Origin of the sequence: Methylobacterium sp. P1-11 (genome assembly GCF_008329595.1) — a bacterium.
In the GTDB taxonomy this organism is placed as follows: domain Bacteria; phylum Pseudomonadota; class Alphaproteobacteria; order Rhizobiales; family Beijerinckiaceae; genus Methylobacterium.
The window spans coordinates 1-55942 of the sequence record NZ_NPKS01000030.1 but is presented as its reverse complement, the minus strand read 5'-3'; the positions used below and the strand labels follow the sequence as shown (position 1 = coordinate 55942).

Annotated in this window: 52 protein-coding genes; 25 read left to right on the top strand and 27 right to left on the bottom strand. The window is 70.8% G+C overall.

Annotated features, from left to right (window positions below; genetic code table 11):
- Window positions 1–423: 423 nt before the first annotated feature.
- The 5 genes from purQ to CIW48_RS25080 form a co-directional block, all read right to left on the bottom strand.
- Window positions 424–1104: a phosphoribosylformylglycinamidine synthase subunit PurQ gene (purQ, locus tag CIW48_RS25100; protein ID WP_149313183.1), complete on the bottom strand. Its 681-nt coding sequence runs from the start codon at window positions 1102–1104 to the stop codon at window positions 424–426.
- Window positions 1104–1343: a phosphoribosylformylglycinamidine synthase subunit PurS gene (purS, locus tag CIW48_RS25095; protein WP_091782486.1), complete on the bottom strand. Its 240-nt coding sequence runs from the start codon at window positions 1341–1343 to the stop codon at window positions 1104–1106. Before purS ends, purQ begins: the two co-directional genes overlap by 1 nt.
- Before the next feature lie 177 nt (window positions 1344–1520).
- On the bottom strand, window positions 1521–1754 hold the full coding sequence (locus tag CIW48_RS25090) for a hypothetical protein (protein WP_149313182.1): 234 nt from the start codon (window positions 1752–1754) through the stop codon (window positions 1521–1523).
- Between the two features lie 105 nt (window positions 1755–1859).
- Window positions 1860–2459: an ActR/PrrA/RegA family redox response regulator transcription factor gene (locus tag CIW48_RS25085; RefSeq protein WP_091782791.1), complete on the bottom strand. Its 600-nt coding sequence runs from the start codon at window positions 2457–2459 to the stop codon at window positions 1860–1862.
- Window positions 2460–2504: 45 nt separating this feature from the next.
- Entirely contained in the window at window positions 2505–3896 is a 1392-nt protein-coding gene (locus tag CIW48_RS25080; protein WP_091782477.1) for an ActS/PrrB/RegB family redox-sensitive histidine kinase, read from the bottom strand.
- A gap of 259 nt (window positions 3897–4155) precedes the next feature.
- Here CIW48_RS25080 and phaZ point away from each other — a divergent pair, with 259 nt between their 5' ends.
- From phaZ to CIW48_RS25025, 11 genes are all read left to right on the top strand, one after another.
- The gene (phaZ, locus tag CIW48_RS25075) at window positions 4156–5433 is read left to right on the top strand and encodes a polyhydroxyalkanoate depolymerase (protein ID WP_149313202.1); all 1278 of its coding nucleotides are present in this window, start codon (window positions 4156–4158) and stop codon (window positions 5431–5433) included.
- A gap of 467 nt (window positions 5434–5900) precedes the next feature.
- A complete protein-coding gene (locus CIW48_RS25070; RefSeq protein ID WP_149313181.1) occupies window positions 5901–7487 on the top strand; it encodes an ABC transporter substrate-binding protein in 1587 nt (528 codons plus the stop codon).
- A gap of 194 nt (window positions 7488–7681) precedes the next feature.
- Complete coding sequence (locus CIW48_RS25065; RefSeq protein ID WP_091782462.1) at window positions 7682–8623, top strand: ABC transporter permease; 942 nt, start codon at window positions 7682–7684, stop codon at window positions 8621–8623.
- Window positions 8624–8727: 104 nt separating this feature from the next.
- Window positions 8728–9591 carry an ABC transporter permease gene (locus CIW48_RS25060; protein ID WP_173009395.1) on the top strand — a complete coding sequence of 288 codons (864 nt, stop codon included), beginning with the start codon at window positions 8728–8730 and terminating at the stop codon, window positions 9589–9591.
- Entirely contained in the window at window positions 9591–10601 is a 1011-nt protein-coding gene (locus CIW48_RS25055) for an ABC transporter ATP-binding protein (RefSeq protein ID WP_173009392.1), read from the top strand. The genes CIW48_RS25060 and CIW48_RS25055 overlap by 1 nt, the downstream gene beginning before the upstream one ends.
- Window positions 10598–11614 carry an oligopeptide/dipeptide ABC transporter ATP-binding protein gene (locus CIW48_RS25050; protein ID WP_149313179.1) on the top strand — a complete coding sequence of 339 codons (1017 nt, stop codon included), beginning with the start codon at window positions 10598–10600 and terminating at the stop codon, window positions 11612–11614. The genes CIW48_RS25055 and CIW48_RS25050 overlap by 4 nt, the downstream gene beginning before the upstream one ends.
- A gap of 19 nt (window positions 11615–11633) precedes the next feature.
- Window positions 11634–12773, top strand: coding sequence for an amidohydrolase/deacetylase family metallohydrolase (locus CIW48_RS25045; protein WP_149313178.1), 1140 nt, complete (start codon window positions 11634–11636; stop codon window positions 12771–12773).
- A 157-nt stretch (window positions 12774–12930) separates the two neighbouring features.
- On the top strand, window positions 12931–13701 hold the full coding sequence (locus CIW48_RS25040) for an ABC transporter ATP-binding protein (RefSeq protein WP_149313177.1): 771 nt from the start codon (window positions 12931–12933) through the stop codon (window positions 13699–13701).
- Window positions 13694–14617 carry an ABC transporter permease gene (locus CIW48_RS25035; protein WP_149313176.1) on the top strand — a complete coding sequence of 308 codons (924 nt, stop codon included), beginning with the start codon at window positions 13694–13696 and terminating at the stop codon, window positions 14615–14617. Before CIW48_RS25040 ends, CIW48_RS25035 begins: the two co-directional genes overlap by 8 nt.
- 219 nt (window positions 14618–14836) lie before the next feature.
- Window positions 14837–15925, top strand: coding sequence for a YeiH family protein (locus CIW48_RS25030; protein WP_149313175.1), 1089 nt, complete (start codon window positions 14837–14839; stop codon window positions 15923–15925).
- Between the two features lie 224 nt (window positions 15926–16149).
- The gene (locus CIW48_RS25025; protein WP_091782788.1) at window positions 16150–16599 is read left to right on the top strand and encodes a MucR family transcriptional regulator; all 450 of its coding nucleotides are present in this window, start codon (window positions 16150–16152) and stop codon (window positions 16597–16599) included.
- On the opposite strand, the gene CIW48_RS25020 is transcribed toward CIW48_RS25025, so the two are convergent.
- The 6 genes from CIW48_RS25020 to CIW48_RS24995 all read right to left on the bottom strand — a co-directional run bounded on the left by CIW48_RS25020 (window position 16572) and on the right by CIW48_RS24995 (window position 23837).
- On the bottom strand, window positions 16572–16934 hold the full coding sequence (locus CIW48_RS25020; RefSeq protein ID WP_149313174.1) for a hypothetical protein: 363 nt from the start codon (window positions 16932–16934) through the stop codon (window positions 16572–16574). The genes CIW48_RS25025 and CIW48_RS25020 overlap by 28 nt on opposite strands.
- A 187-nt stretch (window positions 16935–17121) precedes the next feature.
- The gene (locus CIW48_RS25015) at window positions 17122–18726 is read right to left on the bottom strand and encodes an ABC transporter ATP-binding protein (protein WP_149313173.1); all 1605 of its coding nucleotides are present in this window, start codon (window positions 18724–18726) and stop codon (window positions 17122–17124) included.
- A 4-nt stretch (window positions 18727–18730) separates the two neighbouring features.
- Entirely contained in the window at window positions 18731–20152 is a 1422-nt protein-coding gene (locus CIW48_RS25010) for a M20 family metallopeptidase (RefSeq protein WP_149313172.1), read from the bottom strand.
- 61 nt (window positions 20153–20213) lie between these two features.
- Window positions 20214–21149, bottom strand: coding sequence for an ABC transporter permease (locus CIW48_RS25005; protein ID WP_149313171.1), 936 nt, complete (start codon window positions 21147–21149; stop codon window positions 20214–20216).
- A gap of 13 nt (window positions 21150–21162) precedes the next feature.
- Window positions 21163–22080: an ABC transporter permease gene (locus CIW48_RS25000; protein WP_149313170.1), complete on the bottom strand. Its 918-nt coding sequence runs from the start codon at window positions 22078–22080 to the stop codon at window positions 21163–21165.
- 224 nt (window positions 22081–22304) lie between these two features.
- Window positions 22305–23837 carry an ABC transporter substrate-binding protein gene (locus tag CIW48_RS24995; protein WP_149313169.1) on the bottom strand — a complete coding sequence of 511 codons (1533 nt, stop codon included), beginning with the start codon at window positions 23835–23837 and terminating at the stop codon, window positions 22305–22307.
- A gap of 170 nt (window positions 23838–24007) precedes the next feature.
- On the opposite strand from CIW48_RS24995, the gene CIW48_RS24990 reads away from it, so the two are divergent.
- Window positions 24008–24910 carry a LysR family transcriptional regulator gene (locus CIW48_RS24990; protein WP_149313168.1) on the top strand — a complete coding sequence of 301 codons (903 nt, stop codon included), beginning with the start codon at window positions 24008–24010 and terminating at the stop codon, window positions 24908–24910.
- A gap of 142 nt (window positions 24911–25052) precedes the next feature.
- Here the strand turns inward: CIW48_RS24990 and CIW48_RS24985 are convergent, their stop codons facing one another.
- Window positions 25053–25814, bottom strand: coding sequence for a CDP-diacylglycerol diphosphatase (locus CIW48_RS24985; RefSeq protein WP_149313167.1), 762 nt, complete (start codon window positions 25812–25814; stop codon window positions 25053–25055).
- 146 nt (window positions 25815–25960) lie between these two features.
- Here CIW48_RS24985 and CIW48_RS24980 point away from each other — a divergent pair, with 146 nt between their 5' ends.
- Window positions 25961–27028: a DUF2891 domain-containing protein gene (locus CIW48_RS24980; RefSeq protein WP_149313166.1), complete on the top strand. Its 1068-nt coding sequence runs from the start codon at window positions 25961–25963 to the stop codon at window positions 27026–27028.
- Between the two features lie 143 nt (window positions 27029–27171).
- On the opposite strand, the gene CIW48_RS24975 is transcribed toward CIW48_RS24980, so the two are convergent.
- Entirely contained in the window at window positions 27172–27477 is a 306-nt protein-coding gene (locus CIW48_RS24975) for a hypothetical protein (RefSeq protein WP_149313165.1), read from the bottom strand.
- 100 nt (window positions 27478–27577) lie between these two features.
- Window positions 27578–30409 (bottom strand): PAS domain-containing protein, encoded by a 2832-nt coding sequence (locus CIW48_RS24970; RefSeq protein ID WP_149313164.1) that lies wholly within the window; start codon window positions 30407–30409, stop codon window positions 27578–27580.
- Window positions 30410–30749: 340 nt separating this feature from the next.
- On the opposite strand from CIW48_RS24970, the gene CIW48_RS24965 reads away from it, so the two are divergent.
- Together CIW48_RS24965 and CIW48_RS24960 are read left to right on the top strand one after the other, a co-directional pair.
- Complete coding sequence (locus tag CIW48_RS24965; protein ID WP_173009391.1) at window positions 30750–34043, top strand: DEAD/DEAH box helicase; 3294 nt, start codon at window positions 30750–30752, stop codon at window positions 34041–34043.
- A 66-nt stretch (window positions 34044–34109) separates the two neighbouring features.
- Window positions 34110–34544 carry a heme-binding protein gene (locus CIW48_RS24960; protein ID WP_149313163.1) on the top strand — a complete coding sequence of 145 codons (435 nt, stop codon included), beginning with the start codon at window positions 34110–34112 and terminating at the stop codon, window positions 34542–34544.
- 31 nt (window positions 34545–34575) lie between these two features.
- On the opposite strand, the gene CIW48_RS24955 is transcribed toward CIW48_RS24960, so the two are convergent.
- Window positions 34576–35133, bottom strand: coding sequence for a PAS domain-containing protein (locus CIW48_RS24955; RefSeq protein WP_149313162.1), 558 nt, complete (start codon window positions 35131–35133; stop codon window positions 34576–34578).
- Window positions 35134–35553: 420 nt separating this feature from the next.
- Between CIW48_RS24955 and CIW48_RS24950 the strand changes: the two genes are divergently transcribed.
- The 3 genes from CIW48_RS24950 to CIW48_RS24940 all read left to right on the top strand — a co-directional run bounded on the left by CIW48_RS24950 (window position 35554) and on the right by CIW48_RS24940 (window position 37711).
- Window positions 35554–36828, top strand: coding sequence for a Zn-dependent hydrolase (locus CIW48_RS24950; protein ID WP_149313161.1), 1275 nt, complete (start codon window positions 35554–35556; stop codon window positions 36826–36828).
- Window positions 36829–36875: 47 nt separating this feature from the next.
- A complete protein-coding gene (locus CIW48_RS24945) occupies window positions 36876–37175 on the top strand; it encodes a hypothetical protein (protein WP_149313160.1) in 300 nt (99 codons plus the stop codon).
- 80 nt (window positions 37176–37255) lie between these two features.
- Window positions 37256–37711 (top strand): SRPBCC domain-containing protein, encoded by a 456-nt coding sequence (locus CIW48_RS24940; RefSeq protein ID WP_149313159.1) that lies wholly within the window; start codon window positions 37256–37258, stop codon window positions 37709–37711.
- A gap of 9 nt (window positions 37712–37720) precedes the next feature.
- Here CIW48_RS24940 and CIW48_RS24935 read toward each other — a convergent pair whose 3' ends face one another.
- Entirely contained in the window at window positions 37721–37972 is a 252-nt protein-coding gene (locus CIW48_RS24935) for a hypothetical protein (protein ID WP_091782386.1), read from the bottom strand.
- 152 nt (window positions 37973–38124) lie between these two features.
- Between CIW48_RS24935 and CIW48_RS24930 the strand changes: the two genes are divergently transcribed.
- The 3 genes from CIW48_RS24930 (at window position 38125) to CIW48_RS24915 (ending at window position 40235) form a co-directional block, all read left to right on the top strand.
- Window positions 38125–38925, top strand: coding sequence for a hypothetical protein (locus tag CIW48_RS24930; RefSeq protein WP_149313158.1), 801 nt, complete (start codon window positions 38125–38127; stop codon window positions 38923–38925).
- Window positions 38926–39151: 226 nt separating this feature from the next.
- Window positions 39152–39358, top strand: coding sequence for a hypothetical protein (locus CIW48_RS24920; protein ID WP_149313156.1), 207 nt, complete (start codon window positions 39152–39154; stop codon window positions 39356–39358).
- Between the two features lie 340 nt (window positions 39359–39698).
- Window positions 39699–40235 (top strand): hypothetical protein, encoded by a 537-nt coding sequence (locus CIW48_RS24915; protein ID WP_246695414.1) that lies wholly within the window; start codon window positions 39699–39701, stop codon window positions 40233–40235.
- 16 nt (window positions 40236–40251) lie between these two features.
- Here CIW48_RS24915 and CIW48_RS24910 read toward each other — a convergent pair whose 3' ends face one another.
- Both CIW48_RS24910 and CIW48_RS24905 read right to left on the bottom strand, forming a co-directional pair.
- On the bottom strand, window positions 40252–40614 hold the full coding sequence (locus CIW48_RS24910; protein ID WP_149313155.1) for a hypothetical protein: 363 nt from the start codon (window positions 40612–40614) through the stop codon (window positions 40252–40254).
- 178 nt (window positions 40615–40792) lie between these two features.
- The gene (locus CIW48_RS24905) at window positions 40793–41743 is read right to left on the bottom strand and encodes a LysR family transcriptional regulator (RefSeq protein ID WP_149313154.1); all 951 of its coding nucleotides are present in this window, start codon (window positions 41741–41743) and stop codon (window positions 40793–40795) included.
- Window positions 41744–41845: 102 nt separating this feature from the next.
- Between CIW48_RS24905 and CIW48_RS24900 the strand changes: the two genes are divergently transcribed.
- The 3 genes from CIW48_RS24900 to CIW48_RS24890 are packed head-to-tail and all read left to right on the top strand — an operon-like array spanning window position 41846 to window position 43645.
- Entirely contained in the window at window positions 41846–42454 is a 609-nt protein-coding gene (locus CIW48_RS24900; RefSeq protein WP_149313153.1) for a YceI family protein, read from the top strand.
- 16 nt (window positions 42455–42470) lie between these two features.
- Window positions 42471–43076 carry a cytochrome b gene (locus CIW48_RS24895; RefSeq protein WP_149313152.1) on the top strand — a complete coding sequence of 202 codons (606 nt, stop codon included), beginning with the start codon at window positions 42471–42473 and terminating at the stop codon, window positions 43074–43076.
- Window positions 43073–43645 carry a YceI family protein gene (locus tag CIW48_RS24890; protein WP_149313151.1) on the top strand — a complete coding sequence of 191 codons (573 nt, stop codon included), beginning with the start codon at window positions 43073–43075 and terminating at the stop codon, window positions 43643–43645. The genes CIW48_RS24895 and CIW48_RS24890 overlap by 4 nt, the downstream gene beginning before the upstream one ends.
- 8 nt (window positions 43646–43653) lie before the next feature.
- Here CIW48_RS24890 and CIW48_RS24885 read toward each other — a convergent pair whose 3' ends face one another.
- The 3 genes from CIW48_RS24885 to CIW48_RS24875 form a co-directional block, all read right to left on the bottom strand.
- Window positions 43654–44232 carry a GNAT family N-acetyltransferase gene (locus tag CIW48_RS24885; protein WP_149313150.1) on the bottom strand — a complete coding sequence of 193 codons (579 nt, stop codon included), beginning with the start codon at window positions 44230–44232 and terminating at the stop codon, window positions 43654–43656.
- Window positions 44232–46577 (bottom strand): Orn/Lys/Arg decarboxylase N-terminal domain-containing protein, encoded by a 2346-nt coding sequence (locus tag CIW48_RS24880; protein ID WP_149313149.1) that lies wholly within the window; start codon window positions 46575–46577, stop codon window positions 44232–44234. Before CIW48_RS24880 ends, CIW48_RS24885 begins: the two co-directional genes overlap by 1 nt.
- 349 nt (window positions 46578–46926) lie before the next feature.
- Entirely contained in the window at window positions 46927–47907 is a 981-nt protein-coding gene (locus CIW48_RS24875; protein ID WP_149313148.1) for a hydroxyacid dehydrogenase, read from the bottom strand.
- 384 nt (window positions 47908–48291) lie between these two features.
- On the opposite strand from CIW48_RS24875, the gene CIW48_RS24870 reads away from it, so the two are divergent.
- Window positions 48292–49050 carry a hypothetical protein gene (locus CIW48_RS24870; RefSeq protein ID WP_149313147.1) on the top strand — a complete coding sequence of 253 codons (759 nt, stop codon included), beginning with the start codon at window positions 48292–48294 and terminating at the stop codon, window positions 49048–49050.
- Window positions 49051–49059: 9 nt separating this feature from the next.
- Here the strand turns inward: CIW48_RS24870 and metB are convergent, their stop codons facing one another.
- The 6 genes from metB to CIW48_RS34610 all read right to left on the bottom strand — a co-directional run bounded on the left by metB (window position 49060) and on the right by CIW48_RS34610 (window position 55014).
- Entirely contained in the window at window positions 49060–50220 is a 1161-nt protein-coding gene (gene metB / locus CIW48_RS24865; RefSeq protein WP_149313146.1) for a cystathionine gamma-synthase, read from the bottom strand.
- Window positions 50221–50321: 101 nt separating this feature from the next.
- On the bottom strand, window positions 50322–50882 hold the full coding sequence (locus CIW48_RS24860; RefSeq protein ID WP_149313145.1) for a cytochrome b/b6 domain-containing protein: 561 nt from the start codon (window positions 50880–50882) through the stop codon (window positions 50322–50324).
- Window positions 50879–51994 (bottom strand): catalase family peroxidase, encoded by a 1116-nt coding sequence (locus CIW48_RS24855; RefSeq protein ID WP_149313144.1) that lies wholly within the window; start codon window positions 51992–51994, stop codon window positions 50879–50881. The genes CIW48_RS24860 and CIW48_RS24855 overlap by 4 nt, the downstream gene beginning before the upstream one ends.
- Before the next feature lie 56 nt (window positions 51995–52050).
- Window positions 52051–52986, bottom strand: coding sequence for a BLUF domain-containing protein (locus CIW48_RS24850; RefSeq protein WP_149313143.1), 936 nt, complete (start codon window positions 52984–52986; stop codon window positions 52051–52053).
- A gap of 27 nt (window positions 52987–53013) precedes the next feature.
- Window positions 53014–54708: an EAL domain-containing protein gene (locus tag CIW48_RS24845; protein WP_149313142.1), complete on the bottom strand. Its 1695-nt coding sequence runs from the start codon at window positions 54706–54708 to the stop codon at window positions 53014–53016.
- Window positions 54709–54885: 177 nt separating this feature from the next.
- Window positions 54886–55014, bottom strand: coding sequence for a hypothetical protein (locus CIW48_RS34610; protein WP_281407387.1), 129 nt, complete (start codon window positions 55012–55014; stop codon window positions 54886–54888).
- Window positions 55015–55942: the final 928 nt, after the last annotated feature.

The following is a 55942-nucleotide window of genomic DNA, read 5'->3' as shown; positions in this document are numbered from 1 at the left end:
AGGACGGCGTTCCGAATCCGCGGCGGCGGCGCGACGGACGATTCATCTCCGTGTCGAGGCCCCGGATCGGTGATCCGCGCCGTCCTCCCGGATCCGGGCCCGCCTACCGCGCCCCGGACGGGGGGCGGATCGAGCCATCTGCTCCAGTGGGAAGTGAAACCGGCGCGGTCTCCACGCCGCGTTCCGAATCCGTGTGGCCTGCTGCAACGCGTGACCCTGCTCGTCGGCTTGGACGCGCGTCGTGCTCCGCCTCGGCATGCGTACAGAAAAAAGCCGCCCCGGAAGGAGCGGCTCGAAGAGTCATCAGGGAGGCATCAAAACAGAGCGGACGAATATGTCCAACTCGACATCCAGATCACTGGATGCCTATTTATGCCTCGAAAACCTTAATGCAGAGTTAAGGCAAGTCTTGGGGCGACGAAGTCAGGCCGCCAGACTGTCGAACAGGCCGCGCCCGTCGGTCCCGCCGATCAGGTCCTCGACGAAGTTCTCCGGGTGCGGCATCATCCCGAGGACGTTCCCGGTCTCCGACAGGACGCCCGCGATGGCGTTGAGGGAGCCGTTGCGGTTCGCCTCCACGGTGACGGCGCCGGTCGCGTCGCAGTAGCGGAAGGCGACCCGGCCCTCGCCCTCGATCCGCGCCAGGGTCTCGGGATCGGCGAAGTAATTGCCTTCCCCGTGGGCGACGCAGACGTCGATCACCTGGCCTTGGGTGTAGGCGCTGGTGAAGCGCGTGTCGGTGCGCTCGACCCGGAGCGTCTGCCGGTGGCAGATGAAACGCCGGTCGATGTTGCGCATCAGCACGCCGGGCAGCAGGCCCGATTCGCACAGGATCTGGAAGCCGTTGCAGATGCCGAGCACGAGCCCGCCGCGGGCCGCGTGGGCCCGGACCGCGTCCATGGCGGCGGCCCGGCCGGCGATGGCGCCGCAGCGCAGGTAGTCGCCGTACGAGAAGCCGCCGGGCAGAACGGCGAGGTCGGTGCCGGCGGGCAGCGCGTGGTCCGCGTGCCAGACGAGGCTCACCTGCGCGCCGGAGCGCCGCAGGGCCCGGACGACGTCCGACTCACGGTTGGAACCCGGGAAGACGACGACCGCTGCGTGCATCAGAGGATCTCGATCGCGTAATTCTCGACCACCGTGTTGGCCAGGAGCTTCTCGCAGGCCGCGCGCAAGGTCGCCTCAGCGGCGGTGCTGTCGACCGCCGACACCTCGATATCGAAGACCTTGCCCTGCCGGACGCCGTCGACGCCCTCGATGCTGAGGGACCTGAGGGCGGCCTCGATCGCCTTGCCCTGCGGGTCCAGCACACCGGTCTTCAGGGTGACGATAATACGGGCTTTCATGGATCTTCGGGTCTCACGCGTGTCCGGGACGGGAGTGTGACCTGCGACATCATCACACAGACCGTCGCCGGTCGCTTCTAGCAGGAAGGCCGCCGCGCTGTCGAACACGCCGCACGCATAGGGATCATTCCGCTGTTCGATACAACGTGAATGAAGATCTTGCCCTGGGGCGCTCGTTCAGCGATGCGCAGCCGGAGCGCGCAGCGGCTCGATACTGGTCGCCCGGCGCCAGAGCTGGAGCATGATCCAGACCGCGAACAGGCTGAACACGCCCATCAGCACATGCCCGACCCGCTCGCCGAGATCGAAGATGCCCGCGAGAGCCCAGCCCGCCGCGATGGCCACGGCGAACACTTCGGTGCCGACGAGAACCATCATGCTGATGATGGTGATGGCGTTGCGCCCGTTCACGAGATCCGCCCTCGAAAAGATTTCGGGCCCCGGACGAACCGTCCGAGACCCGCGCAGCTAGCCTACAGAGACGGGGCGATGCAACCGACCGGGTCCGGCCAGTCCTCAGCGCGGCGCGCGCTTGGCGAGGATCCGCTGCAAAGTCCGTCGATGCATGTTGAGGCGCCGGGCCGTCTCGCTGACGTTGCGGCTGCACAGCTCGTAGACGCGCTGGATGTGCTCCCAGCGAACCCGGTCGGCTGACATCGGGTTCTCCGGCGGATCCGCCCGCTCACCCGGCTGCGCCATCAGCGTGCCGTGGATCTCGTCCGCATCGGCGGGCTTGGCGAGGTAGTCGAAGGCGCCGAGCTTCACCGCGGTGACTGCGGTGGCGATGTTGCCGTAGCCGGTGAGGATCACGCCGCGGGCCTCGGGGCGGCGCTCCTTGAGGCGGGCGATCACGTCGAGGCCGTTGCCGTCCCCGAGGCGCATATCGATGACCGCGAAGGCGGGCGCGCGTGCCTCGACAGCCGAGACGCCGTCCGCGACGCTGTCGGCCACCTGCACGTGGTAGCCGCGGCTTTCCATGGCGCGGGCGAGACGTGTCGAGAAGGGCTTGTCGTCATCGACGATCAGCAGGCTGCGGTCGGAGAAGGCGGCCAGCGGATCGGCATCGTTGATCACGGCAGCGTCGGTCGCCGCCGAGGTCCCGGGCTGCGTGAGCATCCAGCACTCCATTCGAAGTTTGTCGTCGGGTTCTTGGTCTGTGCCTTATATAGGTACGGCATCGCGCGGTGGCAGGGGTGCGCGGATACTGAGTTCCGGAGAATGTCGCGGCGCTGCGCCCCGTTCGAAGATGTGGCGGGCCCAGGAGACGCGCACGATCGCCCCGTGGGCGTCCGGCGCCGCAACGTTCATCAGGGCGAGCTGTGCGCCCGAGCGCTCGATCAGGGTCTTGGCGATGAACAGACCGAGGCCGAGCCCGGCCCCCACGGTCTCGCCGGATTGCGGCCGGTCATGGCTGCGCGTCGTGACATAGGGCTCGCCCGCCCGCAGCAGCACCTCGCTGGAGAAGCCCGGCCCGTCGTCGCGGATCTCAATCCAGACCCGGTCCGGGGTCCAGCGCCCCTCCACGGAGACGCGGGCCTCGGCGAAATCCACGGCGTTGTCGAGGATGTTGGCGAGCCCGAACATCACGCCGGGATTCCGGCGGCAGGCCGGCTCCGGCCCGTCGCCCCTGCTGGTCACGTCGAGGGCTGCGCCCAGGGCCCGCTGGGGCGCCACCAGCTCCTCGACGAGGTGGCTGAACGTCACCGTCTCCAGGAAGCCGGCCCCGGCGCCGTCCCCGTCGAGGGAGGTCAATTTGCCGAGGATGCCGCGGCAGCGGTCGACCTGCTCGCGCAGGAGATTCAGATCCTCCGCCACCGCCGGGGAGGCCGTGGGACCGAGCTGGCGGATCAGCTCCTTGGTCACCACCATGATCGTGCCCAGCGGTGTGCCCAATTCATGGGCAGCCGCGGCCGCGAGCCCGTCGAGCTGCGACAGGTGCTGCTCACGGGCGAGGACCAGCTCGGTGGCGGCGAGCGCCTGGGCGAGGAGCCGGGTCTCCTCCGCCACCCGCCACGCGTAGACGCCCGTGAAGGCGGTGCCGAGCAGGATCGCGGTCCAGACGCCGGAGACGTACAGGAACGGCAGCTCGATCCGCCCGTCCGCGAACCAGGGCAGGGGCCGGTGCACCAGGGCGAGCAGGGTCGCGAGGCCCACCGCCAGGAGGCCCAGCGCCAGTGTCCGCTCGGGCGGCAGGGCGGTGGCGGAGATCAACACGGGGGCGAGGAACAGCAGCGAGAACGGGTTCTGCAGCCCGCCCGTGAGGAACAGGAGGGCCGCGAGCTGGACGATGTCGAAGGCGAGCAGCAGGGCGGCGGAATCGTCGCTGAGCCGGTAGCTCGCCGGGAAGCGGATCCGCAGGGCCAGGTTCAGCCAGGACGAGGTGGCGATGACCAGGAAGCACCAGCCGAAGGGCAGGGGCAGGCCGAGGCCGAACTGCGCGCCGACCACGGCGGCGCTCTGGCCGGTGATGGCGAGCCAGCGCAGGCGCACGAAGGTGTCGAGCCGCAGGTGTCGGGCGTCGCGACCGAGGCCGCTGAGATCGGTGTCGGGCATCAGCTGTTTCGGTGCGTCGTCGGGCGGGTCCGGCCGGCCCGGCTTCTTTCGGGTCCCCACCGCATGACGCGGAGGCGGGGATTCCGGCAAGCCGATGGGGACGAGGCGTCGCAGGCGAACGTGGTCACAGGCAAGTCGCCGCGGCTCGGGGATGTTCCGCCGACGTTCAGGGTGGAGCATTATCCTACCGATTCGGGTTGCAGGAGGTAGGAGCCGCGCGGTTCGATGCCCGCGGCCTGACCGAGACCGCGAGGTGACGATGCTGCTGGCCTATTCGATGTACGAGGGCGCCCGCGCCCTGATGGCGCCCGCCCGCGTTGCCGCCGACCTCACCCGCTACGGGCTGCAGATGCCGGGCAATCCCCTGGCCTACGGTCCCTATGCCCGCGCCGTCAGCGCCGGCTGCGAGATGTTCGAGCGCGTCACCCGTCAATACGGCAAGCCCGCCTTCGGCTTCACCGAGACCGTCGTGGACGGCAATCCGGTTCCGGTCACCGAACGGGTGGTCTGGGAGCGGCCGTTCTGCCGCCTGATCGCCTTCGACCGCGCCTTTCCGACGCCGCCCGCGGAGCCGCAGCCCAAGCTGCTGATCGTCGCACCGATGTCGGGGCACTACGCCACGCTGCTGCGCGGCACCGTGGAGGCGATGCTGCCGAACCACCGGGTGTTCATCACCGACTGGACCGATGCCCGGATGGTGCCGCTCTTCGCGGGTCAGTTCGATCTCGACGACTACATCGACTACCTGCAGGAGATCTTCGCCGTGCTCGGGCCCGATCTGCACGTCATGGCGGTGTGCCAGCCGGCGGTGCCTGTCTTCGCCGCGGTGGCGCTGATGGAGGCGGCCGACGAGCCTGCGGTGCCGACCTCCATGACCCTGATGGGCGGCCCGATCGACACCCGGTGCTCACCAACCGCGGTGAACTGCCTCGCGCAGGAGCGCGGCCAAGCCTGGTTCGAGCGCAACACGATCAGCCTCGTGCCGCCGATTTACCCGGGCGCGTGGCGCCGGGTCTATCCGGGCTTCCTGCAGCTGTCGGGCTTCATGGCGATGAATCTCGACCGCCACGTCACCGCCCATTCGGACATGTTCGACCATCTGGTGACGGGCGACGGCGATTCGGCCGAGAAGCACCGCGAGTTCTACGACGAGTACCTCGCCGTGATGGACCTGACGGCCGAGTACTACCTCCAGACCGTGCAGACCGTGTTCGTCGACCACGCCCTGCCGACGGGCCGGATGCGCCACCGGGACGTTCCGGTCGATCTCGGCGCCCTCCGCCGCTGCGCGATCCTCGCGGTCGAGGGCGAGAACGACGACATCTCCGGCGTCGGCCAGACCAAGGCGGCTCTCGACCTGACGCCGAACCTGCCCGACGGGCGCAAGGCCTACCACCTTCAGGCCGGCGTCGGCCATTACGGCGTGTTCAACGGCTCGCGCTACCGGGCGGTGATCGCGCCCCGCATCGCTGCCTTCATCCGCGCCATGCAGGCGGTGCCGGGCGCGCGGGGCGGCCACCTGCGGCAGGTGGGCTGAGACGTTCGGTCGGGCGAGATCTCGCTCCGCGCCGTCATTCCCGGGAGCGCCGCAGGCGAGCCGGGAAACCAAAGCGGCCGTCGGAGCAGGATCTTCGGGCCTCGGCGCGTTCGGATCGCGGGCCCGGCAGCGCGGTGCCGGGATGACGCGGGTTCGCGACACCGAGCCCGCACCCGCCGGGCCCTGTGGCGGCGCACAGGAAAAATCCCTCGGCGATCCTGAATACATAACGCAGTGACGGCCAAGCTGGCGCGGGGTTTGCGAGACGCGCCCCGTGAGTTCGATCCGCGCAAATACCGCCCTCATCCAAGCTGACGCCGCCCCGATACCGGCGGCCGTGCGGCCGCTTGCCCGGGCCCCATTGTCACGTCGGGGCATTGCGCCCCTGCATCAGAACCGTTCAAACTCGCCCGCAAGGTGTGGGCCGGCGCTTCGGGGCTGAGACCCGCACCGCCAGGGAGAAGACGATGGACCGCAGGACCTTCCTCAAGGGCTCGGCTGCACTCGGGCTGGCCGCACCGCAGATCGCGCGCCCAGCCTTGGCGCAGGGCGCCAAGGTGCTGCGCTTCGTGCCGCAGGCGAACCTCGCCAATTTCGATCCGATCTGGGGGACCCAATACGTGGTCCGCAACGCCGGCACCCTCGTCTGGGACATGCTCTACGGCGTCGACGCGCAGCTGAAGCCGCAGCGCCAGATGGTCGAGTCCGAGGAGGTCTCGGGCGACAAGCTGACCTGGACCTTCCGGCTGCGGCCCGGCCTCAAGTGGCACGACGGCGAGCCGGTTCTCGCCAAGGACGTGGTTGCGAGCCTCACCCGCTGGATGGCTCGGGACCCGATCGGCCTGATGATCCGAGGCATCCAGGACGACCTCACGGCGACCGACGACAAGACCGTTCAGTGGCGCCTGAAGAAGCCGTTCCCGAAGCTCCTCTACGCGCTCGGCAAGACCAATGCCCCGATGGCCCTGATGATGCCGGAGCGGATCGCCAAGACCGACCCGTTCACGCAAATCACGGAGTATGTCGGCTCGGGCCCGATGAAGTTCGTCCGCAACGAGTGGGTGCCGGGCGCCCGGGCGGTGTTCGAGACCTTCACCGACTACAAGCCCCGCGACGAGCCGAATTCCTGGCTCGCCGGCGGCAAGCGCATGCTGGTCGACCGAGTCGAGTGGGTCATCATGCCGGACCCGGCTACCGCCTCGGCGGCCTTGCAGAACGGCGAGGTCGACTGGTGGGAGAACCCGATCTCCGACCTCGTCCCGCTGCTCCGCAAGAACAGCAATCTCAACGTCGATATCGCCGACCCGCTGGGCAATGTCGGGTCGTTCCGGATGAACCACCTGCATCCGCCTTTCGACAACCCGAAGATCCGCCAGGCGGTCATGACCGCGATGAGCCAGGAGGATTACATGCGGGCGATCGTCGGCGACGACGACAGCCTGTGGAAGAAGCTGCCAGGCTTCTTCACGCCGGGAACGCCCCTCTACAGCGAGGCGGGCGGCGACAATGTCGGCAAGGGCGACATCAAGCTCGGCCAGAAGCTGCTCAAGGAAGCCGGCTACAAGGGCGAGCCGGTGGTCTGCATCGTGGCGCAGGACCAGGGGATCACCAAGGCGCAAGGCGACATCACCGCCGACCTGCTGAAGCAGATGGGCTTCAACGTCGACTTCGTCGCCACCGACTGGGGCACCACCGGCACCCGCCGGGCTTCCAAGGCGCCACCGAGCCAGGGGGGCTGGAACATGTTCCACACCTGGCACGCGGGCGCCGACTGCATCAACCCGGCGGGCTATCCGGCGGTGCGGGCGAGTGGCGACAAGGCGTGGTTCGGCTGGCCCAACATCCCGCCGGTGGAGACCGCCATCGCCGAGTGGTTCGACGCCGCCGACCCGGCCGCCGAGAAGGCTGCCATCGACAAGGTCAACGCCGCCGCCTGCGAGGGCGTGGTCTACGTCCCGACCGGGTTCTTCCTCGGCTACCAGGCGTGGCGGAAGAACGTCTCCGGCATCGTGAAGGGGCCGATCCCGTTCACCTGGGGCGTGTCGAAGGCGTGATGGGTCACGATTTGACCAAGGCCGACGGCGCGACGCGTCCCCTTTCCCGTTCGGGAGAGGGCTGGGATGAGGGGTGCGACCCCTCCGGCACATTCTCGACCCTCACCCTGTCCCTCTCCCGAACGGGAGAGGGAACCCGCGCCTCAGCCGATGACGGTTCGGGGCTCTGCAAGCCGGCACGATAGCGAGGACCCATGCTCGGCTATATCGGCAGGCGCATCCTCGCCACCATCCCGGTCATGGCGGTGGTCGGGCTGTTCGTCTTCAGCCTCCTCTACTTCGCCCCCGGCGATCCGGCGGCGATCATCGCGGGCGATCAGGCGACGCCCGACGACGTGGCGCGGATCCGCGCGACGCTCGGCCTCGACCGGCCGTTCCTGGTGCGGTTCTGGGAATGGTCCTGGCAGATCCTGCACGGGGATCTCGGCACCTCGATCTTCACCAACCTGCCGGTCACCACCATGATCGGCCAGCGGGTGCAGCCCACCGTGTCGCTGATGCTCGTCACCCTGGTCTTCGCCATCGTGGTGGCGGTGCCGCTCGGCGTCGTCGCCGCCTGGAAGGCCGGCAGCCTGATCGACCGCCTCGTGATGGGCCTCGCCGTGATGGGCTTCTCGGTGCCGGTCTTCGTGGTCGGCTACGTGCTGGCCTACGTGTTCGCCCTCGAACTCGGCTGGCTGCCCGTGCAGGGCTACACGCCGATCGAGCAGGGGTTCTGGCCCTGGCTGTCGAACCTGATCCTGCCGGCCGTGACGCTGGGCCTCGTCTACATCGCGCTGATCGCCCGGGTCACCCGGGCGACCATGCTCGACGTGCTGCAGCAGGATTACGTACGCACCGCCCGGGCCAAGGGGCTGTCGCAGGGGCCGGTCCTATTCATCCACGCGCTGAAGAACGCCGCGGTGCCGATCGTCACGGTCATCGGCATCGGCATCGCCCTGCTGATCGGCGGCGCCGTCGTGACCGAGACGGTCTTCGCGATCCCCGGTCTCGGCCGTCTCACGGTCGATGCGATCCTCCGGCGCGATTACCCCGTCATCCAGGGCGTCGTGCTGCTGTTCAGCTTCGTCTACGTGCTCGTGAACCTCGCCATCGACCTGTCCTACACCTTGCTCGACCCGAGGATCCGCTATTGACCGCGACCGCCGCGCCCTACCCCGACAGCGCCCGGCCCACGGGCCTCCCGTCCGCAGAGGCGTCCCCGAAGGCGCCGCCCCCGGGTCTCGCCGTCGCGGCGCCGCTGCCGGACGTCATCCCGGTGCGCAAGCGCCGGGGCCGGGTCTGGACCTACATGCGTCGCAACCCGACCATCGTGGTCGGCGGGCTGCTGCTCCTCATCGTGTTCCTGATGGCAGTGCTGGCGCCCTGGCTCGGCACCGTCGATCCGACCGCCCTGGCGCCGGCCAAGCGCACCCGGGTGCCGTCCGCGCAGTACTGGTTCGGCACCGACATGCTCGGCCGCGACGTGTACTCGCGGGTGGTCTACGGCGCCCGGGTCTCCCTGCTGGTCGGCTTCTCGGTGGCGTTCCTCGCCTCGATCGCGGGGCTCGCGGTCGGTCTCGTCTCCGGCATGGTGCGCTGGCTCGACGGGATCGTCATGCGGGTCGTCGACGGCATGATGTCGATCCCGCCGATCCTGCTCGCGGTGGCGCTCATGGCGCTCACCCGCGGCTCGGTCCAGAACGTGATCGTAGCGATCACCATCGCGGAGATTCCGCGCGTCGCCCGCCTCGTGCGCGGCGTGGTGCTGTCGCTGCGCGAGCAGCCCTACGTCGAGGCGGCGGTGACCACGGGCACGCGGATGCCGGCGATCATCTGGCGCCACATCCTGCCCAACACGCTGGCACCCATGACCGTGCAGGCGACCTATATCTGCGCCTCAGCGATGATCACCGAGGCGATCCTGTCGTTCATCGGCGCGGGCGTGCCGCCGTCGACGCCGTCCTGGGGCAATATCATGGCCGAGGGAAGGGCGCTCTGGCAGGTGAAGTTCTACATCATCCTGTTCCCGGCCATCTTCCTCTCGATGACGGTGCTCGCCGTGAACCTCGTCGGCGACGGCCTGCGCGACGCCCTCGACCCCCGCATGGCGAAAGACGTGTGATGAGCACAGGCGTGAGCGGCATCCCCCTCCTGTCGATCGAGAACCTGCAGGTCCATTTCCGCACCCCCGACGGGGTGAACCGGGCAGTGGACGGGGTCTCCTTCGCGATCCAGTCGGGCGAGACCCTGGCGATCGTCGGCGAATCCGGCTGCGGCAAGTCGGTGACCTCGATGTCGATCCTGCGGCTCCTGCCCGAGCCTCCGGCCCGCATCGCCGGCGCCATCAAGTTCGAGGGCAGGAACCTCCTCGACCTGCCCAACAGCACCATGCGCAAGATCCGCGGCAACGACATCAGCGTGATCTTCCAGGAGCCGATGACCAGCCTGAACCCGGTGCTGACGGTGGGCCGCCAGATCGGCGAGACCCTGCGGCTGCACCAGGGCCTTGGCCGGCGCGAGGCCGAGGAGCGGGCCGTGGAGATGCTGACGCTGGTGGGCATCCCCGAGCCGCGGCGCCGGGTGCGGGAATACCCGCACCAGCTCTCCGGCGGCATGCGCCAGCGGGTGATGATCGCCATCGCGCTCGCCTGCTCGCCGAAGCTCCTGATCGCCGACGAGCCGACCACCGCCCTCGACGTGACCATCCAGGCCCAGATCCTCGACCTGATGCGCGACCTGAAGGCCCGGGTCGGCGCCGCCATCATGCTGATCACCCACGATCTCGGCGTGGTGGCCGAGGTCGCCGACCGGGTGGTGGTGATGTATGCCGGTCGCAAGGTCGAGGAGGCGCCGGTCCGCGACCTGTTCCGGTCGCCGCGCCACCCCTACACCCGCGGCCTGATGGGGGCGGTGCCGAAGCTCGGCGCCGTCGAGCACGGCGCCGACGCGCGCCTCGCCGAAATCCCCGGCATGGTCCCGAGCCTCAAAGGCCGGATCGAGGGCTGCGTCTTCGCCGGGCGCTGCCCGGACGTCACCGACCTGTGCCGCGCCTACGCCCCGGCCCTGGAGCCGAAGGCGCCGGGCCACCTCGCCGCCTGCCACTACGCGCCGAAGGACGCCCTTGCGGCATGAGCGCCACGCCCGCACCCGCCGGCCGCACCCTGCTGGAGGTCAACGACCTCAAGAAGCATTTCTCCCTCGGCGGCGGCCTGTTCGGCCGGTCGACCCGCGTGCTCAAGGCGGTGGACGGCCTGTCCTTCACGGTGGCCCGGGGCGAGACCCTCTCGCTCGTCGGCGAGTCCGGCTGCGGCAAGTCCACCGTCGCCAAGGCGCTGATGCGCCTCTACGCGCCCACCGCGGGCCAGGTGGTGCTCGACGGGAAACGCATCGACGACCTCTCGGCCGGGGCGCTCCGGCCCCTGCGGCGCCACATCCAGATGGTGTTCCAGGACCCGTTCTCGTCGCTCAACCCGCGGATGCGGGTGCGGGCGATCCTGGCCGAGCCGATCCGCAATTTCGGCCTCGCCCGCAACGCCGCCGACCTGGAGAGCCGGCTGGCCAGCCTGATGGAGCGGGTCGGCCTGCCCCGCGAGGCGCTCGGGCGCTTTCCGCACGAGTTCTCGGGCGGGCAGCGCCAGCGCATCGGCATCGCCCGGGCGCTCGCCGCCGAGCCGGACCTGATCATCTGCGACGAGGCGGTCTCGGCCCTCGACGTCTCGGTGAAGGCGCAGATCGTCAACCTGCTGCGCGACCTGCAGCGCGAGCTCGACCTCGCGATGCTGTTCATCTCGCACGACCTCGCCATCGTCGAGCACATGACCCATCGCGTCGCGGTGATGTATCTCGGCAAGATCGTCGAGATCGGGCCGCGCCGCGACCTGTTCCTGGCGCCCAAGCACCCCTACACCCAGGCCCTGCTCTCGGCTGTGCCGATCCCAGAGCCCGGCGCCGGGCGCACCCGGATCGTGCTCAAGGGCGACGTACCGAGCCCGATCAACCCGCCCTCCGGCTGCCGCTTCCACACCCGCTGCCCGCACGCATTCGACCGCTGCCGGACCGAGGTGCCGGGGCTCGATCCCGTAGGCGCCGGCCACTTCGCCGCGTGCCATCTCAACGACACAGCCGTGCCGGCCCAGGCGGCCTGACACCCACCGGGAGCCTCCTGTGCAGCACGACCTCATCCTGAAGGGCGCGCGGGTCATCGACCCGTCGCAGAACCACGACGGGATCTGCGACGTCGCCTTCGCGGACGGCCGGGTCTCGGGCTTCGGCCGCGACCTGCCGGCCGGCCCCGCCACGCAGGTGCGCGACATGGCCGGCGCCATCGTCACGCCGGGCCTGATCGACCTGCACACCCACGTCTACTGGGGCGGCACCTCGCTCGGCATCGACGCCGACGATTTCTGCCGGACCTCCGGGGTGACCACCTCGGTCGATACCGGCAGCGCCGGCCCCGGCAATTTCGCCGGCTTCCGCAGCCACGTGATCGAGCGGTCGCAGGCGCGGATCCTCGCCTACCTGCACGTGTCCTTCGCGGGCATCTTCGGCTTCTCGAAGACAATCATGGTCGGCGAGAGCGAGGATCCGCGGCTGATGGCACCGCGTGAAGCGGTCGAGGTCGCCGACGCCAATCGGGACGTGATCGTCGGCATCAAGGTCCGGGTCGGGCGCCATGCCTCGGGCGACCAGGGCACCGCGCCCCTCGACATCGCCCTGCAGGTGGCGGAAGAGACCGGCCTGCCGCTGATGGCCCATATCGACGAGCCGCCGCCGAGCTACGAGCAGGTGCTGGCCATGCTGAGGCCCGGCGACGTGCTGACTCACGCGTTCCGGCCGTTCCCCAATTCCCCAGTGACCGCGCAGGGCGCCGTAAAGCCGGCGCTCCGCGAGGCGCGGGCTCGGGGCGTGATCTTCGACATCGGCCACGGCAAGGGCTCGTTCGCCTTCAGAACCGCGCGGGCCATGCTGGCGGGGGGCTTCCTGCCCGACACGATCTCGTCGGACGTGCACCAGCTCTGCATCGAGGGGCCGGCCTTCGACCAGGTCACCACCATGTCGAAGATGCTCTGCCTCGGCATGAGCCTCAACGAGGTCATCGCCGCCTCAACGGTGAACGCCGCCGTGGCGCTGAAGCGGATGGAGTATGGGACCCTGAAGGTCGGGGCGCTCGGCGACGCCACCGTGCTGGCGGTCCGAGACGGCGCCTTCGACTACGTCGACACGCGCGGCGAGCACATGACGGGCGCCCAGCGGATCACCGCCGAAGGCGTGGTGCTGCGCGGGGCCTGGTGGCACCCGGCCTGAACCCGCCGGGACTGGTCCACCAGGACTGTAATCCTATCGCATACAAAATATCGAGCTTTACAGCCTCTTCGACTGACCGATACACTTTCCCGTGAGGGCCGGACCATCTCCGGCGCTCAGCGAAACGCGGCCCAAGCCGCGGCGCCAGGGAGGATGGATGGACACGGGTCAGCCTCTGCTGGAGGTCGACGGCGTCACGCTCCGCTACAAGACGCCCGAGCACCTCGTCACGGCCACCTACCGGGTGAGCTTCCGGGTCTGGCCCGGGGACCGCTTCGTCCTGCTCGGGCCGTCCGGCTGCGGGAAGTCGACCCTGCTCAAGGCGGTGGGCGGCTACATGGCGCCGACCGAGGGCGAGATCCGCCTGAAAGGCCGCCCGGTCACCGAGCCCGGCCCCGACCGGATGATGGTGTTCCAGGAATTCGACCAGCTCCTGCCGTGGAAGACCGTCCGGCAGAACGTGGTCTTCGCCCTCGAGGCCTCGGGCCGGCTCAAGGGCCGCGAGGCCCTGGAGCGGGCGAACCTCTACATCGACAAGGTCAACCTGACGAAATTCGCCGACAGCTATCCCCACACCCTGTCGGGTGGCATGAAGCAGCGCGTCGCCATCGCCCGCGGCATGGCGATGGAGCCCGACATCCTGCTGATGGACGAGCCCTTCGCGGCGCTGGACGCGCTCACCCGGCGGCGCATGCAGGACGAGTTGTTGATGCTGTGGGAGGGCACGCGCTTCACCGTGCTGTTCGTCACCCACTCGATCCCCGAGGCGATCAAGGTCGGCTCGCGCATCCTGCTGCTCTCGCCCCATCCCGGCGAGGTGAAGGCCGAGCTCAACAGTGCCGAATCCCCGGAGGCCGCGCTGCAACTCGAGGGCCGGATCCAGCACATGCTGTTCTCGGAAGAGATCCAGGAGGCGGAGAATGTCTAGCGCGCAAGCCCTGACTGGCGCCCCGCTGTCCGGCACCGCGCTGCGCCTGTCGCATGGGCAGGCCAGCCGCCCCGAGATCGTGCGCGAAACCGGCCACGCCCACGGCGCCGCCGTGGTGGAGAAGCCGCTGTCGATCCCTGAGCGGCTCTACAACCAGGCTTGGCTGCGCAAGATCGTGATCCTCGTCCTCCTGGCCGGAATCTGGGAGGCTTACGGGCGCTACCTCGACAACGACCTGCTGTTCCCGACTTTCTCGGCGACGGTGGAGGCCTTCTTCCGGGGCATCGCCGACGGCACGTTGCCGGCCCGGGCCTGGAGTTCGCTGAAGGTGCTTCTCATGGGCTACGCCGCCGGCGTCGCCCTGGCGACCGTGCTCACCGGCGTCGCAATCGCGTCGCGGATCGGGACCGACCTGCTCGAGACGCTGACGTCGATGTTCAACCCGCTGCCGGCGATCGCGCTGCTGCCCCTGGCGCTGATCTGGTTCGGCCTGGGCAACGGCAGCCTGATCTTCGTCCTCGTCCACTCGGTGACCTGGGCGATCGCGCTGAACACCCATTCGGGCTTCCTGTCGGTGAGCCGGACGCTGAAGATGGTCGGGCGCAATTATGGGCTGTCGGGACCGCGGCTGATCGGCAAGATCCTGATCCCGGCGGCCTTTCCCGCGATCCTCACCGGCCTGAAGGTCGGCTGGGCCTTCGCGTGGCGCACCCTGATCGCCGCCGAGCTGGTCTTCGGCGTGTCGTCCGGGGCGGGAGGACTCGGCTGGTTCATCTTTGAGAACAAGAACATGCTCGACATCCCGAACGTGTTCGCCGGGCTGCTCACCGTCATCCTGATCGGTCTCGTCGTCGAGAACGTGATCTTCCAGACGGTCGAGCGGCGCACCGTCCAGCGCTGGGGCATGCAGGCCTGAGGGTCGGTAGGCGGGCTGCGCACCCACCCGCCCTCGTCCACGCCGGAGCGGCGCAATCCGCCAGCCCTTGGTGCGCAGGCCGGGCCGCCGCAACCCGATGCGAGCGGAGACGTCTCTTCTCGTCTAACGCTCGAATAGAGAATCATCTTCTCTTTCGTTCGGATGCGGCAACCGTTTTCTTCCTATAGGCTCCGTCGCCGACCTTCGGAGCCCAATCCTGTGAGCCTTGAAGCCTCTTCCAAGACGGCCCCGACGCCGCTGCGCCCCGAGCGGGGCGGCCGATCGGAGACGGCCGCCTCGGTCCTGCCCGGAATCGGCCTGTGCGCGGTGATCACCGCCGTCGCGATGGCCGCTCAGGCGTTGGAGGAGCGGGTCGCCGGCCACCCCTATATCGAGGCCCTGGTCCTGGCGATCCTGATCGGCATCGCGGTGCGGACCGCCTGGACACCTCCCGCGCGGTTCCGCACCGGCGTCGCCTTCTCGGCCAAGCAGCTCCTCGAAGTCGCCGTCGTGCTGCTCGGCGCCTCCCTCAGCCTCGGGGCGATCCTCGCCTCCGGCCCGGCGCTGCTGGCCGGCATCGTCGGGACTGTGGTGCTCGGCATCACCGCCAGCGTGGCGATCTGCCGGGCGCTCGGGCTTCCGGCCCGGATGGCGATCCTCGTGGCCTGCGGCAACGCGATCTGCGGCAACTCGGCGATCGCGGCGGTGGCGCCGGTGATCGGCGCGGAGGCGAAGGACATTGCCGCCGCCATCGCGTTCACCGCCGTGCTCGGTGTGCTGATGGTGCTCGGGCTGCCGCTGTTCGTGCCCGTCGCCGGGTTGAGCGACAACCAGTACGGGGTTCTGGCGGGGCTCACAGTCTACGCGGTGCCGCAGGTGCTGGCCGCGACCGTGCCGGTGAGTTTGCTGTCGACCCAGGTCGGCACCCTGGTCAAGCTGGTGCGCGTGCTGATGCTCGGCCCCGTCGTGGTGGTGTTCTCGCTGATCGCCCCTCGGCTTCCGCAGGCGGCGGGAGCGCCGACGGCACCCGCCCGTCCGGGGCTCACCAAGCTGGTGCCCTGGTTCATCCTCGGCTTCCTGGCGCTGGCCACCCTCCGCTCCCTGGGCCTCGTCCCGGATCAGGCGGTGAAGCCGCTGACCCAGCTCGCCGGCGTGCTCACGGTCCTGTCCATGGCCGCCCTCGGCCTCGGGGTCGATGTCCGGGTCCTCGCCCGGGTCGGCGGCCGGGTCACCCTCGCGGTCACCGCCTCCCTCGCGGTCCTGATCGCCCTCAGTCTCACGCTGATCCGCGCCCTCGGGATCGGGTGACGCCGCGCGGTATTTCCCGCCGCGCTTGCTTTCGAGTCCTGTAACCGACATCGAATCGGCACCTTTGTGCAGGTGACGAAGCCTTTCGCGACGGCGATCTGGCCCTTCCGCACCGAAAAGCGCTTTGGATGATCGACCAGCTGTCAAGACCGTCTTGACACATACGCGGTTTTTGCTTTGGAACCGCAGGCATCGTTGTCGAAAGCTTTGTGTGGACTCACGCTGTGCCCGAAAAGAATCCCGAGAACGGCCTCAGGTTGGTTACGCTGGTCGGCGAGATCGTCGCCGCCTATGTCTCGAACAATTCCGTTCCGCCGACGGCGCTGCCCGAGCTGATGGCGAGCGTGCACGGAGCCCTGGCCACCCTCGATGGGCAGCCGGTGGCTGCCGCCGAGCCGGCCGTGGAGCGGCCGACACCGGCCCAGATCCGCAAATCGGTCCAGGAGGACGGGATCGTCAGCTTCATCGACGGCCGGACCTACAAGACCCTGAAGCGCCACCTCACCGCCCACGGGCTCACGCCGGACCGATACCGCGAGCGCTACGGCCTGCCAGACGATTACCCGATGACCGCGCCGGGCTACGCCGCGCAGCGCTCCGCCCTCGCGAAGGCGATCGGCCTCGGCGTGCCCGGAGGACGTGTCGATCAGCGCAGGACGGGCACCGGCGGCTGATCGGCGGCGCGGCGCAGGGCCGATCGCGGCACGGTCTCGCCCTTGCGAGACTGGAACGGCAACACCTGCGCGGAGCCCGGTGCCGACCGGCCGAGTTCAGTGCGGCCCGGACGGCCGAACGTGTCGGCCCAGCTCAGCTTGATCACGCGGGTCTCCGGAGCCGCGGATGCAGGTTCCTCCGCGGGCTCTCCTGCATGTTTCGGTGCTTTGTGGTTGGCGGCACCGATCCAGCGCACGATCCGGTGTTCGCGCCCGCGGCGGAGCGCCGGCGGCAAGTCCGTCTCGCCGCGCTTGCGGTTCGGCCGGATGTCGTCGGTCTTGTCTGAGATCGACACGCTCGATAACCCTGTCCCGTTCGAGGCGCGAGCGGGGACGGATAGCGGGTGCAGCCGTGGATCCGCCGGGGTGCTCCACCCTCGACAACGGCGCTATCCTACTGAGCTTGCAGGATCCCGACAGGGCGGTCCCGTCCAAAAAACTTGTCTCTGCGTCCCAGATTGGCCCGTTTAGGGCCGGTGCGGCTCAGGATGCGTGCGCACCCGGCACCGCTGCGAGGAGGCTGCGGGTGTAGGCGTGCTGCGGCGCGGCGAACAGGTCCGCGGTGCCCCGCATCTCCACGATGGCGCCACGGTGCATCACGGCGATCCGGTCGCAGATCGTGGCGGCCACCCGCAGGTCGTGGGTGATGAACAGCATGGCCAGCGACAGGCGCTGCTTCAGGTCCTCCAGCAGGTCCAGAACCTGCCGCTGCACCGAGACGTCCAGCGCCGAGACCGCCTCGTCGGCGACCAGCACGTCGGGCTCCATGGCGAGCGCCCGGGCGATGCCGATGCGCTGGCGCTGCCCGCCCGAGAAGGCGTTCGGGTAGCGGGCGGCGGCCTTGGGATCGAGGCCGACGAGGTCGAGGAGGCTGCGCGCCCGTTCCCGCGCCTCGGCGGCCGGGACCCCGTGGGCGATCGGGCCCGCCGTGATGATCTGCTCCACGGTGCGCCGCGGGTTCAGCGACGCGAACGGGTCTTGGAAGATCATCTGGATGCGGCTGCGCTTGTCGCGCAGGGCCGTCTTGCCGAGGGCCGTGTAGTCGAGGTCCCCGAGCCGGACCGTGCCGCCGTCGGGCTCGATCAGGCGGATCGCGAGCCGCGCGGTGGTCGACTTCCCCGAGCCGGATTCGCCCACGATCCCCAGGGTCTCGCCGCGGCGGACGTCGAACGAGACCTCTTTGACCGCCGCCACGACCCGCGGCTTGCCGAACAGGCCGGAGCGTCCGGAATAGGTCTTGGACAGCCCGGTCACCGAGAGGGCGACCGGGGCCGCCGCCAGGGCCGCGCGCGGCGGCGGCGTCAGGCTCGGGACGGCGGCGAGCAGCGCCTTGGTGTAGGGCGCCTGGGGGTCGCGCAGCACCGCCTCGGCGGGGCCGGATTCCACGAGCCGCCCGCGCTGGAGCACCGCCACGTGGTCGGCGATCTCCGCCACCACGCCGAAATCGTGGGTGATGAACAGGACGCTCATCCCGCGCTTCTGCTGCAGGTCGCGGATCAGCCGGAGGATCTGGGCCTGGGTGGTAACGTCGAGCGCCGTGGTCGGCTCGTCGGCGACCAGCACCGAGGGCTCCAGCGCCAGCGCCATGGCGATCATCGCCCGCTGCCGCTGGCCACCGGAGAGCTGGTGCGGGTAGGCCCGCACCGCCTCCTCGGGGTTCGGCAGGCCGACCTCGGCGGCGAGCGCCACCGCCCGGGCCCAGCGCTCGCTCCGGCTGAGCAGGTTGTGCGCCTCGAACATCTCGGCGATCTGGTCGCCGATCCGCATCACCGGGTTCAGCGCCGTCATCGGCTCCTGGAACACCATGGCGATGCGCCGGCCGCGCAGGGACCGCCACGCGGGCTCGTCGAGGGCCAGGAGGTCCCGGCCCTCGAACAGGATCGTGCCGGCCGTCGGCTTCAGCGCCCGCGGCAGGAGGCCGGTCAGCGCGTAGGCGCTCATCGACTTGCCGGAGCCCGATTCCCCGACGACGCACAGGATCTTCCCGGCCTCAAGGTCGAGGTTCAGGCCCTCGACCGCGTGCGGGCGGTCGGCGCCCTTGGGGAGCGCGATCGTCAGATCGCGGATGCGGACGACCGGCTCGCTCATCGTGTCAGGCCCTCGCGGTGCGGCGGCGGAGGATGTCGGGTCCGGCCTCGGCCAGATCCCAGAACAGGCCGGCCATGATCGCCATCCCCTCGCGGGTGCCGGAGGCCAGCATGTGCTCGTCGGGCCCGTGCTGGCGGCAGGCCGGGTAGGAATGCGGTACCCAGAGGGTCGGCAACCCTAGGATCTCCGAGAAGGCGTCGTTCGGCAGCGAGCCGCCGAGATTGGGCAGCAGCGCCGGCTTTTTGCCGGAACTCGCCTCGATCGATCCTAGCGCCCACTCCACCCAGGGATCCTCCACCGGCAGACGCGTCGCCTGAAACACCTCCGCGGCGCGGGCCGGCCTGACCTCGATCATCGGGAAGCCGTGCGCGTCGAGATGGGCACGGACGTTCGCGATCAGGTTCTGCCAGTCGGTGCCGACCACGAAGCGCAGCTGCAGGGTCGCCTTGGCGTGGGGCGGGACGGCGTTGAGCGGCCCGTCCGGGTCGCCGGTCTTGAAGGCCAGCACCTCGAGCGTGTTCCAGGCGAAGACCCGCTCGGCCGGACTCAGGCCCGGCTCGCCCCAGTCGGAATCGATCTTGGGCGCGGTCGGGTCCTCGCCGACGCGGATGTCGGCGAGCGCCGCGCGCACGCCCTCGGGGATCGGCGGCGGCCGCAGGGCCTCGACCAGGATGGCGCCGCGGGCGTCGACCATCGAGGCTATGGCCGAGGCCAGCACCGTGCCGGGGTTGCGCAGCAGGCCGCCCCAGTTGCCGGAATGGTGCGGGCCCTCGCGCAGGTTGAGGCTCAGCTCGAAATTGTAGGCGCCGCGGGAGCCCAGGAAGAGGGTCGGGCGCTCGCCGTTGAGGCGGGGGCCGTCCGAGGCGATCAGCACGTCGGACCGGAGGGTCTCGGCCTGCTCCCGGCAGAACGGCCGCAAGCCCGGGGAGCCCGATTCCTCGCCCATCTCGATCAGGAGCTTCACGTTGAAGCCGAGCCGCCCGTCGCGGGCCGCGATCACCTGCTCCAGGGCGGCGAGGTTGAGGACGTGCTGACCCTTGTTGTCGGCGGTGCCGCGCCCGTACCAGCGGTCGCCCTCGACCACGATCTCCCAGGGGCCGAGGCCTTCCCGCCACTGCTCGGGATAGCCCCGCACCGTGTCGCCGTGGCCGTAGATCAGCACGGTCGGCAGGTCCGCGCCCTCGCGCCGCTCGGCGACCAGGAACGGGCCGTGCACCCCGTCCGGGTTGGGGAAGATCTTCGGGGTCTCGAAGCCGAGGCGGGCGACGAGCGGCGCGATGAAGGCGTCGAGATAGGCGTGCAAGGCCGCCTCCTGGCCGGGGGCCTGGCTCTCGGTGGGCATCGCCACCGCCTCCCGCAGGAGGGCGAGGAACGCGCCCGAATCGAAGGCGTCCGTGGCGCGCGCGATGGCGGCGTCTCGCGTCATGGTGTGTTTCCCGTGAAACATTTCGTTAACGTACCGGCTACGCCCCGGCCCGGCGGAGCCGTCAGTTGCGCGCCTCGGGGGCGGTGATGTCGCGCAGGCCGTCCCCTAAGAGGTTGATCGCCAGCACCAGCAGGAGGAGCGCCACGCCCGGAATGGTGATCACCCAGGGTTGGAAGAACATGTACTGCTTGCCCTCGGCGATCATCAGGCCCCAGGAGGGCAGGGGCGGCTGGACGCCGAGGCCGAGGAACGACAGGGCGGCCTCTAGAAGGATCGCGTGGGCCATCTCCAGGGTCGCCACGACGATCAGCGCGTTCATGATGTTGGGCAGGATCTCCTGGCGGATGATCCGCAGGTCCGTGAGTCCCGCGGCGCGGGCGGCCGAGACGAAATCCTGGTTGCGGATCTGCTGGGTTGCGGCCCGCGTCACCACGGCGAAGCGGTCCCAGAGCAGGAAGCCCAGCACGAGCACCACCACCTTGAGAGAGCCGCCGACCAGCGCCGCCATGGCGAGCGCCACCAGCACCACCGGCATGGCGAGCCGCGTGGTCACCACGTAGCTGACCACCGAATCGACCCAGCCGCCGAAATAGCCGGCGCACAATCCCAGCGCCGTGCCGATCACCCCGGAGATCAGCGCCGCCGAGATCCCGATCAGGAGGGAAATCTGGCCGCCGTAGAGGAGGCGGCTCAGGTAGTCGCGGCCGAGCTTGTCGGTGCCGAGCACGTGCTCCCAGGTGCCCTTGGCCTGCCAGATCGGCGGGATCAGGCGGCGGGAGACGTCTTGCGCGTAGGGGTCGTGCGGCGCGATGAGCGGGGCGGCGAGCGCCGCCAGCACGATCAGCCCGAGGATCCCGGCCCCGATCAGGAAGCCGGTGTGGCGCAGGCCCCGCCGCAGGATCAGGCGGGTGGGGGAGGGCACCGCCGCCAGCGCGACCGGCGCATCGGGGGGCAGGGCGGAGGCGGCGAGCGCCGCCGTGTCGGGTGGGAGGCTCATGGGCGGCAGCTCCTCACGATTGGCGCAGGCGCGGATCGAGGAAGGCGTTCAAGAGGTCGGCCGCCAGGGTCAGGCCGATGTAGATCATGGCGAGCACCAGCACGATCGCCTGGACGACGGGGAAGTCGTTGCGGGCGATGGATTCCCAGGCGAGCTGCCCGAGGCCCTGGAGCGAGAACACCGCCTCGATGACGATCGAGCCGCCGAGCATGAAGCCGAACTGCACCGCCGACAGGGCGATCACCGGGATCACGGCGTTGCGCAGGGCGTGCCGCACCAGGATCTTGCGGGGCGGCAGCCCCTTGGCGCGGGCGGTGCGGACGTAATCGGAGGCCAGCACCTCCAGCATGCCGTTGCGGGTGAGCCGCATCACCGCCGGCATCGCGTAGTAGCCGAGCGCCACCGCGGGCAGGACGAAGTTCTTCCACGTGGCGTTGCCCGAGACCGGCAGCCAGCGGAGATTGACGGAGAAGATCAGGATCAGCGTCAGGCCGAACCAGAAGCTCGGCATCGCTTGGCCGAGCACCGAGACGGCGAGCGCCGTCCGGTCGATCCAGGTGTCCCGCTTCACCGCGGCGACGACGCCGAGCGGGATCGCCACGAACAGGGCCACGCCGAGCGCGATGATGCCGAGATAGAGGGTGATCGGCAGGCGGGCGGCCAGCAGGTCGATCACGCTCTCGCGGAAATAGAACGAGTTGCCGAAGTCGAGGTGCAAAGCCCGCCAGCCCCAGGTGAGGAACTGGGTCAGCAGCGGCTGGTCCAGGCCGTAATCCTGGCGGATCTGCGCGATCTGCGGTCCGGTGGCCTCCGGCCCGGCGATGGCGGTGGCGAGGTCGCCCGAGAGGTGGAGGAGCAGGAAGCTCGCCACCGAGACCGTGAAGGCCACCGCCAGGGCGACCAGCACGCGCCGGAACGTGAAGGCCAGCATGGCTCAGGCTCCTGCCGTTTCCCGTCGGTCGCGCCGGATCGGGACGGACCGCGCTCTCCTCCCCCGGCGATCCCGGGCTTGCCCGGGATCGCTCAAGCTTGTGGGGAGGGGCCGGAGGTGGGGGTGGTTCAGGATCGAGCGCTGCGGTGCCGTCTGCACCACCCCCACCCCTGGCCCCTCCCCACAAGGGGGAGGGGAAAAGCGTTGAGCCTTCATCGACATCGTCACTTCCACGACGCCGCGTAGAAGCGCGCCACCTCGTCGGGCTGGGCGGTGAAGTTCAGGTCGGACGTGAAGGCGTAGTTCGTCGAGTAGGAGAACATCGGCAGCGCATAGGCTTCGCCGGCGATCCGCTGGAGCGCCTTGGCGTAGGCGGCCTTGCGCGTTTCCGGATCGGTGGAGCCGTCGCCCTTCTGAAGATCGGCGATCACCTGCGGATCCTTGGTCAGATCCTCCTCGCCGCCGCGGAAATACACCCCGTCGAAGGCCGAGACGTCGAGCACCGAGAACGACCCCCAGGTCTGGTAGCCGATCGAAGTCTTGCCGGCCCGCAGCGCGTCGCGGAACGCCGCGTAGCGCAGGTAGTTGAGCCGCGCCTTGATGCCGACGGCGCCGAGATAGCCGATCACCGCCTCCGCGTAGTCCCGCTCGCGATAGGCGCCGAGGTCGATCTCGAACCCGTTCGGATAGCCGGCCTCCTTGAGCAGTGCCTTGGCCTTGGCCGGGTCGTAGGCGTAGCGCGGCACGCCCTCGTCGGTGCAGCCGAACTGGTCGACGAAGCAGAGCGCGTTCATCACCCGCGAGGCGCCGCGCACGAGGTTGTCGACCATCGCCTTGCGGTCGATGGCGTAGCTGATCGCCTGCCGGACGCGGACGTCCTTGAGGGGCGAGTTCTCCTTCGCCCGGCCGAGCGTGTCGAATTGCAGGAAGCCGACCCGCATCGTCTCGGAGTTGAGCACAGTGACGTTGGGCGCGGCGCGCAACTGCTCGGCCTGATCGCTCGGCACCCGCCAGATCCAGTCGACGCCGCCGGTCATCAGCTCGGCCATCCGGCTCTCGCCGTCCGGGATGACGCGGAACTGCAGCTTGCCGATCTTCGGCTTACCCAGCGGGCTGCCCGACCAGTACTTGTCGAAGCGCTCCATGCTGACGCCGCGGCCGCTGTCGACCTTGGTGATCCGGTAGGGGCCACTGCCGATCGGCGCCTTGGCGAAGCCGTCGAGCCCCACCTTCTTGAAGTAGGCAGCCGGGAAGATCGGCGTCGGGCCGGCGAGATATTCGAGCGCCGCCGGGAACGGCGCCTTGAGGTGGATGCGCACGCTGTGCGGGCCGGTCACCTCGACTGACTTCATCCAGTCGACGTTCTGGCGGGTGACCGTGCGCGCCTCAGGCGTCAGCACGTAGTTGAACGTGAAGGCCACGTCCTCGGGCCCAAGCGGGTCGCCGTTGTGGAAGGTCACGCCCTCGCGGATCGTGAGATCCAGGGTCGTGTCGTCCACCCAGGTCCAGGCGGTTGCCAGCATCGGCTTGTAGGAGCCGTCCTTGGAGTCGCGATACAGCAGTGTGTCCCAGCAGTTCCGGGCCAGGATCACGCCCTCGCGTGCGCTGTTGTGATACGGGCTGACGTTCTCCGGTTCGCTGTCCGATGCGTAGACCAGGGTGTCGTCGGCCTTGCCGGCGAGCGCCGGGTGCGCGGCGACCAGCGTCGCGAGCGAGGCGGCCAAGGTGGCGGCCCGGGTGAGACTCCGTAGCGGCATGCAGGCTCCGACGGCGCGGCGAACAGGTCCGGCGGATGGTTCCGCGGCTGCCGCCTTTTTCACCCTGCCATGATGTTGTGCATCTGGGATCGCAACAAGTAGAATTTAGCGAGTGCTGCCTTGCCGATTCGGCAATGTGCAGGGCACCATAAAGTGACGAGCGCAGGATAATGCAGACGACGGGCTTGCGCTACTTTCTGGTGGTGGCCCGGACCGGGTCGATCGCGGCAGCCTCGTCCCAGCTCAACGTGGCGGCTTCGGCGATCAGCCGACAGATCGCCAACCTCGAAGCCGAACTCGACTGCGTTCTGTTCGAGCGGCGTCCCCGGGGCATGGTGCCGAGCCCGGCCGGGGAACTCCTCGCGCAGCACGCCCATCAGGTGCTGATCCGCTCCGAGCAGGTGGTCACGGAGATCCGGGAGCTGGAAGGGCTCGCCCGGGGCCTGATCCGGGTGGCGAGTTCCGAGGGATTCTCCCTCGATATCGTGCCGAACGCCATCGCGGCCTTCCACGCGGCCCATCCCGGCATCCGCTTCGAGGTGACGGTGCTGCCGCCCGCTCAGGTGACCCAGACGGTGGCGGTCGGAGAGGTCGATCTCGGGATCACCTTCGCGCTGACCCCCTCGCCGCAGGTGGAAGTGCTCTATGACGGGCAGGTCGACATGCTGGCGCTCGCCGCCCCCGACCACCCCCTCGCGCCGGCGCCGGCCCTGCGCCTGGTCGATCTCCTCGACTACCCCGTCGCCCTGCCGACCCGCGACACGACGCTCCGGCAGGTCTTCGACGCCGCCTGCGCGCATGAGGGCATCACGGTCGAGCCGGTGCTGACCGCCAACAAGCTCTCGGCGCTGCTGCCCTTCGTGCGGCGCTCGCGCGGGCTCGCGCTGATGTCGGCGCTGTCGGTCCGGACGCCTCTGCGCCTCAACGAGCTGGTCAGCTTGCCGATCCAGTCCCGGGCGAGCCTCGCCCGCGGCATTCAGGTCCAGGCCATGCGCGACCGGCGGCTCCCGAAGGCGGTGCGGGCGTTCCTGCGCCAGCTCCTCGATGCATTGCCGCCGCCGGTGACGTCCTGACCATGTCCGGGGCGAGGTCCGCTGCGCCGATCGTGCGAACGGACGGGAGCCGGTGGATTCCTCATGGCCGGGGCGCGCTTCGAAGGCCGGGAATGCCTCGGCGGTCGCCGCGGCTCCCGGCAGCGCGCGCCCGGCTGGCTGCTCAGGCGCCGCCCCGGGCCGCCGCGACGGAGCAGCTGTGGTCCATCACGTCCTCGGCGCTGGCGCTGGGCGCCCGGTAGGCCAGCAGGATGTAGCCCGGCTCGGGATCGCCCGGGGGCGTCGCGAGCGCCGCGAAGCTCGTCCGGTGTAGGTCCGGCCGGGCGCCCGGCAGGGTGTGCAGGACCGCGAACGGATTGAACTGCGCGGCCTCGGCCTCCGGCACCCGCAGCGCGTAGAAGCGGTCGCCGGCCAGCGGTACCGGGAAGCGTGCCCAGGTCCGACCCACGTGGCGACCATGCGCTCGGACGGCCTTGAGCACGCTCGGCTTCAGGCAGTCGAGATGGATGTGGAGCTGGTCCTGGCTGCGGCCCCGGGCCGAGTTGACCGCCAGCCCGACCTCCGCCGGCGTGAGCTTCCCCTTCAGCACGTCTGACACGAATGGCCGCGCCGCCAGAGCCGCCCGCCAATAGGCGACCCCCCGCGGTCCCCGCAGGACCGGCGCCTCCAGGCCGGCCACGGTGTCGGTGGGCATGACGACGCTGTGGGTCGGCTCGCCGGGCGCGCGCAGGACCGCCGAGCCCGGACGGTCCCCGTCCCCGAGATCGACCGAGAGACACGGGAAGGTCCGGTTGGCGAGCCGCTTGGCGAGCACGCAGGTCTTCAGGGCGGCCCACAGGACGTCGCGGCTGGGATCCGGCGCGGCGGAAGCCGGGCTCGCGACCGTGACCGCGGCGAGGAGGGCGGCGAGCAGCGCGCGTCGCATGGGGGCTCCCGAGAAGGCCGGCGCTGCGCGTCCGGCATGGCCGTTCCGCGATAGCCGATCCGGGGCCGCGCCGGCAAAGGATCCGCGGGCGCTGACGCCGCACCGGAAACCCGCTATGCCGGCTGCCCCAGAGCCGGAGCCTCGCGATGTCCGCCACGCCGACCCGTGCGCTCACCCCGGACATCGCCGCCCGCTTCGCCGCACTCGCCCTGGGCCATGTCGGCCGCGAATATCCGAACAAGCCGGGGCACGTCCTGGCCGGGCCGGAGGATGCCCGCACCCCCGCGGCCCTGCACCCGGCCTTCCACGGCAGCTACGACTGGCATTCCTGCGTCCACGGCACCTGGCTGCTGGCGCGCGTGCTGCGGCTGTTTCCGGACGGCCCCCAGGCCCCGGCGATCCGCGCCCGGTTCGACGCGCAGCTGACCTCCGCGACGGTGGCAGGCGAATGCGCCTACTTCGCCGCCCCCACCGCCCGGGGCTTCGAGCGGCCCTATGGCTGGGGCTGGCTCCTGAAGCTCGCCGACGAACTCTCCGCGCTCCCCGAGCGCCGTTGGTCCGAGGCCCTGGCGCCGCTGGCCGGAACCATCGTCCGGCGATTCGCGGAGTTCCTGCCGGTGGCTCCCTATCCGGTGCGGGTCGGGACCCATTTCAACACCGCCTTCGCGCTGCGCCTGGCGGCCGACTATGCGGAGGGCGCTCGGGAGGCCGAACTGACCGCCCTGCTGCACGTCACGGCCGAGCGCTGGTACGGCGCGGATGCGGATTGCCCAGCCTGGGGCGAGCCCGGCGGCGACGACTTCCTGTCCTCGGCTTTGATCGAGGCCGAATGCATGCGCCGACTGCTGCCGCCTGCGCTTTTCGCACCCTGGTTCGACCGGTTCCTGCCCGATCTCGCGGCGTCCCGCCCCGCGACCCTGTTCCGCCCGGCCGTCGTGACCGACCGCTCGGATGGGAAGATCGCGCATCTCGACGGGCTGAACCTCAGTCGCGCCTGGTGTTTCCGCGCGCTGGCCGCAGCCCTCGGTCCGGACGATCTCCGCCGGCCGCCACTCTGCGCGGCCGCGGAGGATCACCTTGCGGCGGCGCTCCCGCACGTCACGGGCGACTATATGGGCGAGCACTGGCTCGCCACCTTCGCGCTTCTGGCCCTCGAGGCCGGGTCAGAGGAGGATAGCGGCGGCGGCAGGGAAGATTCCCTGAGAGATTCGTAAGAACTTTCCGTTGCAGGTCGTGTCGATAGCCGCGGGCTGAAAACAAAAAAAGGACCGCCCTCAAGAGAACGGCCCGGAAGTCTAGGGAGGAAACGCCCACGAGGGGCTGCAAGACAGCGACGTCATCGCTGTGTTGCCGTCCGTCAACCCGACAGGGGCGGCCTTGTTCCTGAATCCGGAGTGCCGCGCCCCAAGGCCAATCCGCCCGCGACCGGGGTGACGCTGACGGGGCGGCGCAGCTCGCCGGGGCCGAACTCGGCGCGGTAGGTCCGCTCCAGGGTCATGAGCCCGCGCAGGGGCGCTTCAGCGAGGTCGAGAAGCCGCGCGTCGCGCCAGCGCAGCCTGCGGCCGAGGCGGCGGCGGAACCAGCGCCCGCGCTCCTCCTCGACGAGCAGGATCAGCTTGCCGGTCCAGGTCCGGCGGAACCAGAAACGTCCGGTCAGCGCCATGGCGGTCGATGCCCCGAGTGCCGATGGGGATAGACTACATCCGGATTCGGACGGCGGGAACATGTCCGTCTATGGTGCGGGTGAATTCGCGCAAAGACTGTTAAGCGGGAGGAAAATCGGTCTTTCCCGGTCGCGGCATCGGCGCGGCCGGCTGGCCGCCCCGCTTCGCTGTCTCGTAGAGGACCTGGGCGAGCTGCTCGGCCGAGTAGGGCTTGCGCACCAGGGCGAAGCCGTGGGCGTCGTCCTTGGCCAGGACGTGGCTGTAGCCAGAGGTCAGCACCACGGGCAGATCGGGACGGTTGGTCTGAAGCTGCCGGGCGAGGGCGAAGCCGCCCATCCCCGGCATGACCACGTCGGAGAAGACCACGTCGAACCGGTCCGGCGCCTGGTCGAGTTCGGTCAGCGCCTCCTCGGCGGATTTCGCCCAGACCGGTGCATGGCCCAGATCCTCCAGGATCTGGGTGCAGAACCGTCCGACCCCGAGATTGTCCTCCACGACGAGGATGCACAGGCCCCGCCGCGGTTCTGCCGCCCGGCGGGGACCGCGATCCGCCTCGGCCGCCTCGGCGAGCGCCTCGACCTGCGGCAGGTAGAGCGAGAAGGTCGTGCCGTGGCCCAGCGCGCTCGCCACGTCGATGTCGCCGCCCGATTGCTTGGCGAAGCCGATGACCTGGCTGAGGCCGAGGCCGGTGCCCTTGCCGATCTCCTTGGTGGTGAAGAACGGCTCGAAGATCCGCCCCAGATCCGCGTCCGGGATGCCGGCGCCGGTATCGGAGACCCGCACGGCGACGAACGGCCCCGGGGCGCCGGCATGCCCGCGGATCGGCGGCATCGGGCGGTCGCCCTCCAGACGCAGAATCAGGCTGCCTTCCCCGTCCATGGCGTCCCGGGCATTGACCGCCATGTTGATCAGCGCTGTCTCGAACTGGCTCTCGTCGGCGCGCACGTAGCGGGGCGTCTCCGGCAGGTCGATGACCACGCGGATGCGCGCGCCGGTGACCGAGTCGAGCATGTCGGCGATGCTGCGCAGGCGCGCGCCGATGTCGAAGATCTGGGGCTTCAACGCCTGGCGCCGGGCGAAGGCGAGGAGCTGGCCGGTAAGCTTGGCTGCCCGGTCGACGGTGTCGGAGACGGCGTCGAGGTAGCGGCGCCGGCGCTCCTCGGCGAGGTCCGGCCGGCGCAGGAACTCCATGGAGGACCGGATGATGGTCAGGAGATTGTTGAAGTCGTGCGCCACTCCACCGGTGAGCTGGCCGATGGCCTCGAGCTTCTGCGACTGGCGCAGGGCCTCCTCGGCCTCGCGCTGCTCGGTGATGTCGCGCCCGAAGCCGTAGAACAACCCGTCCTCCGGCACGACCGTCCAGAGCACCCGGCGCCGGTCGCCGGCGCGGGTCAGGCAGGAGAGTTCGATATCCTCGACCCGGCTGCCCGCGCAAAGCGGGCGCAGCGCCGCCAGCGCCGCCTCACGCTCGGGCGTTGCGAGGAAGTCCAGGGCCGGCCGCCCGATCGTCTCGGTCTCCGACCAGCCGAGCGCCCGGCTCCACGAGGGGTTCACCGACTGGACCTGCCCGTCCCGGTCCGAGACGAGCTTCAGCACCGGAGACAGCGTCCAGACCCGGTCGCGGTCGCGGGTCTGGGCGGCGACCTGCGCCTCCAGGTGCTCCGCCCGGGACTGGAGCAGAACCTCGATCCGCTTCCGCTCGGAGACGTCGTGGGCGAAGACGTAGAACCCGTCGATGCGGCCGTCCGGACCGCGGCGCGGGAGGTAGCGGGTGTCGGCGATCCGGGCCTGCCCGTTCGGGAAGGTCCAGGCCCATTCCTCGCGGACCTCCTGACCGGCGAGCGCCCGCTCGATGCCGGAGCGTCGGGCCTCGAACGGGCCGGGGCCGAGGAGGTCCCGGACGGTCCGCCCGACGACGGCGTCCGGCGTCTGGCCCGTCCAGGCCTCGTAGGCGGCGTTCGCGAACCGGTAGGTCAGATCGCGGTCGATGAAGGCGATCAGGACCGGCATCGCGTCCGCGACCAGCCGGAGTTCCGCCTCCCGGGCCCGGAGCACGCTCTCGCTCCGGCGGCGCTCGGTGATGTCGTTGTACAGGATCGCGACGCGGTTCCGGCCCGGCCCGTCGACGCGGTAGGCGTGCACGTCGTACCAGCGGCCGAGGGGCTCGGCGGATTGCTCGACCCGGACCGGCTCGCCGGTCAGGGCAACGCGGCCGTAGAGGTCGAGCCAGCGCTGCTCGTGGTCGGGGGCGAGCTCCCGCATCCAGCGGCCCACCACGTCGGTCAGGCCGGTCTGCCGCTCAAAGGCGGGATTGGCCTCCAGGAAGCGGTAATCGACCGCCTGGCCGCCTTCGAACTTCAGCTCGACCAGGCAGAAGCCGGCATCGATGAAGGTGAACAGCGAGCGGTAGCGTTCCTCGTTCCGGCGCAGGGCCGCCTCGGCGTTCCGCGATTCCAGCTGCGTCATCACCGTCCGGGCAAGCGCCTTCAGGATGAAGATCTGCTGATCGGTCAGCGTGCGCGGGACGCGGTCGAGGACGCAGAGCGTTCCGATGGCCCAGCCGTCCGGCGTCACCAGGGGCACGCCGGCGTAGAAGCGCAGATGCGGCGCGCCGGTCACGAGCGGGTTGGCGGCGGTCTCCGGCTCCGCGGCCAGATCGGGCAGCACGAGGACGCCGTCCTCGCGCATGGCCTCGGTGCAGAAGCCGAAATCGAGGGGCATCGAGCGCGGCGTGTGGCCGAAGGCGGCCTTGATCCACTGACGGTCGGCATCGATGAAATTGATGTGAGCCATCGGCGTGCCGCAGGCCTGGGCGGCCATCTCGGCGATCTCGTCGAACTCGCGCTCGGGCGGCGTGTCGAGGATGGCGTAGGCGCGCAAAGCGGCGAGCCGCTGGGCATGCTGGGGCTCGAAACCCGACAGGCGGGGCATTGTCTCGTTCCGCGACACGAGACCGTCATAGCCTACGCTCCCGCTTCCCCCTAGTGAAACTCTGCATCACCGTTCCGGCGGCGCGACCACGCGAAGCATTCCGCGATGGTCCAATACTCGACACTCACATCTGCCCGTCGGTGCCGGAAGAATTTCACAGTCGCCGTCCAAGTCTTGCCTGTGCAGCGGTTCCGGCCGTCCGCAGGAATGGGTTCGAGAGCCGCGGTCGCGGACCGCGGCTGAGGCGTCGCGATCACGGTTGTGGATCGGATCGCCGCGGCCGGGAGCCCGCGGGGCGGTGCGGCGTTGCCGGCTCAAGAGGGATGGGTTCGGATCAGGCATGGCCAAGCGCAGGACGAAGGCGGGCGCCCAGCAGGGACTGGAGGACGCGCCGCTGATGCCCACCGGCGCCCTGGCGGTTGCGCTCCTGGCCTTCGCCCGGGGGCGCGCGCCGGTGGTGCACGTCGCCCGGGATGCCCGCCGCCTCGAGGACCTCGCCGCGACCCTGCGGGCGCTGGACCCCGACGCGCAGGTCGCGGTCTATCCCGAATGGGACTGCTTGCCCTTCGACCACGCCTCGCCGTCGCGGGCCACGATGGGCGCCCGGGCCGCCGTGCTGCGCTGGCTGACCGACCGGGACGCCCTGCCGGATTTCGTGCTGACGACCGCCCCCGCCCTGGTCCAGCGGGTCCCCCCGCCGGAGACCTGGGCCACCGCCCGCGTGACCCTGCGGGTCGGCGACCCCCTCGACGTCGCCGCCGTGACCGCCGACCTCAAGCGCCTCGGCTACATCCTCGACGAGCGGGTCGACGAGCCCGGCGAGACCGCGGTCCGCGGGCGTACCGTGGAGGTGTTTCCCGCCGCCGCGTCGCGCCCCTGCCGGATCGAGCATGCCGAGGGCCGCGTCACCGCGATCCGCTCCTACGACCCGATCTCGCAGCGTTCGGTGGCGGAGGCGGACGCGCTCGTCATCGACCCGGCCACCGAGATCATCCTGGAGCCCGGCTCCGGCCAGAGCTTCGAACCGTTCACCGGCCAGGAGCATCGGCTCGACCGCTACTACCCGCGCCTCGTCACCCTCCTCGACTACGTGCCCGAGGCGCGCCTCGCGGTCGAGGACGGCACGCAGGCCCGGATCGACGCCTTCTTCGAGCAGATGGACGAGGCACGGGGCCGGCTGAAGGGCCGCGACGCCCAGGGACAGGCCGGCGCCGGCCTCTATCTGACGCCGGAGGCGTGGCGGGACATCGTGGCGGCGCACGGCCGGCTCAGCGCCACCGAGGCAGCCGGGGAACCCCGCGCCATGCCGACCTTCTCGGGGGAGCGCCGGCCGGGAACGGCCTTCGCCAAGGTCGTGCGCGAGCGGTTGAAGGCCGGGGACGTCGTCGTGCTGGCCGGCTCGGTCCGACCGCTCCGGCGCCTCGTGCGCCAGGCGGGCAAGATCGCCGAGCGCCCGATCCGTCTGATCGACGCCTGGACCGACGTGGCGGAAGCGGCACCCGGCGATGTCGTCGCCCTGGAGGCGCCGCTGGCGGCCGGCTTCCGGGTGCCAGAGCAGGGCGCGACCGTGATCGCCGCCGCCGATCTGTTCGGCCCGGAAGCCGCGGTCACGGGCGGCGTCCGCGCGATGCTGCCGATGGGGGAGGTCGACCTGCGCCCCGGCGATGTCGCCGTCGACCGCGATCATGGCCTGTGCGTGTTCGAGGGGCTGGAGCCGATGGCGACGCAGGGCGAGGCGCTCTCCGAAGGCCTGCGCCTGCGCTTTGCCGGCGACGCGATCCTGATGGTGCCGGTGACCCAAGCCGACCGGATCTGGCGCTACGGGTCGGAACCCGATGCCGTCACCCTCGACAAGCTGGACGGCGGCACCTGGCCCCGGCGCCGCCTGGAGGCCGAGGCCACCATGGCGCGGACCGCCCGCCTGATGCTGGCGGCCGCCCGCGCCCGGGGGGAGACCGAGGCGCCGGTCCTGGCACCGCCGGCGCGGGAGATGGAGCGCTTCGCCGCGGGCTTCGGCTTCGCGCCGACGCCCGATCAGGCGGCGGCGGTCGACGCGCTGATGGCCGACCTCGCTTCCGGGCGGCCGATGGACCGGCTTGTCTGCGGCGATGTCGGCTTCGGCAAGACCGAGGTGGCCCTGCGGGCGCTGGCGGCCGCGATCTTCTCCGGCAGGCAGGCGGCGCTGATCGCCCCGACCACGGTGCTGGCGCGCCAGCATGCCGAGGCCCTGCGGCGCCGCTTCGGCCGGTTCGGCATCGAGGTCGCGCAGCTCTCGCGCCTCGTAGCGCCCGCCGAGGCCAAGCGCGTCAAGGCGGGGCTCGCCGACGGCTCGATCCGCCTCGTGGTCGGCACGCATGCGCTCGCCGGAAGCGGCGTGTCCTTCGCGGATCTCGGCCTGACGGTCATCGACGAGGAGCAGCGCTTCGGCGCGAAGATGAAGGCCGACCTGCGCCGCCTCGCGGAAGGCGGCCACGTCCTGACGCTCACCGCGACCCCGATCCCCCGTACCCTCCAGGCGGCGCTTGTCGGCCTCCAGAGCCTCAGCGTGCTCGCCACGCCCCCGGCGCTCCGCCAGCCGGTCCGCACCGTGGTGGCGCCCTTCGACGCCGAGGCGGTCCGCGAGGCACTGATCCGCGAGCATCGCCGGGGCGGCCAGAGCTTCGTGGTCTGCCCGCGGATCGAGGACATCGCCCCCATGGCCGAGCGCCTCCGCGCCCTCGTGCCGGGCCTCGACATCCTGGTGGCGCATGGGGATCTCAAGCCCTCCGCCATGGACGAGGTCATGGTCCGCTTCGCGGAGGGCGACGGCGACGTTCTCCTCGCCACCGCGATCGTGGAGAGCGGGCTCGACGTGCCCCGGGCCAACACCATGCTGGTCTGGGAGGCGGCCCGCTTCGGGCTGGCCCAGCTCCACCAGCTGCGCGGGCGTGTCGGCCGCGGCCAGCGGCGCGGCACCGTCCATCTGCTCAGCGACCCCGCCGCTCCCCCGCCGGCGGGTGCGCTCCAGCGCCTGCGGGCCCTGGAGGCCCTGGATCGCCTCGGCGCCGGCTTCGCGGTCAGCGCCCGGGACCTCGACCTGCGCGGCGCCGGCGACCTCGTGGGCGAGGATCAGGCGGGGCACGCCAAGCTCGTCGGGCTCGGCCTCTACCAGCACCTGCTGCAGCTGGCGCTCACCGCCGCCAAGGGCGAGCGCGCCGAGGATTGGAGCCCGGAGATCGAACTCGGCCTGCCGAGCCGGATTCCCGAGGATTACGTCCCCGAGTCCGAGATCCGCCTCAGCCTCTACACGCGCCTCCTGCGCCTGCAGGATTCGGAGGCAATCGAGGCGCTTGCCGGCGAGGTCGAGGACCGGTTCGGCGCTGCTCCCGCCCCGGTGCTCGCCCTGTTCGACCTCGCGCGATTGCGTGCATCCTGCTGCGCGCTGGGTGTTGCCCGGCTTCGGGGCGGGCCGCAGGGCGTCGCGGCCGACCTGCGGCCCGACCGGCCGCTGCCCGCCATGGCCGCCGAGGCGGAAATCCTCCTGCGTGAGGGCCGGGTGGTGTGGAAGCGTTCCTGCCCGGATTCCGCCACCTGCGCGGCGCTGGCGGCCGATCTCTTGGAGCGCATCCGTGCCGCCCGGGAGCGTGCCGACTGACCTTGACGCCGGGCGCTTCAAACCGTCACAGGCTGTCTCGCAGACAACGCGAACGGGAGTGTCCCCATGCACGTAACGATCGAGCAGGCCGAGAAAGCAATCGCGGCTGCGCGCGCGAAGGCCGTGGAGCTCGGCACCCAGATGTGCATCGCGGTGGTCGATTCCGGCGGGAACCTCAAGGCGTTCCACCGCATGGACGATGCCTGGGTGGGGTCGATCGACATCGCCCAGAAGAAGGCCAAGACGTCGGTCTTCTTCGGCATGATGACCGGCCAGATCGGCCAGCTGTCCCAGCCCGGCGGCCCGCTCTACGGGATCGAGCACTCGAATGACGGGCTGATCACCTTCCCGGGCGGGATCCCGATCGTCGACGCCGACGGCGTGATGTCGGGGGCGATCGGCGTCAGCGGCTCGACGGTGGAGAACGATCACGCCGTCGCGGAAGCCGGCGCCAAGGCCATCGGCCAGACCGAGCTGCCGGCCCATCCCTGGCGGACCTGAGGCGGCGAGCCTGAGCCGCCGGCCGGGTGTCTCAAGGATCGCGCCGCGCCAGCGCGCGGCCGATCCCGAGGAGCAGCATCCCCGAGACCGACCGCAGATAGGGGTCGCCGTGGCGCTCCAGCGCCGCATGGATCTGGAGGCCGTGGTCGGCCGCTTCATTCAGGTCCGTCGCCCCGTGCGCCGCGCCGTTTCCCTCCGCGGCCTGCAGCGCGTCCCGGTGCAGATCCGTCACGTCGATATAGGCACCGCGCCCGCGCAGGGTGCCGTCCGCATCAGGCGTCAGGCTGCCGCGGTTGAGGATCCAGCGGGTCTCGCCCGTCCCGGTCACGATGCGGAATTCAAGCGAGACCGGGCCACCGGTCTGACGGACATGGCGGATCCGGCCGAATACCCAGTCCCGGTCCGCCGGATGGATCCGGCCGAGCGCGGCGTCCAGCGGCAGCGGAGTCCCGGCGAGCCCCGGATCGCCTGCCATCAGGGACGCCGCGCCCGCGTCCAGCACGGACCGGCCGGCCCGAACATCCGTATCCCAGGTTCCGACGAATCCGGCGGCCTGCAGGGCAGAGGCTGCCGTGGAAGCCAGCACCATGGAATCCCCTCCGACCTGGCTACAATCGATCAGTGTACGATGGCGGACAGATAGACCCCGAGCCCATGCAATCCGCAAGCCCGAAGTCCAGTATCGGCCACGCCAACGGCTTTTGGCATGAGGTCGTGGGCGCTGGCCATCAGGCTGCATTATTGCGGATGATCGAGACACTGGCTCTGGGCAATCCGATCCTGGGCAATCCACGACCGTCCCGTCACGGCACAAAGATCGGGTTCACATCGCTCCGGCATGGACAGTTCGACCACGCATGATCGGTAGACGCCGCGATCCGACGGGGATCCGCGATCCGGCCCCTGTGCGCTGGACGCCCGGCAGCCGGAATCGGCGCCGGCTCACCCTGGTGCGGGTTGCCGCTGCGCCGTAACCTCGACCCTCCGGTAGGCATTCGGCAGAGGCGCCATGGACCGCATCAACCTCCCGCTCTCGCAGGATCGGCTCTGGGACAGCCTGATGGACCTCGCCCGGATCGGTTCGCTGCCCAACGGCGGCAACGACCGGCAAGCCCTGACCGACCGCGACGCCGAGGGGCGCGCCCTGTTCCGGCGCTGGGGCGAGGCGGCGGGGCTGACGCTCACCGTGGACCGGGTCGGCAACATGATCTTCCATCGCCCCGGGCGCGATCCGGGCCGCAGGCCCGTGGCCGTCGGCAGCCATCTCGACACCCAGCCAACCGGCGGCAAGTTCGACGGCCCTCTCGGCGTCCTCGCCGGGCTGGAGATCATGCGCGCCCTGCACGAGGCCGGAATCGAGACCGAGGCGCCGCTCCTGCTGATCAACTGGTGCAACGAGGAGGGGGCGCGCTTCGCGCCGCCGATGAGCGGCAGCGGCGTCGCCATGGGCATCGTCCCGGAGGCCGACATCCTGGCGACCCGGGACCTCGCGGGCCACGCCTTCGGCGACGAATTGCGGCGCATCGGCTGGGAGGGGGCGGCGGATCCGGCCGGCCTGCGGGAGATCGGCGCCTATTTCGAGCTCCACATCGAGCAGGGCAAGCGCCTGGAGGATGCCGGCCTCGCCATCGGGGTGGTCGACCGGGCGCTCGCCCAGATCTGGTACGAGATCACGGTGCTCGGCGAGGAGGCCCATGCCGGCAGCCCCATGGCCGGCCGGCGCGACGCGATGATGGCCGCGGCGGCGCTGATCGCGTCGCTGGAAGGCATCGCCGGGGCGGCGGTCGGCGCGGACGGAGAGCGCGGCCGCGCCACCGTCGGCGTGCTGCAGGCGGAGCCGGCGAGCCGCAACATCACGCCCGGCCGGGTCTGGTTCAGCCTCGACACCCGCCACGGCGATACCGCGCAGCTGGAGGCGATGGGTGCGCAGATCCGCGCCCGGGCCGGCGCCCTGGCGGCGGAGCGCGGCGTCACGATCCAGGTCGCGGAGTTCTGGCGGGCGCCGCCGACCCCGTTCGATCCGGTTCTGGTGGATCGCGTCCAGGCGGCGGCCGAGGCGCGGGGCCATGCCTGGACGCGCATGCCGACCGCAATCTACCACGACGCCGTCTACTGCGCCCGCGCGGTGCCGGCGGCCCTTGTGTTCTGCCCCTGCCACGGCGGGATCAGCCACAACGAGGCCGAGAGCATCACGCCGGCCTGGGCCGGGGCCGGCCTGGAGGTGCTGGCCGACGCGGTGCTCGCGACGGCAGGCCTCTCGGGTCGCCGGCACAAGCAGGCCTGAGCACCGCCCGCGCCGGCATCCGCGTACGAACGGAGACTGGGTTCCGCATGTCCGACGACAACGTCATCCGCCCTGCCTTCGGCGTCCCCCGCAGCCCCGCGCCGGAACCGGAGCCCAATCTGGACCAAGCGCCCCTGCGCGTTTTCGGCACGGGGGCCGGCCATCGGGTTGGCCTGATCCGGGACCCGTCGGCGGTCGAGGGCGACATCCTCCGGATCGTGGTCGGTCCGGAGGACGAGCGGGGGGTCGAGACCGTGGCGCTGCTCCCCGCCGACGCGGAGGCCGAGGCCGAGCGGATCGGCTTCGCCATCCTGCGGGCGCTGGAGGTGGTCGAGGGCGCGGTCTGAACCGAAGGGCGGGCGGCGCGCGTTTCCGGGAACAGGAAACGGCCGGCGCGAACGGGCGCCGGGCCACCGGGAGGGGATGCATGACGGGCGGCAGGGTCAGCAGCGCGGCGATCACGATCCCCGCGCGGGCCGGACTGGTCTGGTCCGTACTGACGGATCTGGATTCCTACGCGGCGTGGAACCCGTATATCCGCAAGGCGGAGGGCCGCCTGCGCGAGGGCGCGCGCTGGCGGCTGGAGCGAACCTTGAACGGCCGCGCCTATCGCGCGCGGCAGGTGACCGTGACCTGCTGGGAACCCGGCCGGCGGCTGACGTGGCGCGGCGGCGTCCCCGTGCCGCCCCTGCTCACCGGCGACCACGACGTCCGGATCACCGAGACCGCCGACGGGGTCCGCCTCGTGCAGTCCGAGACCGTCGCGGGCCTGCTCGCCCCCGGCCTGTTCCCCTGGCTGCGCCTGCGCCTGGAAGCCCGGTTCACCGCGATGAACGAGGCTCTGCGGGACGAGGTCGCACGCCGGATGGCCGAGAGCGTCTGACCCGGCCGGTCAGACGACCGGCTTCGGCTTGACGATGGGCGAGCGGGTCAGGCTCTCGATCGCGCGGCCCGGCCGGCCGGCCTTGCGGGCGATCTCCTCCTCCTGCTCGGCGATCAACTGCCGGGCCGGCTCGTCGCCGTCCAGACCGCCGAGGATCTCGGCCGGCACGCGCCGGTTCGAGGCCCGTGAGCCGTCCGTGAAGACGATATCGAACAGAACGGAGCCTCGCTCCTGCGGTCTCGACTTGATGCGCTTGGCCATAGGTGCTGATACGCCGCCGGAATCGGTCGCGGCAAGACGTGTCGCCGGGCGGGGGGTTGCGCGGCGCGCACTGCCGGGCTCGCGCGCCACCGCGCTCTTGCCACGATCTCTACGCCCGTCCGGGACGGGCGCCGGCAAACGAGGACGCGCGCGTGATACCCTGGGTTCATCTCGATACCGGCTCCGTGCCGGGCGGCGGCACCGACCTGCGGCTGATGCGGCGCGGCGACGAGTTCGCGATCCTGGCCGATACGATCGAGCTGATGAACAACCGGCGCAGCGGCTCGGAGGTCGCGCTCGCCGCGATGACCTGCGCGCGGCTCCAGGACCGGCCCCGGGCCCGGATCCTGATCGGCGGCCTCGGCATGGGCTTCACCCTGCGCGCGGCGCTCGAGGGCCTCGGGCCGGAGGCGCAGGTGGTGGTGGCCGAGCTGGTGCCCGCCGTGGTCGCCTGGGCCCGGGGGCCGCTGGCCCATGTCTTCGCCGGCTGCCTGGATGATCCGCGGGTCGACCTGCAGGAGGCGGATGTCAACCGCCTGATCCAGGCCGGTCCCGACCGGTACGACGCGATCCTGCTGGACGTCGACAACGGCCCGGAGGGGCTGATGCGCAAGGCGAACGACCGGCTCTACGACAATTGGGGCCTGAAGCGCGCCCGGTGGGCCCTGCGGCCAGGCGGCATCCTGGGTGTCTGGTCGGGCGCGCCGGATCGGAAGTTCAAGAGCCGCCTCCAACGCTCCGGCTTCGCGGTCGACGAGATGCGAGTCCATGCGAGCGGCCGCGGCAGCGGTCCGAAGCACGTGGTCTGGCTCGGGACCCGGACCGAGGGGCAGGTCGAGGCTGGGGCCGAGGGCCGCGCCGGGAGCCCGATCCAGGGCCGGCGCGTCGACCGGGACGCCGGTGGCTCCGGGCCGCGCGGATCGGCCCCGGGCCGCCGGCGGCCGGCGCGCTAGGGCCGTTGCCGATCGTGCTGCGACGGTCTGGAAGGCAGGCGTCTCTGGTCGAGACAGCCGCGACATGCCCGCTCTCCCGTGCGGGAGAGGGGACCCGCGCCTCGTTCGGCACGGCCTCGGCTATCGCCCCCGTCTCGACCCAATCGGGAACGGATCCAGCGATCACGGCTGCCGCCCACGGTCGCACCCCCTGTCCCGATGTAGATGGCTTCCGCACATTCTGCGCATGGGTGCGACGGACGGGCATCTCTACACGGTCGAGGTCAGGCCGAGCCGGCATGATCCCGGCCGCTTCACCTGGGCGATCCGCGACCGTGGCAAGCTGGTCCGGGGGTCGTACCGCCCGTATACCTCCGAGCACGCGGCGCGCGCCGTCGCGGAGGCGGAGATCGAGCGGCTGATCGGCCCGGATGGCCGGCCCAGCGGGGCTTGAACACCACGCCGCTCGCGCCTCGGTTTTCAGCTCCGACTGCAACCCGTTGCGTTGCAGGCCGTCATTCCACCGAGAGTGCGTCCTTTGCGGCATGCTGAACGCGCATGGCTTTGCCGCTGCACCAGGGCACATATGCATGCCTTTGGCTGCCTCGATCCATTGCATGCCGCAATGCGGTATCTTATCTTTGCACTGCGGGATGGCGATGGCGTCGCGATCCCGCTGCCCTTCTTGGGCGTTTCCTCCCTAGACTTCGGGCCGCTCCTTCGGGAGTGGCCTTTTTTCTTTGCGCCGGTCATCCCGGTGCGGGCAGACGTTCCGACCCTGCGGAACCGGGAGCTTGGCGGTACGTTTTTCCGCCATGGAACACTATCGCTCCACCCTTGGGACGACTGCCGTTGCCGTATTCGGGCTGGTGGCGGCTGCGCATATTCTGCATCCGGGCAACTATGAGGTGCAAACGCGCCCTGCACGTCCGGTCGTGACTGCCGCGGCAGCGATCGCCCCAACGGCCTGGGTCAATCCGCCGGCCCGAATGACCGCACCGGAGACCACCGGGGCGCTGGCAGATGTTCCGGCGCCGCGGATCGCCGCCGCGGTCCCCTCCACCGCGATGCCGGCCGCGCCGCTTCCTGCCGAGATGGCGAGCCTGGCCGAAGCGCCGCGGAAGACGGGGGCGGCGCGCCGGCCGAAGGGTGCGGAGCGCGGGCCGCACCGGGCTGCCCGGCTCCGTCATGCCGCAATCGTGCGCACCGCCCAGTCTGATCGAGCGGCCGCGGCCGCGCCTCAGCCCGCGCCGGTCGCCGCGGACCCTGCCGCGAGGATCGATCCGATCGGCGACATCATCCGCGGTCTCGGGCTCGGACGCGACGGCTGACTGGGAATTCCGTGCTCTATTCGACGTGGAGCGTGAGCTTCATCTTCGGGTGAATGCCGCACTGGATGATGAAATCGCCCGGGGCGGCCAAGATCAGGCGCGTCTCGGCGCCGGGTGACTGATCGCCGGCATCGAACGAGAATCGATCCGCCTCGATGAAGGCATGATGGATCAGGCGCGCGTCGCCGTTGCGCAGCGTGATGGTGTCGCCGCGGCGCAGATACAGGTCGGTCGGCCAGTACCGGCTGCCCTTCTGCAGGACGATCCGGGTCGCGGCCGGCAACGAGGCCCAGGCTGCCTCCAGGGCGATGCCCGTTCCGATCAAGGCCAGCGTCCCGAAGAATAGAAGGGGGCGCAGGCACCTCCTGCGAAGGGCCATGAGCGGAATCCGGACGTGAGACGAGAGGGGCCAGACCGTGCGGGATGATGGCCGGGCGGTCCGGGCCTCCGCTGCATGCGCGAAACCCCTTAAGCGGCCACGCCAGCAATCGGTCAACTTGGATCGATCTCGACCTTTGCAGGCTCGGCGTCCTGACCCGGGAGGGGCGGCCCTATCGCTATCCGCCGTCACCGTCCACGGCATCGCGGGGGCATTCGCGCGAGGCCAGGACGGCGCGGACATGTTCGCGGAAGACCTGGACGCGGGCCGGCAACTCGCGCCCGGCCAGGGTGACGGCGCGCAGGCGGCTGCTGCGGGTCGCCCAGGGGCTGAGCACGCGCACGATCTCCCCGGCCTCCACCGCCCGGGCGGCCACGAGGCTCGGGAGATGGCCGATCCCGGCGCCCGCCAGGGTCAGCCGGTGCGCGGTCGCGAAGTCGCTGACCCGGATCGCCGGGCTCACGGAGAGCGGCTCCGTGCGGCCCTGCCCGTCGGAGAGGGTCAGCCCGGCCGTGCCGATCCGTTCCCGGGCGAGGATCAGGTCGTGGTCGCGCAGGTCCGCGAGGTCGCTCGGGGCCGGGCGGCGCTCCAGGTAGGCGGGGGCGGCGTAGAGGGCGAGCGCCAGGGTGGCGAGGACCATGGCGCGGTAGCCGGTCTCCTCCGCGCCACCGAGCCGCAGGGCGAGATCGATCCGGTTGACCGCGAGGTCGAGGCGCGCGTCGGTGTTGAGCATCTCCACGGTGATCTGCGGATAGGCGGCGCGGAAGCTCGCGACGATCTCGGGCATCACCTCGATCCCGAAATCGATCGAGGTTGTGATCCGCAGGTGTCCGGCCGGCACCGTGCGGGCGTCGCGGGCGGTCTCGGCCGCCTCGTCGAGGAGCGTCAGACTTTCCTGGGCCTTGGCGTAGAAGGCGAGACCCTCGGCGGTCGGCGAGACCGCCCGTGAGGTCCGGGCCATCAGACGGGCGCCCAGCGCCTGCTCCAGGCGGGAGATCCGCCGGCTGACGCTGCCTTTTGTCTCCTGCAGAGTCGCTGCGGCGGCCGTCACCGTGCCGAGATCGACGACGGCGCAGAAGGCCCGCACATCGTCGAGCCCGCCCGTGAAGGTTTCCGTTCTCGCAACCATGGGGTTCCGGATAGCAGGCTCAACCGGTGCCGTGAACGGGTCTACAGGACTGCTGCGGCGCAGCGAATCGCGGCGCGACCGTCTGCTCTGCAGGAGACACAATTGAAGTCGATTCTCGCCTCCGGCCTACTGGCCCTGCTGGTCACCACCCCGGTGCTGGCCCAGACGCCGCCGACCCGCGACCCCGCCCAGATCCAGGCCGGCACCTACGCGGTCGATCCCGGCCACACCCAGGTCGGCTGGCGGGTCTCCCATATGGGCTTCTCGAACTACGCGGGCGGCTTCTCGGACGTGTCCGGCACGCTGGAGCTGCAGCCGAAGAACCCGTCCGCCGCCAAGTTGTCGGTGAAGATCCCGGTCGCCTCGGTGACGACCACCAGCGCCAAGCTCACCGACGAGCTCAAGGGCGACCAGTGGCTCGACGCCGCCAAGTTCCCCGACATGACCTTCGTGTCCACCAAGGTCGCCCCCGAGGGCAAGGACCGCGCGAAGGTGACCGGCAATCTGACGCTCCACGGCGTGACCAAGCCGGTGACGCTCGACGTCACCCTGGTCGGCGCCGGCGTGAACCCGCTGAGCAAGAAATACACGGTCGGCTTCGAGGCCACCGGCACGCTCAAGCGCTCCGAATTCGGGGTGAAGACCTACGTGCCGCTGATCGGCGACGAACTGCACCTCACCATCGCGGGCGCCTTCGAGAAGCAGGACTGAGACCGGGGGATCGGCCATGGCGAACGGGGTTTCCGCGCGGCGGTACTCCGCCGTGGCGATCCTGCTGCACTGGGCGAGCGCACTCGCCGTGCTCGTCCTGATCGGCCTCGGGCTGACCATGACGCATGCGACCCTGGCGCCGCTGCGCCAGTTCCAGCTCTACCAGTGGCACAAGTCGGTCGGCGTCACCGTGCTGGCGCTGACGGCCCTGCGGGTCCTCTGGCGCCTGACCCACCGGCCGCCGCCGCACCCGGCCGGGATGCCGGCGCGGGAGCGCCGGGCGGCCGCGGCGGCGCACCACCTGCTGTACCTGCTCCTCGTCGGGCTACCCCTGACCGGCTGGGCCGTCGTGTCGCTGTCGCCGTTCAACATCCCGACGGTGCTGTACGGGATCGTGCCCTGGCCGCACCTGCCGCTGGCAGGCCTCGTCCCCGACCCCGGCGCCGCCGAGGGTCTCCTCAAGCGGGTCCACGCCCTGGGAGCGTGGTTCCTGGCGGCTCTGCTCGCCGTCCACGTGGCGGCGGCCCTGCGCCACCATCTCCTCCTGCGCGACGACGTGCTGCGCCGCATGCTGCCGGGGCGCAGCACGTCGATCACCCCGACCGTGGAGCCGACCCGATGAACGCGCGTCACCTCTGCCTGCTCGCGGCTCTCCAGGCCGCCACCCTGCCGGCCGCCGCCGCCGAGTGGGCGGTGGATCCGGCCAAGAGCGCCATCCGGTTCTCCGGCGTGCAGGTCGGCGTCCCGTTCACCGGGCGGTTCGAGCGGTTCAAGGCCACGGTCGATTTCGACCCCGCCAAGCCCGAGGCGGGGCATGCCGTCGTTCTGGTCGACCTCGCCAGCGCGCGGACCGGGGACATCCAGCGCGACGAGGCCCTGCCGCAGAAGGACTGGTTCGACGTCAAGGCGGCGAGCGAGGCGCGCTTCGAGGCGATCCGCTTCGTCGACAAGGGGCAAGGCGACTACGCGGCAATCGGGACGCTGACGATCCGCGGCACGAGCCGGCCCGTGACGCTGCCGTTCCACCTGGCCGTCGAGGGCGGCGCGGCGCACGCCACCGGGCGGGTCGGCCTCGTCCGCACCGAGTTCGGCGTCGGGCAGGGGGCCTGGGCCTCGGGCCAGTGGGTGGCGCTCGATGTCGGCGTCGAGGTCGACCTCGTCGCGACGGCGCGGTCCGCCTCAGGCCACTGAGCCGCCCGCTAGCCCGGCCGGTCCTCCGACCCCGTCCCCAGCGCCCGCTGGACCATGACGCTGTCCGACCAGTGGCCGTACTTGAAGCCCACCGCCCGCAGGTAGCCGACCCGCTCGAACCCGCAGGCCTCGTGGAGGCGCAGGGAGGCGGCGTTCTCGGCGTCGATGTAGCCGATCATCTGGCGGTAGCCGCCCGCCGCGCAGGCCTCGATCAGGGCCGGCAGCAGCCTTCGGCCGATCCCGGCATGGAGGTGGTCGGGATGCACGTAGATCGAGTGCTTGAGCGTGTAGCGGTAGGCCGGCCGCTTCCGGAACGGCACCGCGTAGGCGTAGCCCGCCACCGCGCCGTCCCGCTCGGCCACGAGGTGCGGCAGGCGCTTCTTGCGCATGGTCTTGCGCCGCCGCTTCAGGTCGTCGGGGAGCAGCCGGTCCTCCTCGGCGACGCCGACATCGCTCACGCCCTTGCCGATATGGTGCTCGTAGATCGCCACCATCGCCTCGACATCGGCGTCCGAGGAGGCGCGGATGACGATGTCGGGGCAGGACCGGGCCGGGAGCAGGCCGGGCGTCTCGACCTCGATCTCCATCAGGCCCCCTCTCGTGCCACGTAGGTATGGAAGCGGATCCGCCCGTCCGGGTCGACCTCGCGGTAGACGCCCTGGATCTCGGCCTCGAAGCCCGGGAACAGGTTGGCGGAGGCCTCGAACATCTTGAAATAGTCGAGCATGGGCTTGGCCCGCTCGTCCAGGCGCTCACCCGGCAGCACCGTGCCGATCCCCGGGGGGTAGACCAGCATCAGCGTGGTGGCGATCCGCCCCTCGGCCTCGGCGATCGGCACGTAGTCGACCTTGTTGCGCGTCAGCAGCTGGGCGGCGCGCTTGGGCGGCATCACCATCTCGGGCAGGTGTTCTGGCGCGAACTGGCGCCGCTGCAGCGCCGAGGTGCCGGCCTCCCGGTGGAAGGCGTGGAGCTCGCCGCAGAGGTCGCGCAGGCGCACGCCGCGGTAGCGGTTCGGCCGGCGGTTGACGAATTCCGGCATGGCCTCCTCCAGCGGGACGTTGTCGTCGTGGTACCGCTTGAAGGCGACGAGGCCCGAGATCAGCGTGCCGGCCTTGGAGGACTCGACCCCCGGGGTCAGCAGGAAGAGCAGCGAGTTCAGGTCGTTCTTCTCGGCGACGATCCGGTTCTCACGCAGGTATTGCGCCACGATCGGCGCGGGCACGCCGTGCTGGGCGTAGGCCCCCGTGTGCCGGTCGAAGCCGGGGGTCAGCACGGTGAGCTTGTTCGGGTCGGTGATGGCGTAGCCCGGCGCCACGTGGCTGAAGCCGTGCCAGCGCGCGCCGGGCTTCAGCTCCCAGTGGCGCGGCGTGGCGGCGAGCTCGTCGGTCGGCACGCTCTCCCACGGCACCTCGGCGCCGTCGGCGTTCACCGTCACGTCCGGCACGAACGGGTCGAAGAACCAGCGCCGCGCCGGGTCGCGCTCGTTCTCCTCGAACTCGCGCCGGATCGCCCGGACCTTCTTGCGCCACTCGATCCCGAGCCGGATCGTGTCGTCCCACAGGATCATGCCGGAGCGCCCCTTCATCATCTGGGCGCCGACATCGAGGGAGGCGAACAGGGGATAGAAGGGTGACGTGGAGGCGTGGACCAGAAAACTCTCGTTGAGCCGCTTGTGCTCGACCCGCCGGGTCTGGCCGCGGATGTGCCCGTCCCGAGTGTGGATCTGCGAGGCCTGGGAGAAGCTCGCGAGCTGCTTGTGGGTCGACTGCGTGGCGACGATGCCGGGCGATGTCTCGTCGAGGCTGGTCAGCCCCATGGCGAAGCGCCGCGCGTAGAGCGGGTGGAACTTCATGAAGCCCGCCCAGGCCTCGTCGAACAGGATGTAGTCGCAGAGGTGGCCGATCCTCTCCAGGATCTCCTGGGCGTCGTAGATCGTGCCGTCGTAGGTGCACTGCTCGATCACCGCGACGCGGAACGGCCGCTCCCGGCGCCACGCCTCCGGGTCGGTCACCAGCGGGTTGCGGCGGATCTTCTCCCGGATCCGCGTCTCGTCCAGGGCCTCGTGGAAGATCGGGCCGATCAGCCCGTAGGCGTTGCGGTCGGTCTCCAGGAAGATCGGGATGCCGCCGCCCAGGAACAGGGCGCCGTGATGGGCCGCCTTGTGGTTGTTGCGGTCGAACAGGACGAGGTCGTCCTCGGCCACCAGGGAGGACAGGACGATCTTGTTGGAGGCCGAGGTGCCGTTGAGGACGAAGTAGGTCTTCTCGGCCCCGAAGATCTTGGCCGCCTCCTTCTGGGCCTTGAGCGCCGGCCCCTCGTGGGTCAGCAGGTCGCCGAGGTCGAGCACCGAGTTGTCGAGGTCGTCGCGGAAGATCGCCTCGCCCAGGTGCTCGACGAAGATCCGGCCGATCGGCGAGCGGTTGTAGAAGATGCCGCCGTTGTGGCCCGGGCAGGTCCAGAGCTGGTTGCCCTTCTCGGCGTAGTCGACCAGCGCGCCGAAGAACGGGGTCTTGAGGGTCTGGGCGTACTGCGTCACCCGGCTGACGAGGCCGCGGGCGATGAATTCCGGCGTCTCCTCGGCGAGGAAGATGTAGCCGTCGATGAAGTCGAGGAGCTCGACCGGGATGTCCTCCAGCCGCTTGCGGCGGACCATGATGACGATCGGCATCTCCAGGCCGCGCTTGCGCATCATGTCGATGAGGGCAGCGGCCTTGCCGTCGAGGCCGCGCTTGCCCCAGTCGACCACGAGGCAGCCGACCGCCGCGTCGGTCTGGACCGCGATGGCCGCGTCCTCCACCCGCCGGGCGCGCACCACCTCGAAGCCGCGCTGCTCGACGGCCGCCACGATCTGGTTGACGCGCGCGCCCTCGAGATCGTCCGGGTCGAAGGCCGGGGCGCACATCAGGACCGTGAAGCGACGGTGAAAGTCCATGGAGCCCTCTCTGGCCTCGGATGCAGCGGGTGGCTTTCCGGCCCGTCTGCGACGATTGCATGACAGAGCGCGCGGCGGGCGGTCGCGGTCCGGACGAAACGCGTGATCCGGGCCGGCCGGGAGCGTCCGCGGCGGATCCCGAACTGGCCCGGCACGGGCGCGGGTCCCCTCTCCCGTGCGGGAGAGGGACAGGGTGAGGGAGGCGCCCTCACCGGAGGAGGCTCCCCCTCGAATCGCGTCGATCGGGTGCTTGATCCCGAAGCCTCTAGTCCCTCACCCCAACCCTCTCCCGCACGGGAGAGGGAAGGTGCTGCGCCGTTCGGGGCCGGCGGCGACCCGCGTCAGGGCGTCACGACGCGCGGCGGCGCTCCCAGACAGCCGGGTTCACCAGCCCGCCGGGCCGCCGGCCGGCGAGGACGTCGACCACGCGGGTCGCGGCGGTCTCGGCGGTGCGGATCAGGGCCGCCCCGGTGGAGCCGCCGACATGGGGCGTCAGGATCGCCCGCTCCTGCCGGGCGAGGGGATGGTCAACCGGCAAGGGCTCCTGGGCGAAGACGTCAAGCCCCGCGCCCGCGATCGTGCCGGCCTCCAGCGCGTCCACAAGGGCCGCCTCGTCGATCAGGCCGCCGCGGCTGGTGTTGATCAGGAAGGCTCCCCGCTTCATCCGGGCGAGCTGATCCCGGCCGATCAGGCCCCGGGTGCCCGGGGTGAGCGGCACGTGCAGGGAGACGATGTCGGCCTCCGCCAGGAGCGCGTCGACCGAGGCGGCCCGCAGGGCGCCGGCATTGGCGAAGTCGGCCTCCGGGCGACTCGGGCCGTAGGCCAGCACCCGCAGGCCCAGGGCGGCGCCGAGCCGGGCGGTCGCCTGCCCGATCGCCCCGAATCCGACGAGGCCCAGCGTCAGGCCGGCGAGCTCGACCAGGCGGGCGGTGAACTTGAAGCTGTCGTCGCCGCGCCGGACCGAGCGGTCGGCCTCCGGCAGAGTCTTGGCCAGGGCGAAGATCAGCGCCAGCGTCTGCTCGGCCACCGAGACCGCGTTGGCGCCGGGCGTGTTGACCACCACGATCCCGGCCTCGGTCGCGTCGGCGGTGGCGACGTGGTCGGTGCCGGTGCCGTGCACGCCGATCACCCGCAGGGCCGGCGCCGCCGCGATGGCGCGGGCCGGGAAGCCGGTGTTCCGGGTGATGACGGCGACGCAGTCGGCGACCTCGCGGGCCAGCGTCTCGGGGTCGGTCCCGCTCGCCGGCCGCGGCTCCAGCCCGGCCGCGCGCAGCCGGTCGAGGCCCGCCGCGTGGATCGGCTGGACGATGAGGCACGGACCGGTGATCACGGGGAGGAACCTCTGCACAAGAGGGCGGGTGACGGGCAAGTTTCGCGCCGGGCCCGTCTAGGCGGCGTGGTCCACCCTGGCAACCGGGCGCCCGGATTTCCGCCGCCCGTATCGCGGCATCAACCGCGTACCCGGTTGCTGGCGATGACGGTGGGTCCGTGAGGCCGGCCGGGCGGTAAGGCAGCGGCGTGCCGGGGCCGACGGGTCGGCCGATGTTTCACGGGAAACATTTTCTTAAGCCTGTGTGCGAGCATCGGGCTCATCCGAGACCGGCGCGGCGGGCGCGGCACAATAGGGCGGTATCGCTCCGGTGGTCTGGGACCGGCCCGCTGTTGCAGCGGCGCCGTCGCGGCGCGGCGCCCGGCAGGCTACCACCGATCCGGCATGACGACGACATCGAGCTGGCGCACCCTCCGCAACGTGCAGGCCCGGGCGCGGCTGGAGAAGGCCCTCCCGGCCATCTTCCCGGCGCCGGTCTTGCAGCACGCCCTCGCGCGCCCCCTGATCCCGCCGACGCCGCGGCTCGCCGTCGAGAGCTACTGGCGCAACCACATCCTCAGGGCCGACCGGCTCGCCCGGGCCCTGGCGGCCCGCTCGGGGACGCCGGAGGGCTGGACGTGGCAGCTCGGTGGCGCCGGCCGGGCCGGGAGCTTCCGCCTGCCGCCGGCCCCCTTCCGCGATCCGGCCTTCGCCCGCGGCCGGGGGGCCTGCTGCATCTGCGGCCAGCCGGTCTACCGGTTCGGCTGGCACCGGGATCTGTGGGCGGGCGGCGCGCCCAACACCAAGGCTGGCTGGCACGCGGCCTGTGTCGCGGCGTGGAAGTTCTGGATCGCGCCCCACGCCCAGGTTCGGGCGCTGAAGCTCCGTCAGCGCCATCGCTGCACCACCACCGGCAAGCGCCTGCTGAAAACGGCCGAGGTCGACCACACGCTGCCGCTCTACCGGGTCTGGCGGGAGCACCGGGACGCGCCCTGGCCGGAGGTGCTCGGCTATTGGGGCGCGCCGAACCTGCAGGTGGTCAACCGCGCCGCCCATGTCGACAAATGCCGCGACGAGGCGGCCGAGCGCTCCCGCACCGTGCAGCTCGCCCGTTTCCGGGTGGTCGAGGACGAATCCGGGTTCCGCGTGGTCGAGGAGGAGTGACCGGCCGGCTCAGCCGCCCAGAGCCTCGAGCGCCCGCGACAGGTCGGCCAGCAGATCGGCCTCGGCCTCAAGACCCACCGAAAGCCGGAGCAGCCCGTCGGTGATGCCCGCGATGGCGCGCGCATCCGGATCCATGGCCGCGTGCGTCATGGTCGGCGGATGGGCGACCAGGCTCTCGACGCCACCCAGCGATTCGGCCAGCGTGAACACCCGCAGGGCCTCCACGAAGGTCTTCACCGCCGTGCGGCCGCCGGACAGTTCGAAGCTCAACATCGCCCCGAAGCCCGCCTGCTGCGCCTTGGCCAGGGCATGCCCCGGATGCGTGGGCAGGCCCGGGTAATGCACGCGGGCCACCGCCGGATGGGCATCCAGGAAAGTCGCAAGGGCGGCGGCGTTGCGCTGCTGCTGCTCCACCCGCACGAACAGGGTGCGCAGGCCCCGGAGCGTCAGGTAGGCGTCGAGGGGCGAGCCGGTGACGCCGATCGTGTTCGCCCAGGCGGCGAGTTCCTCGCCCACCGCCTTGTCGGCGGCGATCACGGCCCCGCCGATCACGTCGGAATGGCCGTTCAGGAACTTGGTGGTGGAATGGACGACCAGATCCGCCCCGAGGGCGATCGGCTGCTGCAGGGCGGGCGACAGGAAGGTGTTGTCCACCACCGCGAGCGCGCCGGCGGCCTTCGCGTCCCCGGTGATGCGCCGGATATCGACCACGCGCATCAGCGGGTTGCTGGGCGTCTCGATCAGCACGACCTTCGGTCCCTCGGCCAGGGCCGCCGCCAGCGCGTCCGGATCGGTCTGGTCGACGAAGGCCACCCGGTAATGGCCGCGGGCAGCGCGGAAGCTGAGCAGGCGGTGCGTCCCACCATAGCAATCGTGCGGGGCGACCAGAAGATCGCCCGGCCTGAGGCTCGACAGGGCGAGGTCCAGGGCGGCCATGCCGCTCGCCACAAGGACGGCGCGGGCACCGCCCTCGAGCTTGGCGATCGTGTCGGCGAGGGCATCCCGCGTCGGGTTGCCCAGGCGCGAGTAATCATAGGGGCCGGCCTGTTCGAAGGCCGGGAACTTGAAGGTCGTCGACAGGTGGATCGGTGCGATCACCGCGCCGAAGGCCGCGTCCTGGGCCACCCCGTTGGCTGCCGCAACGGTCCGGGCCGCTAATCCCTCCGACATCGTCTCGTCCTCCACCCAGACTGCGCCCGCACCGTCCGATCCGATCGGGCGTGCGTTCTTTATGGAGAACGGATCAGACTTTCAAGAGAACGGTGGAGCCTTCATGCTCCGACGGTGGGCTCTTTGCGGCGCGACCGCCAGGGCGCCATGCTGGCGAAGACCTCATCCCGGCGGATCAGCGCGTGCAGCAGCGCGACCCCCAGATGTGCGAGGATCACGCCGAACAGACCGTAGGCCAGCACGGTGTGGAGCCGGCGCAAGATCGCGTAGACCATCGCATCCTGCGGCAGGATCGGCGGCAGAACCAGCGGACCGGCGAGGATGACGGGATAGCGCGCCGCCGACAGCATCGCCCAGCCGACGAGCGGCAGGGCCAGCATGAGGCCGTAGAGCAGGATGTGCGAGCCGTGGGCGGCGCGCCTCTGCCAGCCCGGAAGCTCCGCCGGCAGGGGCGGCGGCGCATGGCGCCAGCGATTTGCCAGCCGCAATCCGGCGAGCAGCAGGATCAGGATCCCGAGCGGCCGGTGCAGGGCGACCAGGGCGCGGTAATCGGCGAGCGAGGTCACCATCGCGACGCCGATCAGCAGCATCGCCAGAATCAGCGCCGCCATGGTCCAGTGGAGCAGCCGCGCTGGGCGGTTGAAGCGGGTGGCCTCCGTCACAGGGCAGCTCCATGGATCGGGGCGCCGGCCGCCACCGCGCTCGGCGTCTTCGTCTCGCCGGCGCGGCGGGTGAAGGATTGCGCGTAGGCCGCCGAGCGCGCGCTCAGCAGCGGATCGTCGCTCGGCGCGATGCCGGCCGGCAGCACCAGCGGATCGAAATTGATGTCACGGCAAGTGGAGGCGGCCTCCGGCATCGCCGCCGTGAGGGTCAGGGTGCCGACATCCACGGTCTCGCGGTGGGCGGGCCAGGGCCGCGTCGCGTCGTCGGTCGGGTCGCCGGACTGCCCGAGCGTGACGACGAGGTGCCAGCGCCGCGGGCCCTGGGCGAGCTGCGCGACGAACGCGTCGAACAGGGCGTCCCTGTCGGTCGTCGCGGCGTCAGCCGCGCCTTTGGGTGCGGACGCCGGATCCGGGACGAAGGCCCAGCGTACCGGCCGCGTGCTGCCATCCGCGGCGACGAACCGGAAGGCGTTCAGGCTCCAGAAGGTGCTGTCGGCGAAACCTGCGGTCACCGTTCGGGCCTTGATCAGGGCGGCGGCCGTCGCGCTCTCGGGATGGGCCGCGAAGAAGGCTTTCAGCCGCTCCGGATCGGGCTTGCCGGTAGCGGGATCGGGCTTGGCGGCGAGCAGCTGCGCGTAGAAGGCCTCGGGCGTTCGCACGGGAAAGACCGGGATGTTGTTCAGCCCGGTGCGCCATTCCTCGCCGTCCGGCAGCTGGAAGCGCAGGGCAAGGCTGCGCACGGTGGCCTCGGCATCGGCCGCGTAGGGCTGGCCGCCGGCCAGCGCCACCCGGCCCTCGACCGGTGTCACGCGCCCTGCCGCGAACATACCCGCCTTCGAGAGCCGCACGCCCGCGCCGTTGCCGCTGAAGCGGCCCGCCACGCACAGCCCTTTGGCGTGATTGCGTCGGAAGCCGGGATGGGGCCCGTTCACAGCCTCGAAGCGGTCGACGACCCGGGCGGGCGTGACCAGGCCCGGCGCGAGCCAGCCGCCGGCATACGCGAAGGTACCGACGGTCCCGGCCAGCACCGCGCCGATGGCGGACAGGCGCAGGAGCAGGGCGCCCCCGGTCATGCCGGGAGGGGCCCCCGTGAGGTCGTGCAGCAGCGTCATCGGGTCCCTCGGGACTGGCCACGATGACGCCTATTCGCCCGCGCGCCGCGGCGGTTTCAGGCGGCGCGGGTCTCGCGCGCCGCCGCCGGAGGCGTCTGGCCGGCCTCGGCCGGTGCGGCGCCCCGCACACCTTCGGCCTCCTGCGCCATGGCGCGGGCGAGCAGGCCGGCCCGTCCGGCCCACAGGTCCCTCTCGTCGCGCATCGCCTCGAGCCGGTCCGCGGAAGCGGCCAGCGCGATGCGCAGGGCGTCGATCTCCGCCCGCAGGTCGGTCGTGCGCTGCCGCTCACTCGCCAGGGCCGCCTTGAGCACGCTGAGCGCGGCTTCGGTCGCGCCGCGCGTTCCGGCGGGCCGGGGCGGGATCGGGCCGACCGGTGGCGTCCGGTCCGATCCGCCAGAAGCCGGCGGGGCGACCTGCGATGCGGGCTCCGGGCGCAGCTGCGCGATCTCGGCCCGCACCTGCGCGACGTCGAGTCCGGAAGCCGCGCGCGGCTCGGGCGCGCTCTCAGCGCCGGTGGTCTCCGCGCGGTTGATCTCTGCGGGGGCGGCCACGACGGCCGGGAATCCCTCTTCCTCCAGAACGAGCCCGTGCAGCATGGCGAAAACCCGGTCACCGTCGAGGCGCGCGAAGTCGAAGCCGCTCTCGGCCGAGAGGCTGCTGAAGCGGGCCTGCCCGCTGGTCGACCGGCCCACGAACGCCATCGACCAGTTGCCGAAGGCGCGGCTCTCCGCCGGGCCGCATTGCAGGACTGTGACGTCGTCGTGCCGCAGGTCGCGCTGGATGCGCTCGAAGGTCGCCTCCACACCCCGCCGCGGACCTTCGAGCACCTGCGCGAAGGCGCCCGCGTTGAACATCAGGGCGCCGGTGACCCCGGCCGCCGCGTTGTTCCGCTGGGATGCGTCGAGGATCTGCCGGACTGCGGCCGTGACCTCCGGCTCCGGGCCCTGGAGCAGGTTCTTGCTGGCATAGACCAGACGGTAGAGGTCGCTCATGGCAATGCGTCCGGAAGGGGAGGGGGTTCAGGCCTGCGGGAAGCCGGCGAAGACCTGGCGCAGGTCCTCGGCCGGAACGGGCTTGCTGATGAGGTAGCCCTGCACGTCGGTGCAGCCCTCCAGGCGGATGCGCTGCATCTGTTCCGCCGTCTCGACGCCCTCGGCGACCGTTGTCATGCCCAGGCTCTTCCCCAGGCCGGCGATGGCCCGGATGATCGCCTCGCCGTCGGGCTTGCTGGTCAGATCCTTCACGAAGGAGCGGTCAATCTTGATCTTGTCGAAGGGGAACGAGCGCAGGTAGCTCAGCGACGAGTAGCCGGTGCCGAAATCGTCCATGGAGACGCGCACGCCGAGTTCCCGCAGCCGGTGCAGGGTCTGGAGCGTCTTCTCATTCTCCTGCAGCAGCACGCCCTCGGTGATCTCCACTTCCAGCCGCCGGGCGGGCAGCCCTGAGCCTGCCAGGGCCGAGATGATCGTCTCCACGAGCCGGTCGCTCTTGAACTGCGCCGGCGAGACGTTGACGGCCACCGACATGTGGTCCGGCCAGGTCGTGGCGTCGCGGCAGGCCTGGCGGAGGACCCATTCACCGATGGGGACGATCAGCCCGATCTCCTCGGCCAGCGGAATGAAGTCGAGGGGCGAGACCAGCCCGCGTTCAGGGTGGCGCCATCGGATCAGGGCTTCGCAGCCGATCAGCGTGCCGCTCGCAAGCTGCAATTGCGGCTGGAAATGCAGCTGGAATTCCCGCCGGGCGAGGGCCTGGCGCATGTCGAGTTCGAGCTTCCGGCGCGTCTGCATGCGCGCGTCCATCTCCGGCTCGAAGAACCGGTAGGTGCTGCGGCCGTCGAGCTTGGCGCGGTACAGGGCGAGGTCGGCATTCTTCAGGAGCTTGTCGGCATCCGTCCCGTCCTCGGGGGCCAGCGCCACGCCGACGCTGGCGCCGATCGTCAGGAGATGCCCCTCCACCATGTAGGTCCGGCCGATCAGGTCCACGACCCGGCGGGCGAGCGCCTGCGTGCCCGACGCGTCGCGGATCCCGGCCTGCAGGATGACGAACTCGTCGCCGCCGATCCGCGCCACCGTGTCGGTGGGCCGGACCGTCGAGCGCAGGCGGTCGGCGACCGTCTCCAGCAGCGCATCACCGACCGGATGGCCGAGCGTGTCGTTGACCGGCTTGAACCGGTCGAGGTCGATCAGCAGCAGGGCGCAGCACTCGCCGGTCCGCGCGAGGCGCGCGAGGGCCTCGGCGAGACGCTCGCGCAGGAGCAGGCGGTTCGGCAGACCGGTGAGCGGATCGCGCCGCGCCATTGCGTCGGCGCGGGCCTCGGTGGCCTTGCGGGTGCTGACGTCCTCGAGTGTGACGACCCAGCCGTCCTCCGCGCGGGGACGGAACTCCACCTGGACCGTATGGTCCCGGCGCCGCACTTCGAACGTGGCCGGCTGCCGCCGGGCCAGCGCATGGCGGAGATTGCGCAGGACGGCGCGCCGCGACGGGGCGGTCCCGTCCCGCAGGGCCCGCAGCAGCGGGATCGCGGCGGCCTGCATCCGCAGCGTGACCGTCAGGCCGGCCAGGAGCTGCCGCGCCGGAGCGTTCGCCATGACGACCAGCCCGGTGCGGTCGATCATCAGCAGGCCCTGCCGAACCGCGTCGAGATAGGGGAGCAGGGGATCGCGCGCCGCGTCCCGGCGCGGCAGAAGGGCAGGCTGGGGATGCGGGCGCATGCCAGGTGGCCTCGAGTGAGCCGCCGGGCGGCGCACGGCAGGAAAACCGGAATTCAATAGTCTGGAAGATACTAATTCCGTGTTTAAGGAGACGATAAATACCGTATTGACCTAGGTTAAGGCCTTCCGCGAGCTGTCTTGGCGGCCGGCCTGCGGGCCCGCGCGGCCCGGCGCCGGTCAGGACGGGGTCGGAGCACTCTTCGGGAGCATCCTGTGGACGCCCTTCTTTCCGTCGCCCTGCACCCCGTGCCCGCCGCCCGCGTAGACGAGCCGGAACGTCAGGTCGAGGATGTCGACCTGAAGCATGTCGCCGGGCCCGGCCCCTCCACGTCGACCGGCCCGGCACAAAATGGGGCCCCAGGCCGCGCGGCAGGATGTCGAGGGCGTGCAGCAGGTTCCCGGGACCACCGCCCAGGGCGGGATGGGGCGTGGCCCGGCCGCCGGCCGGATACGCCTGCAGGGTGACGGTGTCGCCGGAGGTTGCGGCATGCATACCCGGCCAGGACCATCTCACGACAGGAGGGACTCGCGGCCGGATGATCCGCGCTGGCGCCCCGCGACGGAAGACCAAAGGCGATGCAGCCGCGGCCCGCCTTGCGCAGATTGGCGCCGGCCGCGTCGTCTTTGCGCGGGCGGCGGCAACCGCCATCCGGGAGGTTTGCGTCCCGGGCTTGGCCGTCCTGCGTGGGGCCTCTTGCGTATCGCCGCCCGCGCCACTAAATCCGCCTCACCGGTCACGACGGCACGCCGTCCGCCGGAACTTCCATCAGCATCACCGGCCAGCATCGACCCTTCAGGGTCGGGACGCCGTCGGGCGCGGGCGCAGGCTCGCCCTGAACCCGGCGACTGAGGGAGCGTCCATCGTCCAGCGCCGCACCGAAGGGCCCCCGGGCCGTTCCACGCTGCGCTTCGTCGACGGAGGCGCCGAGATCCGGCCTGGCCGGTTCGGTTCTTTCGCCGGGAAAATGGGCGGTTGACACGGAAGTCTGGGGCGGCTTATACGGCGCCTCCCGACGCGGTCCGGAAGAAAAACGGAGCGGATCGGACGGACTTTCCGAGGTTTAGAAAAGTAGATCTGGCGAAAGCCGAGGTACTTGACTTCTCCTCAGCCGGTAATTACGAGAGTGATTACTGATCTTTGACAAGTTGGAATGAGGAAGGGAGACGCGGGCGGCGTTTGTCCTTGCGGCTGGGGCTTCGGCCCTGGCGTGAGAGACTTGTGCCGATCTGTTGT

Excerpts from the sequence above, each read along its gene's own strand:
- CIW48_RS25000 (WP_149313170.1), bottom strand. The coding sequence starts at position 22,080 with ATGCTGGCCTTCACGTTCCGGCGCGTGCTGGTCGCCCTGGCGGTGGCC.
- metB (WP_149313146.1), bottom strand. The coding sequence starts at position 50,220 with ATGTCGGAGGGATTAGCGGCCCGGACCGTTGCGGCAGCCAACGGGGTG.
- CIW48_RS25080 (WP_091782477.1), bottom strand. The coding sequence starts at position 3,896 with ATGCCCGACACCGATCTCAGCGGCCTCGGTCGCGACGCCCGACACCTG.
- CIW48_RS25050 (WP_149313179.1), top strand. The coding sequence starts at position 10,598 with ATGAGCGCCACGCCCGCACCCGCCGGCCGCACCCTGCTGGAGGTCAAC.
- CIW48_RS24965 (WP_173009391.1), top strand. The coding sequence starts at position 30,750 with ATGGCCAAGCGCAGGACGAAGGCGGGCGCCCAGCAGGGACTGGAGGAC.
- CIW48_RS24885 (WP_149313150.1), bottom strand. The coding sequence starts at position 44,232 with ATGGAGATCGAGGTCGAGACGCCCGGCCTGCTCCCGGCCCGGTCCTGC.
- CIW48_RS24960 (WP_149313163.1), top strand. The coding sequence starts at position 34,110 with ATGCACGTAACGATCGAGCAGGCCGAGAAAGCAATCGCGGCTGCGCGC.
- CIW48_RS24990 (WP_149313168.1), top strand. The coding sequence starts at position 24,008 with ATGCAGACGACGGGCTTGCGCTACTTTCTGGTGGTGGCCCGGACCGGG.
- CIW48_RS25010 (WP_149313172.1), bottom strand. The coding sequence starts at position 20,152 with ATGACGCGAGACGCCGCCATCGCGCGCGCCACGGACGCCTTCGATTCG.
- CIW48_RS25015 (WP_149313173.1), bottom strand. The coding sequence starts at position 18,726 with ATGAGCGAGCCGGTCGTCCGCATCCGCGATCTGACGATCGCGCTCCCC.
- CIW48_RS24850 (WP_149313143.1), bottom strand. The coding sequence starts at position 52,986 with ATGAGCGACCTCTACCGTCTGGTCTATGCCAGCAAGAACCTGCTCCAG.
- CIW48_RS24845 (WP_149313142.1), bottom strand. The coding sequence starts at position 54,708 with ATGCGCCCGCATCCCCAGCCTGCCCTTCTGCCGCGCCGGGACGCGGCG.
- CIW48_RS25040 (WP_149313177.1), top strand. The coding sequence starts at position 12,931 with ATGGACACGGGTCAGCCTCTGCTGGAGGTCGACGGCGTCACGCTCCGC.
- CIW48_RS24980 (WP_149313166.1), top strand. The coding sequence starts at position 25,961 with ATGTCCGCCACGCCGACCCGTGCGCTCACCCCGGACATCGCCGCCCGC.
- CIW48_RS25070 (WP_149313181.1), top strand. The coding sequence starts at position 5,901 with ATGGACCGCAGGACCTTCCTCAAGGGCTCGGCTGCACTCGGGCTGGCC.
- purQ (WP_149313183.1), bottom strand. The coding sequence starts at position 1,104 with ATGCACGCAGCGGTCGTCGTCTTCCCGGGTTCCAACCGTGAGTCGGAC.
- CIW48_RS24975 (WP_149313165.1), bottom strand. The coding sequence starts at position 27,477 with ATGGCGCTGACCGGACGTTTCTGGTTCCGCCGGACCTGGACCGGCAAG.
- CIW48_RS24920 (WP_149313156.1), top strand. The coding sequence starts at position 39,152 with ATGGGTGCGACGGACGGGCATCTCTACACGGTCGAGGTCAGGCCGAGC.
- CIW48_RS24945 (WP_149313160.1), top strand. The coding sequence starts at position 36,876 with ATGTCCGACGACAACGTCATCCGCCCTGCCTTCGGCGTCCCCCGCAGC.
- CIW48_RS34610 (WP_281407387.1), bottom strand. The coding sequence starts at position 55,014 with ATGCTTCAGGTCGACATCCTCGACCTGACGTTCCGGCTCGTCTACGCG.
- CIW48_RS25035 (WP_149313176.1), top strand. The coding sequence starts at position 13,694 with ATGTCTAGCGCGCAAGCCCTGACTGGCGCCCCGCTGTCCGGCACCGCG.
- phaZ (WP_149313202.1), top strand. The coding sequence starts at position 4,156 with ATGCTGCTGGCCTATTCGATGTACGAGGGCGCCCGCGCCCTGATGGCG.
- CIW48_RS24970 (WP_149313164.1), bottom strand. The coding sequence starts at position 30,409 with ATGCCCCGCCTGTCGGGTTTCGAGCCCCAGCATGCCCAGCGGCTCGCC.
- CIW48_RS24905 (WP_149313154.1), bottom strand. The coding sequence starts at position 41,743 with ATGGTTGCGAGAACGGAAACCTTCACGGGCGGGCTCGACGATGTGCGG.
- purS (WP_091782486.1), bottom strand. The coding sequence starts at position 1,343 with ATGAAAGCCCGTATTATCGTCACCCTGAAGACCGGTGTGCTGGACCCG.
- CIW48_RS25085 (WP_091782791.1), bottom strand. The coding sequence starts at position 2,459 with ATGCTCACGCAGCCCGGGACCTCGGCGGCGACCGACGCTGCCGTGATC.
- CIW48_RS25065 (WP_091782462.1), top strand. The coding sequence starts at position 7,682 with ATGCTCGGCTATATCGGCAGGCGCATCCTCGCCACCATCCCGGTCATG.
- CIW48_RS24855 (WP_149313144.1), bottom strand. The coding sequence starts at position 51,994 with ATGACGCTGCTGCACGACCTCACGGGGGCCCCTCCCGGCATGACCGGG.
- CIW48_RS24935 (WP_091782386.1), bottom strand. The coding sequence starts at position 37,972 with ATGGCCAAGCGCATCAAGTCGAGACCGCAGGAGCGAGGCTCCGTTCTG.
- CIW48_RS24985 (WP_149313167.1), bottom strand. The coding sequence starts at position 25,814 with ATGCGACGCGCGCTGCTCGCCGCCCTCCTCGCCGCGGTCACGGTCGCG.
- CIW48_RS25005 (WP_149313171.1), bottom strand. The coding sequence starts at position 21,149 with ATGAGCCTCCCACCCGACACGGCGGCGCTCGCCGCCTCCGCCCTGCCC.
- CIW48_RS24955 (WP_149313162.1), bottom strand. The coding sequence starts at position 35,133 with ATGGTGCTGGCTTCCACGGCAGCCTCTGCCCTGCAGGCCGCCGGATTC.
- CIW48_RS25055 (WP_173009392.1), top strand. The coding sequence starts at position 9,591 with ATGAGCACAGGCGTGAGCGGCATCCCCCTCCTGTCGATCGAGAACCTG.
- CIW48_RS24950 (WP_149313161.1), top strand. The coding sequence starts at position 35,554 with ATGGACCGCATCAACCTCCCGCTCTCGCAGGATCGGCTCTGGGACAGC.
- CIW48_RS24940 (WP_149313159.1), top strand. The coding sequence starts at position 37,256 with ATGACGGGCGGCAGGGTCAGCAGCGCGGCGATCACGATCCCCGCGCGG.
- CIW48_RS24910 (WP_149313155.1), bottom strand. The coding sequence starts at position 40,614 with ATGGCCCTTCGCAGGAGGTGCCTGCGCCCCCTTCTATTCTTCGGGACG.
- CIW48_RS24895 (WP_149313152.1), top strand. The coding sequence starts at position 42,471 with ATGGCGAACGGGGTTTCCGCGCGGCGGTACTCCGCCGTGGCGATCCTG.
- CIW48_RS24880 (WP_149313149.1), bottom strand. The coding sequence starts at position 46,577 with ATGGACTTTCACCGTCGCTTCACGGTCCTGATGTGCGCCCCGGCCTTC.
- CIW48_RS24995 (WP_149313169.1), bottom strand. The coding sequence starts at position 23,837 with ATGCCGCTACGGAGTCTCACCCGGGCCGCCACCTTGGCCGCCTCGCTC.
- CIW48_RS24890 (WP_149313151.1), top strand. The coding sequence starts at position 43,073 with ATGAACGCGCGTCACCTCTGCCTGCTCGCGGCTCTCCAGGCCGCCACC.
- CIW48_RS24870 (WP_149313147.1), top strand. The coding sequence starts at position 48,292 with ATGACGACGACATCGAGCTGGCGCACCCTCCGCAACGTGCAGGCCCGG.